This window comes from Pseudodesulfovibrio nedwellii, assembly GCF_027923765.1.
Classification (GTDB): domain Bacteria; phylum Desulfobacterota; class Desulfovibrionia; order Desulfovibrionales; family Desulfovibrionaceae; genus Pseudodesulfovibrio; species Pseudodesulfovibrio nedwellii.
In genome coordinates, this window is sequence record NZ_AP026709.1 from 2,728,331 (window position 1) to 2,786,001 (window position 57,671).

Here is a 57,671-nt window from a genome sequence, read left to right on the forward strand (position 1 = left end):
GCGTTGATGGCCGCGGCTCCTGCCATGGCCTTTGCAGTTCCTTTGGTGGCCTTGAAGTGATCGTCTTTATTTTTCCCGGCCAACGCTCCGAGGCCATCCGCAGTAAGAGCGGCCCGCCTGTCAAAAAAAAGAGGGAGCCTCGGCCAGATAGCACCAAGACTCCCATGTGTTATTTATCTTTCAATTCCGGGTGCCGTTCGTAGAAACCCTCAAGAGGTTCCAATTGGGTTTGGCATTTGGGGCATGTGTGATTGCCAACATTGCGGAAATCAACTGCTGTTTCGCACTTGGGGCAAATGTAAGTTGATTCCCTCTTATTAATTGAATGCCTGCGACGGAACCATATGATGACTGGTGAGATTATGCCAATCAAGAACAGTACAAGGCCTGCTATTCTAGGATACATAACTGGGATGTTTCGAATGTGTAAGCTGCCCGTGATTATCGCCATAGCTCCTATCAATATGAGGCATCCAAACAATGCCGCTTCTACGAATCGTAAATGCATATACCCTGCTATTTTGTTATTGTGTCACATGCTTCTTTTACTGCATACCCCAATCCTTCATATGCGGTTTGGGGCGGAGATGGGTCGAATGCTCCTGTCACAAAATCACCAATTTTTTGCGCAGTCACAGGGTTTGTGAGTCCCGTTGCCGTAGCCGTGATGACTCCCGGCGAGCTGGCGACAACTGCCGCAGGGGCAAGTCCGAATCCGATGGTTCCTAATGTCCAGTTCCTGAAATCATCATTAGTAACGAACGAATTAAATAATGAAGAAAAGGCTTTGCCTATACCTGTGCCGATCCTTTTCCTTGCTTTGTTCATGTATTCATAACTGTATTCTCTCGGGCCGGTGTATATTTGACTGGTGTGAACACCGTTTTTCTTTTCTTCGGTTTTTAAAGCCTCTACGTCCTGAGGTGTGCTTCTCGTTGACGCCTGTTCGGAAAATCCATTCCAGCCTCGACTTGCATCACTTTCCTCATAATTCTTAACAGCTTCCTGTTCCCGTTTTGTTCGCATGGCCGCCTGTTGGATTCTGGTGGCTTTGCTCATCAGACCGCCTTTGTCTTTTGGGCTGGGGCGTGCAGGGCTTTGTTCGGGACTTTTGTCTTCGTGTACGACATTATTTTTGGGCGTCGCGTCAGAAATACCTGTCTTGACGGGGTTTCCTCCCGTTTTATCGCTCAGGACATTCTCTTTCGGGGTGTCTATTTCACTCAACATATTGTTTAATTTGTCCTGATGTGCTTTCAAATGTGCTGCGACTGCGACTTCAGTTCTTTGTTTTCTGGCTTCGGCCTCAGCCTTGGCGTCGGCTTCCTGTGCAGCCTGTTCTGCAACGGCCTCTGCTTTTTGAGCCTTTTCCATCTTGTCGTGTTCAAGTTTTGCTCTCATGGCAACAGCGGCTTTTCTCGAAACGTCCTTGGATTGAGCATGCCATTCGTTGCCGGTGTTTGGACCTGCAATAGAAGGCGTATCCCATGCATCAATTTTACCATCACGGGCAATGTGTCCTGCCCTGTCGGCTGCAGCTCTTCCTGTGCTAAAGCTGTTTCCTTTTCCATATAATCCCATTGGATCAAACATATTCACCGGATCATCCAAACAATACCCGTACCAGTCAGCATCTCCGCCAGCGTCGCCGATGGGATCCTGAGCGGTCCAGCGGGCCGTGTCGGGATCATAGTCGCGCCAGCCGAATCGGACGAAGCCAGTATCCGGGTCGTGGACGCCGCCAGCAAAGCCGATGGGGACGCGCAAGGTTGGATTCGAATCCCACAGGATGTTGCCGAACGGTCCGTATTGAATGGCCTTTACCACATTCCCGGTTGGTGAGACAACCGCTTTGAGTGAGCCTACCTGATCGTAATATAAGGTGTAATCTGTGCCGTTGACCGTGGCCTTGTATGGAATGCGCTCCTCTTTATCGTAATGGAACTGCCAGTCGTTGACCTCGTCCTTGAAGCGGTCCAGACGGATGAAGTTTTTCCATTGATACGCTTCGTCCAGCGTGCCGTTGACGTACCGGGCTTGCCGCCTGCCGTGTTTATCATGGTCAAAGGTGATTTCCCGGCCATCCGGCAGAAGAACGCCAAGAAGTCGGTAATCTTTGCTGTACTTGTAGCGGGTGACAGACTCTCCATTGATCTTGGCAGATCGGAAGCCGAGTGCGTCATGTTCGAATTGAAGAGTATCAACGGCCAGCAACCGGTCGTCATCCGTGTATTGGTAGGAGCGCATGAACGGCTCGCGGCCAACGGCATAATCAGCCTTTCTGCGGCCTTTGTCGTCATATTCGAAGTCTTCACACCAGCCCGTGTCGCCAATGACCGAGGTCAGACGGCCCGCATCGTCATATTCGAATTCCCATGTTTCGCGGCGATCATTGATGCGTTCGGTGCGGGATTCGATCCGGTGGGCGTCGTTCAGGTCGAGTTGCAGAAAATATGGGGTGGCTCCGGCCTTGCGTTCCCGTTTGGATTTGTTGCCCCAATTTTTCGGTTTTGTTTCTTCGCCGAGTGTGTGGTTCCAAGAGAAATCGTGACCCTCGTGCTTCGGACGCCATTGGGCGGGCTTTTTGACAGTCCACCAGTTAAAATTGGTGCGTTGGGCTTCAAATTTCTTTTTCAAGTTGCCGACCCGGCGCACGGGTTCGAAAGTGTTGTCCGCATATTGAATCCAGTTGCGTTCGTATTCGCTGGTCTGCGGATTGTAAGTAAAACGACAAAATCGATCCTTCATGTGATCATCATAAAGCATGTCATGCTCCAGGGGTGCTGATTATGGAAAAAGGGGCGGACCCAATGCCCGCCCCTTGAACCGGGATGCGTGTCCGGGGCCACTCCCCGAACGATCACCGTCAGCATACCCCCGGTTTTTCGGAAAGCAGTGAAATGTCAGTGAATGTAGGGTAAAAGCGTTCGAAAAGTATAAAAAATCAACTTGACAGGGGGGTGGCATTTGCTTTGAAAAGAGGATTCCATGCGTTCATTCCCCCCATTGCCCAAGGCTTTTATTTGGCGGTCAACTCTGCTATGCTTTTTCTTTCAACGAAACAGAGGTGAATTATGAATATATTTCGTCGGATTATAGTCGTTTTGGCTTTGTCATTGGCTTTAGTCGCCTGTTCAAATGAATCCGGGACCGAGGCCAATACCGGACAGGCCGAAGAGGCCGCCGCGCCTGAACTGATGGCCAAGCCATCGACCGGGAAGTACCCGTATATGGGTGTGGCTGAGTTGGACAAGTATCTTGCTGACAATACGGGCAAGCCGACAATGCTGTTTTTTTGGGCCACATGGTGTCCTTCCTGCAAACAGGAAATTCCTGAATTGGAACAGTTGAATACGACCCATGGAGACTCGGTGAATATCATCGCCCTGTCCGTGGATGAACGGGTGGAAGATCTGGACAGATTCTTCAGCAAGGGCGATATCAATCTGCCCGTGTACTGGGGTGATCAGGCCATTGCCGCCAAGTATAAGGTAGAGGCCATCCCCACGATGGTCATTTTCGACAAGAGTGGAAAGCAGATTTTCGCTCAGGCCGGAGTTTTTCCACATTCCATGCTTGTTGCCATGGTGAAAAAGTTGACAGAGCAGTAGATTTCATGATTCGCAAAGCACGCATTGATGACGTTAAGGCTATTCACGGTTTGCTCATGCACACCGATGAACATGATGCATTGGTTCTTCCCCGTTCGTTCAGTCAGTTGTATTCGCACCTGCGCGACTTCGTGGTTGCCGTGGACGATGACGACAAGGTCATCGGTTGTTGCGCTCTGAGTTTGATCTGGGAAAATCTCGCAGAAATTCGTTCTCTGGTGGTGCTTCCGGCGCATCGTGGCAAACAATTGGGCCGCCAACTGGTGGAAACCTGCCTGAGAGAGTCCGTGACACTGGGTATTTTGAAAGTATACACGTTGACCGAGGAAACGAGTTTCTTCGCTCATCTCGGCTTTGTCGAGGAGGGCATGGAGAGCTTGAACCAGAAGATATTTATTGATTGTCTCAACTGTCCGAGATTTCCGGACCATTGCAACGAAGTTGCCATGATTATAAACCTTTAACCACACATATTACGATGCCACACAAATTGACACCGTTCATTCCCGCAGAAAAAATAGCTGATCGCGTTAAAGTCATGGGCCGTGAGATTACGGACTCCTATGAAAGCGATGGACCATTGGTCTGCATCTGCGTGCTCAAGGGCGCATTTTTGTTTTTTGCCGATATTATTCGAAAGATTGACCGCGAAATCGAGGTCGATTTCGTTCGTCTGGCCAGTTATGGAACGGCCACATCTCGGTCCGAGGACATTGTTTTTTCTAAAGACCTGGAAGTTTCCATCGAAGGAAAAGACGTGCTGGTCATCGAAGATATCGTGGATACCGGCCATTCCATGGATTTCCTTTTACACGTTTTACGGCGGAGAAATCCAAAGAGTTTGAAAATTTGTGCACTTATTGATAAGCATGAGCGACGGGAAATGGACGTCTCCGTCGATTTTCCCGGTTTCAAGTTGAGCGACGGATTTATCGTTGGCTACGGTCTGGACTATGCTGAACGATACAGGGAGCTTGACGGAATTTATGAATTGTCCACGGCTTCCGATAGTTAACCAACCGGTTTTTTTGGAGATCGAAATATGATCGTCACCTGCCCGAATTGCGAGACCCGTTACAATCTGCCCGACGACAAAGTTCCTGCGGGTGGAACTAAGGTCAAATGCTCCAAGTGCGCGCAAGTGTTCAAGGCCGAACATCCTCCGGTAACGCCTGAAGAGGAAGTGGAAGCCCTCCTTGAAGAAGAAGGGCAGGGTGGAGACACCCAAGCCGGAGACGAGTTCGACGAAACTTTTGAAGATGTGGCCGCCGGTGTTCCTTCTGAAGAAACACCTGTCGAGCCGCCCGCAGACGAGCCGCAAGAGCCTTCGGCACCGGCTGTTGATCCTGCTGACGAAGTGGTGGAAGAGGATTTGCCGGATACCGACGACCTCTTTGACGATGCAGAAGAAGAGATGCCAGACCCGGATGAAGGGGCAGCACCGTCAGCTTTGGAATCAGATGATCTCGGAGACGACCTCTTTGCGGATATTGACGAAGACGAGGACTCGAGCGGGTTGTTTGAAGACGAAGAAGATGATGAAGATACCGACTCGGACGATCTTTTCGCTGATGACGACGATGACGAAGAGGATGAAGACGAGGACGATGCAGAGTCGGGCAGTGTCTTTGACGATTCCCTTTCCATTGACGAAGTACCTCAGAAAAAGGACGGCAAATCAATTGGTTGCCTGATTATCCTGTTGGTGCTCGCTCTCGGTTTAGGCGGAGCCATCTATTTCAAGGCATGGACATATATCGGTGTTGATTTGGGCGATATGTTCAAGAATGTCCCGTTTGTCGGTCAGTTGTTCATGGAGGAAACCGGTGGCGATCAGGAAGCTGCCCCCGGCGAATCCCCGGCAGAACGTGTCCGCAAGATCGAATTGAAAAATGTTAAACAGTACTACGTTCCGAATGAAAAAGTGGGTAATCTGTTTGTGGTCGAGGGGAAGGCTATCAACAAGTTTTCCTCTCCCAAAGAGCGGATTAAAGTTGAAGTCATTTTGTACGACGCGACTAATAATATTTTGACTTCCCAAGCGTTCCTGTGCGGTAACGTGCTTTCGCAATTCCAGCTTCAGGTTCAGACAAAGAAGGAAATTCAGGATGGTCTGTCCAGTGATGTTGGTATTTTGTCCAACAACACTTTTATCCGGCCTGAAGCATCCACGCCGTTCATGGCAGTATTCTTTGAGCCGCCTGAGGGAGTGAAAGAGTTTATGGTCAAGGTCGTGGATGTCGGCGATCCTGAGTAAAAAAAGACGAAACTTGAGCGGGAGGGTGGATACATCCTCCCGCTTTTTTGTTGGGTGATATTTTTTGTGATTATTTTTACAAATGGGTAAAAAAAAGATTGCAACCCGCTGCAAAGCATGTTTTTTTCAGTCCGGCGAAAAAGTGGCTAATGAGTGGCTTTTTCGGAAAAACCCATTGACGGCAATTGATGGCCTGTGCTACTTCTCCACCACTTGTGAAGGATTGCACGAATTGCCGATTCCGTTTATGTATCCTAACTGGAATGGCTGACAACAACTTTCACGGGATGTGAACATGCTCTTTTCAAAAGACGATAGGTTGGTACGTATCACACAATTGGGTGGTACTGCCGGAACAATGGGATTACACATTGTGTCGGCCATCATCGTCGGGCTCACTATCGGGTACTTTCTTGATGATTATTTCGGGACCAAGCCTTGGTTGATAATGATCTTTTTTTTAGTAGGGGTCATTTCCGGGTTCAAGATGGTTTTCGAAGATTTCAGAAAGCTCCAGAGGCGTGAAGAGGCAAAAAAGGCAAGTTCTTTGAAACAGGACGGAGAAAAAGGTGCTGGACGCGATTAACAAAAGGCTTGAGCGATGGCTCGTCAAGAGTGGATTCCCTAAGCCGGACGTACGTATCGTTGTCCGCAATCAGATTTATGTGTCGCTGGGGACCTCTCTAGTGATCATGCTGGTAACACTTCTTTCCCGATGGTCTTTAGCATATTCGGCGGGGGCGATAATCGCCTTGGTCAACTTCTGGACGCTTGCCCGCGTGGCTCAGACGTTGGTGTACGACGAAAAGCGAGGACCGTTTTTACTGTTTATAATATTTATGGCAAAGATGACTCTGAGCGGGCTGGCCCTTTGGTGGCTGATAGGAGTCGAACGTGTTCCCCATTGGGGGTTGATTTGTGGCCTCGGGACTGTGGTGGTCAACATCACAGCGACCGGACTGCATCAGCTGGGGAAAAAATAGCCTAGTTGCTTATAAGGAGGCTTGGATATGGGTTTTGCAGGTGGATTGGCACATCCTCTCTTATATATGGATATGCTCAAAAGCATCGGTCATTGGGGCGCCAGCGTAGAACATTGGCTCGGCGTCGAAAGCATCAACCATGTTTTGTACATGTGGTTGGTTATGGCTATCATTCTTTCTCTCGGTTTGCTTGTTCGCAGCCGTTTGCAGTTGGTTCCCGGCGGTCTTCAGAATCTCTTTGAGACCATATTCGGCGGCTTGGAAGACTTTGTTGTCTCCAACGTTGGCGAACAGGGCCGTCAGTTTATGCCGCTGCTGTGCACCATTTTCATCTTTATTCTGGGTATGAACTGGCTCGGTCTTATTCCGGGTTGTGATGCTCCGACCGCAAACATTAACACGCCTGCCGCCATGGCAATCATCGTGTTCTGTTTTTACCAATTCGTTGGTATAAAAAAATGGGGCTTTGGTTACATTAAGCACTTCATGGGTCCGGTACCTGCCCTGGCACCGCTCATGCTCATCCTCGAGCCGGTTTCTCACCTCGCTCGTCCTCTTAGCCTGACGCTTCGTCTCTTCGGTAATATCCGCGGTGAGGAAATCGTCCTGATCCTGATGTTCATGCTGGCACCCCTCGTTGGTTCTCTGCCCATGTACTTCCTGTTCATTTTGGCTAAGACCATTCAGGCATTCATCTTCTTCATGCTGACGATGCTTTACCTGCAAGGTGCTACTGAGCACGCTCATTAAGAGCCGCTCAACTTAATTCTGGGGAAATGGTCCTTGGACCAAAACATATTACGTGATCCATTTGGAGGATTAAAATGAAAATCGCTAAAATTCTGTTCACCACCATGGCTATGGTTCTGGTTGCTTCCACCGCTTTCGCTGCTGGCGATCCTGCTGTCATGTCCGCTAAAGCATACGCCACTGCCATCGGCATGGGCATCGCTGCTGGTCTCTGCGGAATCGGTCAGGGCATGGGCGTCAAGGGTTGCTGCGAAGGTATCGCTCGTAACCCCGAAGCTGGCGGACAGCTGTCCACCACTCTGATTCTTGGCCTGGCATTCATCGAATCCTTGGCTATTTACGCCTTGGTTGTTAACCTGATCCTGCTCTTCGTCGTCTAGTTTTAGACTTACGAAATGAATATTAAGGGAGGCTACGGCCTCCCTTTTTCAGCTCTACTCTCATTCAGGATCACATGTCCGCCGCTATTTTAAGCGGTAAGAGACAGGAAAAATGAAAAGCGAACATATCCCAAAAGCGACTATCGGCAGGTTGGCCGTCTATATTCAGGTTCTTGAGAACTTGTTGCGTGACGGTAATGAAGTTATCTCTTCCGAGAAACTGGCGCGAGCCTGTTCAGTCAACTCGTCACAAATCAGAAAAGACCTTGCCTATTTTGGCGAGTTCGGCGTGCGTGGCGTTGGGTACTACGTTCAAGAGCTGATTACTTCGATCAAGCAGTCGCTTGGTATTGACCGGCTGTGGAAATGCGCACTCATCGGCGTTGGTAATATGGGCAGTGCCCTCCTTCGTCATCACGATTTCGAGCGACGTGGATTCAAGATCTGCGCAGCCTTTGACTGCGACCCTGACAAGATCGGGTTGGAGTTTGAGGGAATGGAGATTGTGTGCCCCACGCATCTTAAGGAACAGGCTCCTGAGCTGAACCTTGAAATTGGTATTATTGCCACTCCTCCGGACCGCGCTCAGCGTGCGGCCAACCATCTTGTGGATGCCAATATTCGGGGAATCATCAATTTCGCGCCTTCACGTATTAACGTTCCTAAGCATATTCCTGTTGAGTATGTTGATTTCTTCGATCATCTCTACGGAATTGCCTTTCAGATCACTCTCGGTAGCGATTAGTAGATTTATTGAAGTTTGATTGCACCGTTGTTGTGCGAAGAACGTAAAAGCCCCCTGACAAATGCGTCAGGGGGCTTTTACGTGTGTGATTGTAAAGGCGGTTAGGCCTTGAAGCGGTAACCAACTCCTCGGATGGTTTCTATCCATGAGGCATAGGGGCCGAGTTTTTGGCGGAGTCGCCTGACGTGCGTATCGACTGTTCGGGAATATCCTTCGAAGTGCGTATCCCAGACAGTGTCGAGCAGATTATCGCGTGTCTGGACTTTTCCTGCGCCAGAAATAAGCACGGTCAGGAGTTTGAATTCCGTGGCAGTGAGTGAGGTCTCTTCATCGTCAATGGAAATTTGGTGTGCTTCAAAATCAATCTTGAGTCCCTCACGTTCCCAGAATTTGGGGGCGTTTGGTTCCGGGGCACCATGCCGGCGAAGTATAGCCTTTATGCGTAAAACCAACTCCCGCGGAGAAAATGGTTTAACGACGTAGTCGTCAGCACCAAGCTCAAGGCCTACGATCTTGTCGACTTCTTCTCCTTTGGCGGTGAGTATGATGACAGGTATGCGGGCCAGCCCCGGGTCGCCTTTGAGTTGGCGGCAGACCTCTAAACCGTCTGTGCCCGGCATCATGAGGTCGAGAAGGATAATATCTGGTTTGAATGCCTGAGCGAGGTTGAGTCCCAACTGCCCATCTTCTGCGGCCGCAACATCAAAACCTGCTGCTGACAGATTGTATTTGAGCAGTTCGCGAGTATCTCTGTGATCTTCAACCACCAAAACTTTTTGGGATGACACTGTTGGCTCCTTTCGGTGTAGTTCGGGTCTGCTATACCCTAAGCCGATAGGTATGTGTGTTACATCTGAGCGACAATTTAGCAACTTGCAACCATTTTTTGGTCGGTTTTTTTGCTGTGCACCATCAAAATATGATGTGAGTTTGTTCTGGAATGTGACGAGTACAACATGTTGAATTGACGAAAGAAGATTTATTTCTTTTATCCATAAAGCGGTTTGCAATCCGTGCCGATAGGACAAATAACGGATGAGAAATCACAAGGACGAATGGAGCAAAAGAGCTATGTACTATCACGGATTCGACAAGAAATTTCCTTCAGGCAGCAAATACTGGACAATGTACGATGACCAACTCATAGGCATGCTCTTTTCAAAGATTGTCAACAAGACCATGAGTGTCGAAACGCCGTCTGCTGATTCGGAAGAAATCGTGGATGAAATGGTTCAGAACTTATTCGATCTGTGTTTCTACATTAACAAGGATTTTCACGACTGTTAGTCGATTGTTTAATGTCATATCCATTTATGAAAAAGCCCGGATTGTCCGGGCTTTTTCATGTTTAATGACGCGTAAAGGCTTCAATACGATCATGGACGTTTTGTTTTATATTTTCATAAAACAGGGAATAATCGTAGAAGTGATAGACCCCTTCAGGGAATGATTCCAGATCGATTGAAACTAACTTCATGTCAGCGGGTTGGACAACAAGGCCAGATTCTTTGCTTTGGGCAGAGGTAAAGTGCGGGACTGTTGTCGTAGTCCCGTCATCATTGAAAAAGACAGAGCCGATGTTGCACTCAGCGGGGACAAATCCACCATCGATAGTCCAACTGAGTGGGTTTGTGACAATTCCGCCGGTGCGAATGGTCGGTGCGACACTCTGTTTGCCGGGAGCAACGGAATTATAGGAAATGAAGCACCCTGTTTGTGTCGCGTTTTTGCACATGTTCAGAGCTGGGTTATGAGCTAGATCGTCCGGTGTGATGGACCAGCCGATAATGTAGGCGGCAACTAGGTTCTTCTCTACTCCAAGTTGCCCCCAGTGCTTGATGAGAAGTTCAATCAGTATGTCAGAGCCTTGGCTGTGTCCGGCCAGAATGAAAGGGCGTCCCTGATTGAAGTTCTTCAAATAATAGGTGAACGCCTGCCATACATCTTCCATTCCATAGCTGATTAGGCTTTCGACATCTTTTTGCGGGAGCGAAAGCGCTGCCATGTTCATTTGGCGGTAAAGTGGGGCGTACAGGTTGGCCTGATTTGAGAAGACACTAGCCTGTGTTGTCAGTGACGTTGCGGCGGCCTTTTGCAACTGTGTGTTGTCCGGCGGCATAAGCCAATGGGTATCGTCATGGAGAATCGTCGGATAAACCCAGAAGATATCCACGGGGTGCGTGTTTGGGTTTTCCGGGAGTGAGAGCCAACTTGCGTGCTCAGTATAATCAGGCGCAGCCGGTACATTCTTGGCGGAGAAGGGCGGCAATTGCGTTCCGGCCAGAGCATGTGTGGCGAGCAAGAGAAGCGTTAGAGCAACGCTTATGAGTGTGGCAAGTCGGCGCATGGTTTAGTCCTCTAGGCAGAGTTTGACGGCCTCGATGACATCAGCGACATCGTTGTCGGTCAATTTGGCTGACAGTGGAAGGCTGACGGTTTGGCGTCCGAGGGCTACGGCGTGTGGAGTGTCTTCCAGCTTCCACCCGTAGTGTTCGCGGTAATAAGGATGCTCGGGAACAGCCAAATAATGAACGCCTGTACCAATATTTTGTCGTGTCATGCGCATGATGAACTCGTCACGGTCAATGCCACAGGGGACCGGGTCCAGCATCAGTGTGTACAGATGACGTGCATGGCGGGTGTTTGGTTCTTCGGGGGCAGGTTGACCAACTGTTAATGGTTTGAACGCTTCTTGATACATATCCCAAATTTCGCAACGGCGGATGAAGTTTTCTTCAACCCGTTTCAGTTGATGGATGCCAATTGCAGCTTGAATGTCCATCATATTGTATTTGAATCCGGCGTGTATCACTTCGTAATGCTTGTACCCGTCGTCAGAAAAACGTTTCCAGGCGTCAGCTGACATACCATGTAGTCCGAGAACCTTGACGTTTTGAATGTCTTCTTCGGTGCGAGCCATGACCATACCGCCTTCACCTGTGCAGACATTTTTGGTCACGTAAAAGGAAAAGCAACCGAAGTCTCCGAAGGTTCCGGCGTGTTGTCCTTTGTAGGTCGTCTCAATTGCGTGTGCGCAGTCTTCGACTACTTTGAGGTCAAATTCTTCGGCAAGGGCCATGATGGGGTCCATATCGCAGGAGCGTCCAGCAAAGTGAACGGGCAGAATCGCACGAGTGCGGCTCGTGATTTTTTCACGGATGCAGTCGGGGTCGATGTTCATGGTCCTGGGATTGATGTCTGCCAAAACAGGCGTGCATCCGGCATGAATAATGGCGTTAACCGAGGCGCAGAAAGTGAGGGGTGTGGTAATGACTTCATCGCCGGGTTTGAGGCCGAGAGCTACCAGACTCAGGTGCAGCGCAGCCGTGCAGGAGTTGCAGGCAGCGGCGTGACCTGAACCGAGGTAGGAGGAGAAGTCCTTTTCAAAGCGGGCTACTTTGGGGCCGGTGCCAAGCCAACCTGATTTCATGGAATCAACGACTTCATCAATTTCGGCCTGCTCAATACGAGGTGCACCGAATACCAGGAAATTATCTTTTGAACGAACGGGCATGTTCGCATTCTCCTTATATAGAGGTTGTGTTGAGGGGAGAAATATCAGATATCGGACGGGGGGTAAATGTATGCTTGTATGCTCGGAGTCGAGGATCAAAAGAAGTCACCCATTTGGCAAAATGGCCGTATTTATCCGAATGAGTAAGGTCTTCATATGTCAATTCCGTAAATCGGAGTGGCCTCGGAGTTGCGCTTTGGCTTTGCATTCGCTATGTAACCAACCCGGCCCAATCCCGGGTCGGATACGTAAGTTCTGATATGAGGTACCGCAAATGATCAGACCAGATTTCGAAAAAATGGACGGAATGATCCCGGCCATTGCACAGGACGCCGAGACCGGCGAAGTCCTGATGATGGCCTATATGAATGAAGAAGCATGGGATAAAACCCTGGAAACTGGCGAGGCTCATTATTGGAGCCGCAGCCGTAAGACGCTATGGCATAAGGGCGGTACCTCGGGCCATACACAGAAGGTGAAGTCTATCCGCATTGATTGCGACGACGACACTTTGGTGCTTCTCATCGACCAGATCGGCGGCGCGGCTTGTCACATGGGCTACCGCTCCTGCTTTTTCCGTGAACTCAAAGACGGCGAAGTCAAAGAATGCTCCCCCGTCGTTTTCGACCCCAAAGAGGTATATAAATAATGTCTGATCAATTTCTCCGACTCGGTGTTCCCAAAGGCTCTCTGCAAGACGCAACCTTGAAGCTGTTTAGAAAAGCTGGCTGGAATATCAAGCTGCACGATCGTAATTATTTCCCGGACATCGATGATGATCGTATCAAATGCTCACTTGCCCGTGCACAGGAAATGTCCATGTACGTCGAGAATGGTACTTTTGATGTCGGTTTGACCGGTATGGATTGGATCAAGGAAAACAAGTCTGATGTGGTTATCGTTGACGACTTGATTTATTCCAAGGTGTCCAATAGCAAAGCCCGCTGGGTGCTGTGCGTCAAGGGTGATTCCCCGTATAAGCGTCCTGAAGATCTGGATGGCAAGAAGATCTCCACGGAACTGGTTGGTTTCACCAAGGAATACTTTGCTTCCCAGAATATCAATGTGGACGTCTCTTTTTCCTGGGGCACCACCGAAGCCAAGGTCGTTGAAGACCTGTGTGACGGTATTGTCGAGATCACAGAGACCGGCACCACCATCAAGGCCAATGGATTGCGTATCATCGCTGAGTTGATGCAGACCAATACGCAGCTCATTGCCAACAAGGACGCATGGGAAGATCCCAAGAAGCGTAAGCTCATCAAGGAGATCAACCTGTTGTTGCAGGGTGCTCTCAAGGCCGAGAAAATGGTTGGTCTCAAGATGAACCTGCCCAAGGAAAAACTGGCTGATTTGAATGGTTCTTTGCCGTCCCTTAATTCTCCCACTGTGGCCGAGTTGCAGGATACCAATTGGCTGTCAGTTGAAATCATGGTTGAAGAACAGGTGGTTCGTGATTTGATTCCTCGTCTCGTCGAGTTTGGGGCAGAGGGGATTATTGAATATCCTTTGAATAAGGTTATTTAACGATAGATTTTGTTTTTTAAAATAAGAATGAAAATGCCGGAAGAAGCACTGCTTCTTCCGGCATTTTTTTGGTTTGCGTGCTTTCGTAATAAGGAAAGAGAAAAGAGGGACTTTTTTTGGGTGGGGGTTGCGTGCATCTGCAGTGAGGGTGTAAACGGAATTATTACAAAGGTTTCGCCTTTACGGCGACCTGCTTTTTTTGAGGCGAAAAAAAGGAGGCAAAAAACGCCTTTTCGTTGTGAACCTGATAACGGACCCAAGAGCCTGTACGCGACTTCACTGCCCGACAGGATTGTCTGTGGCACAGACTCGGTCGGGCTACATTTCGCCGCGCGGGACAGGCTCTAAGGCCCGTTATCAATTGTCCGTCGTTGTAAGGTTTTTTTGGGTGTAGGTGTTTATTTTTGATTTTAGGTTCTTTGTTAATCATCAATTTTTTTGGGTTTTCTATGTCGGCGAGATGAGTTTATTTTTATCATAGGTACTTATTTAAATTTCAAGTTCTTCGTTATCCATAAAGGGCCTTGGGGTGCTTCAGCACCCCAACAGCGCTCTCCTTCCGAAGACGATTTCTTTCCCGCCCAACCAGACGAAGACGGGACTTAGCCCTTGATCGGCGGCTTAGAAACTGACCAATCGAAGGAGGCGGCTTTCGTCAGGGGATGTGGTAATTTGTCTTAAACTGAAGTCTCACGGGAGAGGTAGGGCTTATACTTTTGACAGGGTGGAGCCGACTCGATTGGATCAGATTCTTGCCGCCAATCATGGGGGCGGCCAAGCTAGCGCAAGCGACCTTTTTTGCTCCTTTTTTGGGCGCTGCCAAAAAAGAAGGCCCGCCCGGCAGGGCATGGAAAGCCTTGGGTGCTTCAGCACCCAACAATGACTCTCGCCGAAGGCGCATTTTCAATTCTTCATCAGCTGCCTGAAAGCGCAGCCTTCCTTCTCTTCTTCATCTTCAAATTCAAGAATTCCACAAACAACGAAAAAGCCATGGCAAAATAAATATACCCACGATCAATATGTTTATGCATGCCTTCGGCCATAAGGAAAATACCAACCAACAGCAGGAAGGAAAAAGCAAGCATCTGTACTGTCGGGTGATTGGACACGAACTCACTGACCGGCCCGGCAAACAACAGCATCACAATCACCGCAATAACGATTGCAGCAACCATAACGCCAATATGCTGGGCCATACCCACGGCAGTAATAACCGAGTCGAGCGAAAAAACGAGATCAAGCAGAAGTATTTGGATAATTGCGCTAGTGTATGAATACTGCGAGCGAACATGTCCTTCCTCAAATCCTGGCCCTTCCAATTTATCGTGTATTTCATGCGTCGCTTTTGCCAGCAGAAAAAGTCCACCTGTCAGCAACACTACGTCTCGGCCGGATACAATCTGTTCGAATACGGTGAACAATGGTGCGGTCAATCCCATGATCGCAGAGATGGCAAGCAGAAGCGCGATGCGAGTAAACATGGCCAACCCGATGCCGAGCCGTCGGGCGGCATTTCTCGATGCCTCGGGCAATTTGTTGGTGACAACCACGACAAACACTATGTTATCAATGCCGAGCACGATTTCCAGACCGGCCAGCGTGATCAGAGCGATAAGGTTTTCCAGCGTCCATAATCCTTCAATCATATCTTCTCCTCGTCAGTATCTACCGGGTGTGTGGACGTTTTCATCAGTTCGATGGATGGAATATGGGTAAAAGTTGGCTGCACATTAACATTCAACACGGTAGATACCCGCCCATCCGTTAAGATTATTTCGAATCAGTCGACCATTTATTCCGATGTGTCGAAAAAATTCGTTCATACATCCAGCCGCCATATATTCATGGAAAAGTTGATGATGTTCCTTGCCTGCAATTCGTTCCACCAGACGGATGATCCAACCGGTCCACACTGCGCTGTCAGCAGGCGGGGCAAGGTAATCGGCAATGATGAGGCATCCTCCTGGGCGTACGACACGGCGAGCTTCTGTCACTATGGCGACACCGAGAACCTGTGGCTTTTCATGGAGGGCAAAACTGATGGTTGCAGCGTTGAAAGTGTTGTCGGGAAAGGAAAGATTTGTGGCGTCGCCATGAATGAACGTGGCGTTCGGCCGTTTTTTGCGAGCCACATCAAGCATGGTCCGGGAAATGTCTACTCCGGTGGTATTTATTCCAGAAGACGCCGCTATTCCGGCAAGCATCCCTGTGCCGCAACAGAGGTCCACCATGCAATCAACCTTTGCGAGTAACAGCGCATCAACTATTGCGGTGTGAATGGGACGTAGAGCGGGACCGACAATCGGGTCGTACAGCCTGGCTGTGCATCCGTATTCATCCATGGGTATTACCTGGCGTTTGCCTTGATCAATTTTTCAATACTTTCTTCGGTGACTCCGTGTGCTCGCAGGATATCCTGAAGCTCTCCGGTGGCGATCATTTCTGGTATCCGACGGTCGTAGATATCACGAAACTTGCGGCCTTCATCCGTGGGGGCGAATATTGGATGGGATTTCATGCTTGCAATATAGGTGATGTCAAATTCCGTGGATGGGAGCTTGGCTTCGAATATGGCCTCTTTGAGCAGCGTTTCGTCATCGATAACATAATCAATGTGTCCCCTGTCGAGCATCTGAATGGCGGAACTCAGGTCATAGGCCTGCCGAGGTTTGAATTTAACCGGAAACAAATGATCCATTTCGTATCCATGCAGATACGCGACTTTTTTCCCGGCCAAGGATTGTATCCCTTTGAATGTGTGTGTTTGAAGATAAACCGCCGCCAGATCATAAATGATAATAGCCTGCTTGCTCTGCAAAACTTTTTGGCGGGTGTCCTCAATGTCCAAGGTACAGTGGATGGTCCCGGAAAGAAGCTCGTCGATTGCGCGGTTGTACGGCAATTCCTGGTGAACAAGTTCATAGCCTTCTGTCTCGTATACGCGGATAAGTATGTCAGTGATCAGTCCCGTGTTTCCTTTTCTGACGGCACTACCGATGTATGGCATGCCGAAAATACAGGTTTTTGGAGCCTGCCATTCCGGGTAACCGGCTGCAAAGGACGTTGGGGGTATGACCGCCGTCAGAAGCAAGGTTATACATACGATTGTAATTATATTTCTTTTCACCTTTTCACTATTGGATAATTTGGCGTTGATGGCAACCAAAAAGGGGGAAGCTCATCCGCTCAGTTGGCAGCTAATTGATTAGCATGGTATGTCTACCTCAAAGAGGGGAAAACATGAAATTTTCTGGCGTGAATTTGCTTGATGAATTGGAACGTCCCGAATTGGCTGAACTCCGGGCTGTGTTTAATGAACGTTCTTTTTTCAAAGGCAATGTCATTTTTCGGCCTGATGAACCGGAGAACAGAGTCTTCGTCATCGCCAAGGGACGCGTCCGAGTCTATCTGGCTTATGAGGATAAGGAATTTACTTTAGCCATTCTTGGCCCTGGGGATTTGTATTCGACCCATGCAGGGTGTTTTATTCAGGCCTTCGAGGATGCCACATTGCTGGCTGCCGATGTTCAGTCCGTAAAACGGTGGATGGCCGAAGTGCCACTCTTTACGCGAACCATGGTCCGGGTTCTCGGCCATATTTTGCAGAATTCATTTTCTATTATTGGTGGCCTAGCTTTTAAGGATATTTATAATCGCCTTATGGAGTACATCCTTCGCGAAGTTCGTGACACAGGAGTGCCTGAAGATGGTGGCCTTGTGCTTAAATTTGATTTGACCATTGAGCAACTCGCGCAGCTCATGGGAGCTTCCCGACAGACTGTTTCTACGTTGCTCAACGATATGGAGCGTGCTGGTCTCATGGAAAAACGTGGGCGCGGAGAGTATCTCATCCCAGATGTGGATGCGTTGGAACGAGCTGTCGGCGAGTGATTGTTTTAAACAAGAAATAATCTTAAAATTAGCCTGGATATGAAAAATCCGGGTTATTTTTTTGTCTTTTTCATCTCATTTGTCGGCTATCTGACATACACAGGTATTGGAGCGGTGTATTCTCCCAATCAGAATAGGGTTTTCTTTGTGTAATCCTCCGTACGGGGCGTGGCTGCCGTTCGGGAAACCAGGGAAGGAGAAATGTATGGCTAAAGAACCGAGACCTATTGACGAACTGACTATTTGGGACGACGCGAAAGCAATGCTCAAAAAGGCCAGAAGGGAAGGCGTTGAAACTGTCCATGATCGTTTGGATCAGCAAACGCCTCATTGCAAATTTTGTGAACTTGGTACCACTTGTCGCAACTGTACCATGGGGCCGTGTCGCGTCAGCGAAAAGCGTCCCCGTGGAGTGTGTGGCGCAGATGCTGATGTTATCGTTGCCCGTAACTTTGGCCGGTTTGTGACGGGTGGCGCAGCTGGCCATTCCGATCATGGCCGTGATCTCATCGAGGTACTGGAGGCCATTGTCGAGGGCGAGGCTCCTGACTACAAGATTACCGATGAAGGCAAGCTGTTCAGGTTGGCCGGTGAAGTCGGTATTGAGACTGAAGGTCGTGAACTCATGGCCGTGGCTGAGGATCTCATGGAATGTTTCTTTGCCGATTTTGGCTCTCGCAAGAAATCTGTTTCGCTGCTGTCTCGTGTACCGGAAGTCCGCAAGGAAAAATGGGCAAAGCTCGGCATGACTCCGCGCGGTGTTGACCGTGAAATTGCCGAGATGATGCACCGCACTCATATGGGCTGCGACAACGATGCACCGAACACGCTTATTCACGCTGCCCGAACTGCTCTGGCTGATGGCTGGGGTGGTTCTATGATCGGAACCGAGCTTTCTGATGTTATCTTCGGCACACCCACTCCCAAGATGTCCACGGCTAATCTCGCGGTCATCAAGGAAGACAAGGTCAACCTGCTCGTTCATGGTCATAACCCAGTCGTCTCCGAGATGATTTTGGCCGCAGCACGTGAGCCGGAAATGGTGGCGCGTGCCAAAGAACTTGGTGCTACTGGTATTAATGTGGCCGGTCTTTGTTGTACCGGTAACGAGCTGCTCATGCGTCAGGGTATCCCCATGGCGGGCAATCATCTCATGACCGAGTTGGCGATTATCACCGGGGCTGTCGAGGCCGTTGTGGTAGACTACCAGTGTATTATGCCGAGTCTTGTACAGATATCCGGCTGCTATCACACCAAATTCATCGATACGGCCAACAAGGCGCGTTTCACTGGTGCCATTCATTTTGATTTCCAGCCGCGTACGGCCATGAAGCAGGCGCGGGAAATCGTGTCCATCGCTATTGAGGCCTTTGCCGAGCGCGATGCTGGGCGCGTGGAAATTCCCGGAGAACCCATCGAAATCATGACTGGATTTTCCAACGAAGCCGTGATTGAAGCCTTGGGCGGCACCCTCGATCCGTTGGTCAAAGCCATTGCCGATGGCGATATTCGTGGTGCGGTGGGTATTGTTGGTTGCAACAATCCCAAGATCAAGCACGACTCCCTCAACGTCGGACTGACCAAGGAACTGATCAAGAAGGATATCCTCGTCATCGTCACAGGATGTGTCACCACGGCCGCAGGCAAGGCTGGTCTTCTTGTGCCAGAAGCCATCGAGATGGCTGGTCCCGGTCTGAAGAAAATCTGTGGTGCGCTCGGTATTCCACCGGTTCTGCATTACGGTTCCTGTGTGGATAATTCCCGTATCATTCAATTGTGCGCTGCTTTGGCCAATGAGCTGGGTGTGGACATCTCTGATTTGCCCGTGGGTGCATCGTCGCCTGAATGGTATTCGGAAAAGGCTGCTGCCATTGGTCTCTATGCTGTGGCATCAGGTATTTATACCCATCTTGGACATCCGCCGAATATCCTTGGTTCCGAAACCGTTACCAATCTGGCTGTGTCCGGTCTGGAAGATTTGGTTGGCGCGTCCTTCTTTATCGAACCCGATGCGGTTAAGACCGCCGAAATGTTCGATGAACGCATCAAAGCCAAGCGTAAAGGTCTTGGGTTGAGCGAATAAGAATGCCTCCGGCGGCCGGGGGAAGGGGAGAAGTAAACCCTTTGAAAAGGGTTCTCCCTCTCCCCTTTCACCGGACCCCCATCCTCTTTCCTTTCCTAAACTTTTTGTGCGCCTGCGGCGAGGGTTAGGAGAGCGAAAAGGTGAGGTGTGAATTTCCATTGGTGCAAAATTGCATAGAGTTAAAAGAGTCGTATTTTCGTGATACCCCGCGAAGCGCGACAAAAAGTTTAGGAGATTCTTAAGAACCTTTTCCAAAAGGTTCTTAAGCCGCCGGAGGCACATTCATGAAAATAGCATTTGCCGGGAAAGGTGGGGTTGGTAAAACCTCGTTGGCAGCGTGGACTGCCGACTGGCTGGCCCGGAACGGGAAGAATGTCTGGTTGGTGGATGCGGATACCGCGTTGTCGCTGGGGCAGGCCTCTGGCGTGGCGTTGGATCAGTTACCGCAGCCACTCATTCAGCGAGAGGATTTGGTGCGGGAACGTATTCATGCCGGGGGATTTCTGAATTTGAACCCGGACGTCGGAGATCTGCCTGAAGAACTGGCCGTGGATGTGCCGTTGGGTGGAGAGCCGGTTGCCGGCATGGCACCGGGGCGCAAGCGGCTTCTCGTTATGGGTGCCGTGACCAATGCGGGCGGCGGTTGTGCCTGTGACGCCAATGCGTTGTTAAAGGCTTTGTTGGCGCATATTGTCATGGATCGGGACGAGTGGGTTTTGGTGGACATTGAAGCCGGTGTCGAACATCTGGGACGTGGAACCGTGACTCACGTGGATGGATTGGTGATTGTGTCCGAGCCGTCCATGAGGAGTCTGCAGACCGGTGCCGAGGTGGGGCGCATGGCTTCTGATCTCGGATTGACCAATCAGGCTTTGGTCCTCAATCGACACGCAGGTGGACAACCACCGGATTTGGACGGTTTGCCGGAGTGGTCGCTTTCCATTCCTCCACTTAATGGATTAGTGGGACGACAGATGACGGATGCCTCAGTTTTGTCATTGCCGGAAGTCGATCGTCTGGATGGATATATTGAGGAGCTGCTTAGTCGTTTGAGTCCGTAGTCCTCTGCGTGCCATAAATAGTTTTTTAACAACGCCGGATGTGCTTTTATGCATGTCCGGTGTTTTCTTATTTAATAATTGAACACCTTGGTTTTTTTCTGCGATATTTGAAATTCGTCAAAGAACCTATGGAGTGTGCACTTGATGGATCATAGTATCGTTTTTGATTTTTTCCTTTTGGGCTTCGCTGTTGTCATTACTTTTTTTGTCGTGAGCTTCATAAGAAGGCGCGAAGACGAAAGACGGCAGCGCGCGAAGAATCTTTTTTTGCAAACATTGATCGATAATATTCCGAGTCCGGTTTTTTATAAAGACATGGAGGGCAAATATCTTGGGTGCAACAAGGCTTTTCGTGTCATGCTTGGACTTGAAACGAGTGAAATCGTGGGCAAGACCGTCTTTGATTTGGCTCCGAGAGAATTGGCAAGAGTATATAAAAAAGCGGACGACGAACTTTTCGCTGTAGGCGGTGAACAGCGGTATGAAACACAGTTGAAGTCTGCTGATGGGACGTTACATGAAGTGTTTTTTACGAAATCTTTGTTTCAGGATGCAGCGGGAAATACAGCTGGATTGCTCGGTGTCATGCTCGATATTACTGATCGTAAGAGAGTCGAAGAGGCGTTGAGACTGGCGCATGATGAATTGGAGCAGCGGGTTGAAGAGCGGACTGCCGAGTTAGCGGCAACCAATCTTTTTTTAGAGCGTGAAATTAAGGAACGTATAAAGGCGGAAAAGGAAAGTCGTGCCAAGAGCGATTTCCTTAATTCAGTCATTAATTCCATCAATCATGGGCTCGTCGTTATTGATATTGAGGACTATACCGTCAAGCTTGCCAACTCCGCGGCCTCTGAAGGACGCTTGGTGGAAGATGTCTGTTGTCATAAGCTTTTGCATGACAGTGACATGCCGTGTGGAGAGAATATTTGTCCGGTGCATGTCGTCAAGAAAACGAAAAAACCTGCGGTTGTACAGCATGATCATATCAACCCTGATGGCTCTGTGTCGTATGTGGAAATCCACGCTTATCCTGTGTTCGATGAAGACGGGAAGTTGATTCAGATTATTGAAAATATCATGGATATAACATCGCGCAAGCGAGCTGAGCAGGCCATGCTTGAAGCCAAGGAGATGGCGGAAACCACGAGCCGTCTCATGTCCGAATTTCTCGATATGGTATCGCATGAATTGCGGACTCCAATGACATCAGTGCAGGGATTTGCCAAGCTTATTGACAAGACTGTCGGAAACCATTTTGAACCGCTGGCAGAAGGTGATGTACGGTTGGCGAAGCAGGTCGGGCGAATTAGAGGTAACCTCGGTATCATTATATCTGAAAGTGATCGTTTGACGGAACTTATCAACGATCATCTTGATTTGTCGAAGTTGGAGTCTGGGCGGGTCGAATGGCGTAACGAGAAGATTCTTCCGCAGGAATTGGTTGAGCGGGCGCGGGCGGCGACACATTCACTTTTTCATGATGACGCAGTTGATTTGATGGTTGAAGTGGAGAAAGGTCTACCTCAATTCAATGGGGATTCTGACAGATTACTCCAAGTGTTGATAAATCTTATCTCCAATGCCGTGAAGTTTACTCCTGAAGGTGATGTTACCTGTGGCGTGACGAGGCGGGATAATGGTCTTCTGTTTTGTGTTGCTGACACCGGAATAGGTGTTCCTGAAGATCAGCATGAGCTCATTTTCAGCAAGTTTAGCCAATTGCAGACTCGGAAGAGCGGCAAACCCTCTGGTACAGGCCTTGGCCTGCCTATTTCGCGTGAAATCATCAGTCATCACGGTGGTGAAATCTGGGTTGAAAGCCAGCCTGGACATGGAAGTCGGTTCTGTTTTTCAGTCCCCATCAAATAGAAACATTATTTTATATGAGAAAAGGCCTGCGATCATGTGATCGCAGGCCTTTATGTGTGCATATTTGGATAGGATTTAGGACTCGTGAGAGCCGTTTGATTCCATCGCAATGTCGCCTATTTCATGCAGAGCCTTGCCTCGCGCTTGTGCCAGCTTTTTCCATTTGCGTTTTTCCTTTTTCAGCGCTTCGATTGTATGCAGCAGGTTTTGGACCGTGTGGGCTGGATAGCCGTGGGTGGCCCGGTTTCCTCTACGTACTTCTTCATCGTTGCGCTGTCGGATCGCAATAAGCTGGTTGGCGTCAAGAATCATTGGCTCTCCTCATGGCCGAGGGCTAGGCGGTTTTGCAGAAGGTTTTCTGCGAATATTCGAGGCGTTCCTTGTATTCTTCCTGCTTGCCCTTGTTCCAGCGACCAACAGGGCGGTAGTAACCGACCACACGGGTGTAAACTTCGGTTTCCTTGTTGCAAGTGGGGCATTCGAAATGCTCACCGTAAATGTACCCGTGATCTTCGCAGACCGAGAAGGTGGGTGTAACCGAGATGTATGGAATCTTGGTTTTGGTCATGGCCTTGATCAGGAAGTTTTTGACACTCTCTTCGTCGGGAGCGGCTTCACCAAGGAAGGTATGGAAGACCGTGCCACCATTGTACAGGGTTTGCAATTTATCCTGATGCTCAAGGGCGAAGAATACGTCTGAGCTGGAACCCACTGGCAGCAACGTGGAGTTGGTGTAGTAGGGGGTATCGCCACCAGAGGTGTAGATATCGGAGTACAGTTCCTTGTCGATCTTGGCCAGACGGTAGCAGGTGCCTTCGCCGGGTGTCGCTTCAAGGTTGTACAGGTTGCCGGTTTCTTCCTGGAACTTGACGACCAGGTCGCGCAATTGATTGAGGGTGCGCTGCATCAGACGGGAGCCGGACTCGGTGTCCACACCTTTGCCGAGCAGATTTACGCATGCCTCATGACCGCCGATAAGACCGATGGTCGAGAAGTGACCCTTGAAACCGTTTTTCAGGTAGCGGCGAGAGAATGGGAACATTCCGGCGTTCAGGTTCTTTTCCACGACCTTGCGCTTGAATTCCAGAGATTCGCTGGCGAGATGTGCATATTCGTTGACGAGGTCAAAGAAGTCTTCTTCGTTGTGTGCCAGATAAGCGAGTTTTGCCAAGTTTAAGGTGACAACGCCGATGGAGCCGGTCAGATCACCAGCACCGAACAGGCCGCCGGTTTTTTTGCGGATTTCACGCAGATCCATCTGCAGACGACAGCACATGGAACGAACATCTTCCGGGTTGAGGTCGGAGTTGATGAAGTTCTGGAAGTAGGGCGCGCCGTATTTGGCGGTCATCTGAAGGAGCAGTTTGCCTTCCTTGGATTCCCAGGGGAAGTCCTTGGTCACGTTGTACGTGGGGATGGGGAAGGAGAAGATGCGGCCATCGGCATCGCCTTCGAGCATGACTTCGAGGAAGGCCCTGTTGATCATGGCCATTTCCTCGGCGTATTCGCCGTAGGTGGAATCCTGCAACTGGCCACCGATGATGATTGCCTCGTTGGCAATGTGGGACGGCGGGACGAAGTCGAAGGTAAAGTTGGTGAACGGGCTTTGACCGCCCCAGCGGGACGTGGCGTTCAGGTTGTGCAGCAATTTCTGGATCTGCTGCTTCACGGTCTCGTAGTCCAGTCCGTCGTAGCGGATGAACGGGGCGAGGTAGGTGTCCACGTTGTTGAACGCCTGTGCTCCGGCCCATTCGTTCTGGAGAGTGCCGAGGAAGTTGACGATTTGTCCGCAGGCTGCATCAAAGTGCTTGGCCGGTGTGGATGAACAACGGTCGCGCAGGTTGAAGCCTTCCAGCAACAGGTCGCGCAGGCTCCATCCTGAGCAGTAACCGGCCAGACCAAAGGAAAGGTCATGGATGTGGAAGTAGCCGTGAGTGTGGGCCATGCGGACTTCTTCAGGGTATTTTTCCAGCATGTACCGCGCTTGAACCGCGCCAGCCATGTGCAGAATGAGTCCCTGATAGGAGTGGACCATGTTGGAGTTTTCACTCACACGCCAGTCCACGTTGTCGAGGTAGCTTTCCGTGACACCGGAGATGTCCAGATAGGCCTCGTTCTGTGTGCGCAGTTCCCTGCGTTTTTCTCTGTATATGATGTAGCGTTCAGCGACCTTGTACAGGCGGGCTTCCATGAGCACCTGCTGTACAGTATCCTGCACCTGTTCCTGTTCTGGAACATCAACGCCGTCGAGCTTTTTTTCTACTTTTCCAGCCAGTCGGCTGGCGAGCAGCGGGTCTTTGATGCCGCTTCCTTTAAGTGCTTTGAAAATGGCGTCACCGATGCGTTTGGTTGACCATGTTTCGATACAACCATCACGTTTTTGAATCTGAATTGGCATAAATTTCCTGTGGCAAACAGTGGGATGCGGATGAGATCGACACCGAGGATTGTCGGCGTCGCATTGTTTGCCCCGTTGCCGTTGTGATTGACGCGGCAGGACCGCTGAAAATCAGGCAACTATGTTGTCTGGTATGAACTTTCTTGTCTGTAAACGGGCTCCGCGGACCGTCACCGACAGAAACGCTTCAGGTAGGTCTTCTGGCTCTCCCCGTTCGTTCCGCCTTCCCGCTAAAGCAGTGGCTTGATGGAACAAAATACAAGAGGATTACAGCGGCGGGACCGCTCCGGCTTTACACCGGATTCCCTGTTATGGCCTACCGGCCACCTGAAGGACATCGTGATTTGGAGAACCTATCTGAAGGTCGGATTGAGTGCAAGACTGAAGCGCGAACAATCCGTCATCTGTATTTGGTTAGACACTTTTTATCATGTCAAATAAGAGGAGAGTGAATCCATTTTTTCCCATAAAGAAAAGCTGATTAACTCAAGAAAACCAACCATCCGGTTTGGGTGGTTGGCCTTTATTTGTCACTATTCGGTTTATTAAGATCAACACCATTATCTTTTGTTATTCCCGTAGTGTTTTTTTTAAGCTTTCGACTTCAGTATTATTTAACAAGTTGACGATTGTGATCAGGTAAAGCGACAAAACATAACTTAAGCAAACCAGAGGGGCGGCTACGAGGGCCATTGCTGAATACATTGCTGCTAGCTTATTAAGAGAATGAATAAATAGTTCTGAAAAACCTATAATGAATATTGTACAGACATAATATTTAAACTTGTATTTACGTCCATGTGTGCTCGTGGCGGTCTTATATAAATAAGGTGCAATTAAGCAGTATGTTAATGAATACACGACCACCATTAAAATTCTAAGTAGAACGCCAGTGTCTACAATTCCCGATAGTATATATGATGCGAGAATTGACAATGCCATTATCAACAAGTGAATGGATGAGTAGAGAATAATAGTAAAGAATGATATTCCAGAAAATCTGAAGAGGCTGTCATTTTTGATATTTCTCAATACGCAAATTAGATAAGGAGACGTTGCAACTGCTGCGACAACAATTGATACTGTTAAGTCTCTAAATATGAACATAGCAACAACGCATACTAGCGATGTAAATACAATGCTTTTTTTGTTGTCATATAAAATTTTCAACATATTCAATACTCCTATCCCAACTTTTTTTTATACTCATCCAATATATAACACGGGCTGAATACATTTTCGGCCCGTGTTATATTTAATATTTCTTATTTTTCCCTTTTTGTATTTTTTCTAGATTTGAGTCGACGGTATCAATATACCATTTCCCCGCCTCTGGTATCTTTTTAACGCCCTTTTCCAAGGCATCCAGTACTCCTGGCCCGCCTGTCATAACGTCTTCGGCAACCCATTTGCCGATTGAATTAACTGCCGGTATGTACTGTGACCATGCCAGTAACGGGTTCAGTCCGGTTGTATCTAGGTTGTTCACCGGATCATCCAGACAATACCCATACCAGTCGGGATCGCCGCCCTTGTCGCCTATGGGGTCGGGCGCAGTCCATCGGCCGGTGTTTACATCGTAGTCCCGCCAGCCGAATCGGACAAAACCGAGGTCTCGGTCGTGCAGTCCTCCGGCAAAGCCTATGGGAATTCGAAGATTTGGATTGGTGTCTTCGATGATGCCGCCAAATGGGTCGTACAAGAGATTCTTTATCACATTGCCTTCCGGGTCGGCAACAACGCGTAAATTGCCTATCTGATCGAAGAAGAGGTAGGTAATCATTCCATCGTCTCTACGCATGGCATATGGGGTGCGTTTTTTGTCTTCATAGGCCAATTCATATTCGTGTTTTCCATCGTGAAAACCGGCAAGACGCATGAAGTCGAGCCATGCGTATGCTTCCACTAATTGGCCATTGAGGAGTTTGCCGGTTCGCTGTCCATTTTTATCATGACGATACGTGAAGGTCTGATTTTGGTTTTCGATTTCAGTTTTAAGCAATCGATAGTCAGGCGAATAGGTATACAGTGTGTATGTGCCCTTATTTGACCAGATGGATCGGAATCCCTTTTCGTCGTGGGAGTATTGGTTTCCCCCGGCAAGCATGAGCCGGTTGTCGGAAGTATACTGGTAGTCTCGGTAATTCGGGCCAACTGTGGCGGGGAAATAATCCCGAATGCGGCGACCTTGTTTATCGTAATGGCACTGGCTGATAAGCCTGCCGTCCAAGTAAGCTTTGAGAAGATGGCCTTCGGTGTCATACGAGTACGTCCAGACGCCGGTGTTGCCGGCCACATGTTCGTCTTTTTCGACAATGCGACCTTCTTTGTCATATTTGAGTCGATAGTTGTAGGGGGGCTGCACTTTTACCTCTCTGATTTTGTTCCCGGGAATTATTCTCGGGAATCAAAATCAGTATACCCTCGGTTTTTTGTAAAACCGTATTTTGTGAACGAATGTAGTGTAAATACGGGCTATAGGATAAAATAAGCACTTGACAGGGGTGGGAACCGTGCCTCGCTCAGAGGGATTTTTAAGTACTATTGGGGGAGGGTAAATAGTTTCACAAATGGTATCCGTCGAAAATTATCACATCCCTCAACAGACTTATCAGTTGACTCCCCTTAATATATTGGTCATAGAGCACGCCGCTTGAGAGTTCGCATATTTATGGGCGCCAGTTCGACGTTCCTGTTTTCAGTCCTTCGTCTTGTTCTTCATAATGTATCGCTTCCATTTCAGCTGACAGCCTTACCCGGCTCGCCAACTATGTTTGCATCTGGGAATTTCCCGGTGCTTTTCCATTGCTGTTGCCTTTGTTCGTAACATCAATATCATTCGAGTATTCCAGAGGATTTTTTGTGGAAACAAGCCACTCTTTTGTCGCAAAATCGGAAGGCAGTGCCCAAGCCGATATTTTTTCCGGGCTGACCGTAGCTCTGGCCCTTGTCCCCGAAGCCGTTGCTTTTTCGTTTGTCGCTGGCGTGTCACCCATGGTCGGTCTGTATGGCGCATTCATGATGTGTTTGATTACCGCCGTGCTCGGTGGGCGTCCGGGCATGATTTCCGGTGCTACAGGCGCTATGGCCGTTGTCATGGTCAATCTTGTGCTTGAAGGTAACGCCCTTGGCGGAGCCGGTTCACATGCCGGCCTTCAGTATCTTTTCTTCACGTTGCTGATGGTCGGGATCTTTCAGATTCTCGCGGGTGTCTTTCGTCTCGGCAAATTTATTCGCATGGTGCCGCGATCCGTCATGATGGGTTTTGTTAACGGACTGGCGATCGTTATCTTTTTGTCTCAGTTGAAGATGTTCCAAACCGGTGGCGAGTGGTTGCAGGGTGAGCCTCTGTGGATCATGGCCGGCCTCGTGGCTTTGACCATGGCAATTTTGTATGCCGTTCCTAAAGTTTACAAGAAGGCCCCTGGTGCGCTCATCGCCATTATTTCCGTTTCGCTGTTGGTTATCTTCAACCATATCGACACCCAGACCGTGCTTTCTTTTATCCAAGCTAATGGCGGTTCCGGCATCAAGGCAGGACTGCCGACATTTGCCATTCCGACCGTGCCCTTCACATGGGAAACCCTTGTGTTCGTCGTTCCCTATGCGCTCATTTTGGCGGCTATCGGGCTGATCGAGTCACTGATGACTCTGTCGCTTATCGATGAGTTGACTGAGACTCGCGGGTCCGGCAACCGGGAGTGCATGGCGCAGGGAGTCGCCAACTTCGTCAATGGAATGTTCGGAGGGATGGGAGGTTGTGCCATGATCGGGCAGAGCATCATCAATATCACCTCGGGCGGGCGAGGGCGTCTGTCCGGTATTGTTGCGGCAGGTGCATTGCTGTTCTTCATTCTGTTCACGTCACAATATATAGAACAGATTCCCATTGCCGCTTTGGTCGGCGTGATGTTCATCGTGGTCATCAAGACCTTTGCATGGAGCACGTTCAACATCATGAACAAGATTCCCAAATGGGACGTACTGGTTATCGTGTTGGTGACTGTACTGACTGTGAAGTACGATTTGGCCATCGCGGTTATTTGTGGTGTCATTATTTCGGCCCTGATTTTTGCTTGGAAGAACGCTCTGCGAATTCGCGCTCGGAAAATGGTGGATGAACACGGAATCAAGCATTATCAGATTTACGGTCCGCTGTTTTTCGCCTCTACCGCGCTTTTTCTGAGCAAGTTTGACGTGATCAACGACCCGGATGAAGTCATCATCGACTTTCAGGAATCCCGGATCATGGATCAATCAGCCATCGAAGCCATTAATAAGATTGCCGCGTTGTATCATCGTGCAGGCAAGTCCGTTCATCTTTGGCATCTCAGTGCCGATTGTATTCGTCTCATCAAGCGGGCTGAAAAAATCTGCGTTGTGAATGTGCTGGAAGATCCGGACTATTTTGTCGGCATAGATGATTACCGGCAATATCAGGAAAATCTTGAATTTGAATCGTTGTAAGATGAAGGCCTGAGGCCTGCAAAAAGATCAGATTTTGACGAATGAAAAATATACGTCGGGTCTGATCTTTTTTTGTGCTTTGCTTTCAATCCTTTTCAGGCGTTTGTATGAAAGATAAATCAAGAATCCTGTTGTCTTGGCTATACGTCAGGCGTAGGTATGTTTTTAATTGCAGGGTGTTCTTCGCGTTATGCCCTGTGAAGGGAATCTGGAGTTCTCGTCCAGACGTTGCGTTATGCGGTGTAACTCCGAATGGCCGGATGCTGATGTCGGCAGTGAGGCGTTACAAAATGTCAACGCGCCAATTTCTTTATTAAGGAGTCGCACATGCGAAAACTGATGCTCTCTACAATTCTTGCTCTCTCCTTCATGCTGTCTTTTTCTCTTCCTGCTCTTGCAGGCAGCCCAGTTAAAACATTGCCTGGAGATATCACACTTGCTCAAGCTCAGACCATTTTGACGGCTGCGCTCAAGAAGGCCGAGGCGATCAAGGTTCCGATGAATATCGCCATTGTTGACGCCGGTGGTAATCTCAAAGCCTTCTATCGTCAGGAAGACGCCTTTATCGGCAGCATTGACATCTCTATTAAGAAAGCAGTCACGGCTCGTTACTTCAATATGCCCACTCGCGCTCTGGGAGCCGCTTCTCAGGTTGGAAAATCCCTTTACGGTATTGAAGTCAGCAATGACGGCCTGATTCTCTTTGCCGGAGGCGTTCCGCTGGTGGATGCAAATAACGTTATCATTGGTGCAATCGGCGTGAGCGGTGGCAGTGTTGATGAAGATGAAAGCGTGGCCATAGCTGGGGCTGCAGTCATCAAGTAGTGTATTATTGGTCGTCAGTGCGCTGAGGACCGTGTTCGAAATATGTACGGTTCCAAACCGGAAAGGGTGATCCTTTCTAGGGTGGAACCGTCTCTTTATTTGGTTGAGATTGGTATGATATGGTGCATGTTGGGTGATCAACTGTTGTATCTCGTTTTTTGACAGGGCATACGGAAGAGTAACGAATTGCCGTTGTCGGTGGTATTTTATGTCTATATGGAATGTGTCGTTACAGGCGAAACGCTTGATGCAACAGGCTTCCGGCAGTTTACAACTATCATGATCTCCGGTAGGAAAATGACGGCTTACCAACAATAAAGACACACTATGAATGAATTCCATTTTCGTACCCGCGACGACCTTTTTTTCACCTTGTGTGTGATTTTGGGGTGCCTTTGTGTGTGGCCGATTTCTTCGGCCCGGGCCGACACCCCTTCCCCGCTTGTGATCAACGAGGTTTTCGTTGATGGATCGTCAAATTATCCCGACTGGATAGAGCTGTATAATAGAGGTGATGTACCTCTTTCGCTTAAGGGATATATCCTGACGAAAAATGTTGAGGAACAACAGTGGCCTATTCGGGCGGATTTTGTTTGTCCTCCGCGTGGCTACAAAGTCTTTTATTGCGACAAAAAAGACCGCTACGATCATACCTCTTTCCGGCTGACCAGTGTCACCGGAGAAGTAGGGCTTTTTTCTCCCGAAGGCGAACTGATTGATTCCGTTTCTTACAATGATCTTCCGCGATTTACCTCGCTGGGTAGATGGCCCGATGGTGGCGATACTTTTTATATTCACGCCAGCCCAACTAAAGGGAGCGCTAATCAGGAAAGTTTGGTTCTCCTCGCCGTGGACACAGATATTCCCATCCTCTTTTCCCCTCCCGGAGGCCAGTACGAGGACGTGGTCGAACTGAATGTCTCAGTTCCGGAAGGCATGCAGGTCCGATATACCACGGACGGCACCATCCCAGAGGCTACATCGCTTCTTTTGACCGGTTCCATTTCCCTTTCGGAAACGACCGTTATTCGGGTTGCTGCAGTCTCGTCGGAAGGGAAGGTTCTTGCCCGAAAGATCAGCTCCTACATTGTGAATGAACCGGGAAATCTTCCTGTGGTTTCTGTTGTCACGGCTCCGAAAAATCTGTGGAACTCGGAAATCGGTATATATACGGAGGGCGATTCGCCTCAAAAAGGTGAAAGCTTTGCACCAAACTGGAGTAATAACTGGCGTAGGCCGGTACATATAGAGTTCTTTTCAGCTGTCGAGAATTGGTCGGTGGACGGTAAAACCCGCATTTTTGGTGGGGCTTCTCGTGGTCGGCCACAAAAATCCTTTGCCGTGTATACAACAAGCAAAAAGGAACCGTACGGTCTTCAGCGTCAGCTTTTCCCTCACGTTGAAAGGGAAAACTACGCCGGTTTCATTCTTCGTAACGGCGGCGACGCTTGGCTGCGGACACAGATTCGGGACGCGTTCATTCAGTCTTTGGTGGAAAACCGGGTTGCCTGTGATACCATGCCTTACCGGCCTGTTGTCGTATATCTCAATGGCTCCTATTGGGGTGTCTACGGGCTGCGGGAATTCATGATGCGTAAGAATCTGCTTGCTCGCCATGATTTACCCATTCAGCGTATTTCCCTGATGGACGGCGGAGGACAGGTTGCCTCGGCAAAAGGACCTTTTGCCAACATGGGGCCTATTCCGGTCGAAGGAGATTATAAGCCTGCCTTGTCGCAGTTGGATGTTGATGCTTTTCTGGATTATCTGGCAGTGGAGTTGTATTCCGGCAATCCTGATTGGCCTGACGGAAACATCAAGTGCTGGCGACCTGAGTCAAAAGAGATCAAATGGCAATGGATACTTTTCGACCTTGATCGGGGGTTTAACGGCAAGCGCGGAAAAGGCCCGGAAGTTGATCCGTTTACAAAGCTCTATCAACGGCAGGGCGGGCGCGGTCTCATGTTTGCGCAGTTGGCAGAAAACACGCAGTTTGTTAAAGATTTTTGTGGGCGCCTGATTGTACATATGCTGACCACCTTCGATCCTGACAGATCAATGGCTATTCTTGATCGTATTGCCGGTGACATTCGTCCTGAAATGCAGCGACATATCGATCGATGGCGGTGGGACTGGAAGCCGGACAGACTGTTCATGACTGTGGGCGATTGGGAACAGAACCTTGAAGGCCTTCGCGAGTATTGTCGACAAAGACCACAGGCCATGCTGTTGATTCTTGATAAACGATTTGCTGTTGGTAAACCGGTATATACGAAGATACGCATTGATAAGCAGGGTGAAGGAATGATCGTTGCGGAGGGTGTCCCGCTTAATGACGGCATCCTGCAGGGGCTTGTCCCTGAAAATATGGAGATTACCATCTCTGCAATTCCGGCCCCCGGATATATTTTTGCGGGTTGGAAAATGACCCCGGGCATTAAGCAGCCACAAATACACATACAGGCAGGCAAGGCATTTACGGACTGTGCCCTGTTCAAGCCGTCTATAGTCCAAGAGCAACATAATGAGTAATACTTTTTCGTTTATGGGCAGTAAAACCCGTTTCCTCGGTTGTCTGGTCGGAGCGGTGTCGGCGGCTTCATCTTTTGCCATCAACAATGCGGCCAGCCGAGGCGATTTGTCCCGTTTGCTGAATGAACTGCCTGTTGCCGTGGGAATTGGGCTTGTTCTCGGAGTCGTCTACTTCGTGGCTATGCAACGGGTGTTGCCGAAGTTGGCTCAGGATCAGGTTGATGAAATCTGGTCCGGGTTGACATGGTTCAACATCAGCGGCTTGTCTCTTTGGGCAGGGATATTGCCGATTCCCACTCAGTATATTGAATTTTGCGTAGGGTTTGTTTTTAGCGGTGGTTGTGCGCGGTTGGTGGCTTCCGTTTACACTGTTTTTGGTGCCTCCCTTTCCAATCGTAAGCGTTTCGCCAATACTTTTGTGATGCTTGCCTTGACGATTATGCTTGTCATTTCCGTGGTCAAGGCGTCCCTCGCTCTTTCCCTTGGTCTTGTTGGTGCTCTTTCCATTATTCGCTTCAGAACGGCCATTAAAGAACCGGAAGAGCTTGCTTTTCTCTTTTTCACCGTCGCCATTGGACTGGGATTCGGTGCCGGAAAATTCGGTATTACTCTGGCTGCCTTCTGGGCTATCTGCATCGGTTTCATTTTGTTCCGTAAAATTCGAGCAAACAAACATATGGAAAATGCGTATCTCGTGACTCTGTATGGTCCCGGAAAAGACCTACTTTCTTCGGTCTCGAGTTTTCTGGACAAGAATGAGGTGGCCTATGAGTTTACCCGTCTTGAGACAAGCGACACTTCAAGTCATGTCAGCTTTCTTGTGGAGATCAATACCATTCAGATTCTCGAAGTGCTGGGGCAGCAATTTCGGGAGCAATATCCCGATGCCAACATGACGATTGTTCAGGCAAGGAATCTTATCTAATGAACACGGCCAGCACGGACGGAACCCGTTCCTGTCGCTATGAAAGGAAGTTCATTGTTCCGTTGCATATGGTGCAGAATCTGGCCTCGATTTTGCGGTACAGCAGTTTTGGTTTCAAAGAGATATTTGCTGAACGGATCGTCAATAATATCTATTTTGATACGCCGATGTTTCGTTTCTACAACGAGAACGTTCAAGGTGTTGCAGAGCGAAAGAAACTGCGTATTCGTTGGTATGGAGATACAACTTTGGCCAAGGAATGCCGCTTTGAGATAAAGCGCAAGGTGGGCGCTGCCGGTTTCAAGGATGTTTTTCCCATCTCGTTGCAACCCGGCGACCTTGCGACATTTTCCTTTTCAAATACGCTCGCACTTCCAGAGGATGTCAAATTGCAGTTGGCAGAAACGCGACCCGCCTTGTTCAATCGCTATAGGCGGCGGTATTTCCTCTCTGCCGATGAAAGATTTCGGGCGACAATGGATTATGACCTTCGGTATTCACACCCTAGCGTTATCGAACGCTCCGGTAATTTCGGCAGCCTTGATGGGGAAGCGGTTCTGGAGCTTAAATATAATCATGAGTTTGATATGGATGCTTCTCCCGTTGTGGATGAATTTCCGTTCTTCTTTTCGAAAAAATCTAAGTACGTCAGTGGAATAGACGAAGTCTATTCGCATTAATGCGCTACCTGCAAAAGAAGAGGGCGAGTGATTTCTCACTCAGCCCTTTGTCTCGTCGTGGTCCGTTTAAGAAATGTGTCGCTACGCGAATACAAGATAGATGTGATCGTATGCCATTTCCAAAGCAACGATGATCAAGATCGCTCCCATGATGTAATTCAGCCATTTAATGTAAACGGGATTTTCGAAATATTTGGAAACCCTCGAACCTGCAAAGGCGTAGACGAACGGTGCACCGAAACCGAGAGCGCCGAGTCCCATGGACCACACCGCGATTTCACTTCCCCCGATTCCTGCTGCCGGAAATTGAACGGCTGTTACCGGAAGAACGACGACAAAGGTTTTCGGATTCAGGAGTTGCATCAAAAGTCCGTCTCGAAATGTGAGGTTGCTTGCGCTGCTGCTGTTGTGCGATATGTCGATATTTGACGAGATAATTTTGCAGGCAAGGTAGAGGATAAAACCGACGCCCGCGGTGGCGATGAACGGCATGGCGTTTTCGTTGATTACGGCACTGCCCGTGTAGCCGATCAAGAGAAACCATATGCTCAGAGCTGCCGCCACCCCGAGAGAGAAAGGAATGTGTGCGTTGAATCGCTGTTGCATTCCGTTCTTCAGACTGAGGATGTTCACGGGGCCGGGAGTATACATTACCCCCACGCAGAAAAGTATAATCCCGAGCATGTGGTTGTCCTTATTTCGTCAATTGAAGCAGGTATTGCTTGGGGGTGATCCCATAGGAACGTTTGAAATGGCGATTCAAGTGGCTCACATCAAAAAAACCGAAATCCTGCGCAATGTGGGAAAGTGATTCGTTTGTTCCGAGAGCGTCTTTCACCCTGTTAATCTTGTGGTTGAGTATGTACTGGTGCGGCGTCAATCCGAATTGGCTTCGGAACAAACGGATGAAATGATATTTCGAAATATTTGCCACCATACTAAGATCATTGATTGAAATATCTTCCGTGATGTTGTCATGGATGTACTCTGTGGCCTTCAACAGCAGCGTGTCCTTATTGCTTATCCAGGAATCTGGCCTGAAAATGCCCATTCTTTGGGCAATTCGTTGCGCTATTTTGTACAGAGAGTGTTCGTATTCAAGAGAAGAGTGCCCTGTCTCATCAACGAGCTGAGACGTTTTCAGAATCAAGGATTGCAGAATATTGTCGGTAAAATGGTTTTCCGAAAGTCGGAATTCCGTTTTATTCAACGCTGTGGCACTCCCTAAAAGCGGGTAAAAGTCTTTTGGGTCGAGGTAGAGCATCGTATATTTCAACGTGTTGTCGTTTCCGGGATTACCATTATGCACATCGCCGGGGTTAAACAGAATAATGTTGCCCGGAGAGCTTCTAAACTCGCTGCCGTTGCAAGAAAATTCCTGAATTCCTCCAGTCGTGACCCCGAGGGCCAATTCTTCGTGGGCGTGTTTAGAATAGGAAAAATCCGACATGACAGCATTGAGGACCGTCATGTTGATATCACTCTTGGCGTTTGCAAAATGAAAATGATTTGATTGTATTTTTGCCATTTCTCAACCTCTATTCTTCCAATATCAATAAATGGCTTACAAGGGAAAATCTTGGACAAAATTGCTCAATTGGCTTTTCCCTCACGCGATGGATTGAATCCTCCGTACAATGCCAACGAGCGAAAGTCTTGTGGTCATCAAAGCTTGTGACAACGGCTTTTGTTTTGAGGCCCCATTCCCACCCGGTCGTGATTGAGCCTTGTAGGGGGTGTCTTGTTTGTTGAATGAGGGGAGATTTCTTTAATTCTTTAAAGTACTGGTTCTGCACCATGCAATAATTGACTGTCCTTGTTTTCTTGCTTAAATGCTCTCATCGAAATCACGATATTTAAGTAATTTAACAAAGGTATTGTAATGAAACAGCTGAAAGTATGGGGAATTGCTGCAGTGCTGCTCGTGAGCATGGTGAGCGCGTCCATGGCTGCCGAGCCGGTGAAGGTCAAAGTGTTTGTGGGAGCTCAGTTCGAAATTGGAAAGATGGCTGGGGATAAGGCCGGAGAGTTCCAGCATTGGTACGAAGGGTATCTCAAAGACGCCAAGGAATACAAGGTTGTCGGTGCCGAGCACCCCGTATGGGTTAACAAAGACGGTGTGGCCGGAAGCGTTCTGGGAATGGGCAAAGTTCGTAGTTCTTCAAGCATGACTGCCATTCTCGTTGATCCCCGATTCGATTTTTCCGACACATATTTCATCATTACGGGTTGTGCCGGTACACCCCCGCGCGCTGGTACGGTGGCTGCCGTATTCTGGGCAGATTATCTGGTCGATTACGATTTGGGACATCGCTGGGGAGCCGGTGAGGTTGCCGAAGGCCAGCCGTTGTTTTCTGTTCGCAAAGGGTATGAGTCGGTGCGGACGATCAAACTCAATCAGAAACTTGTTCAACGTGCTTTTGAGCTGACCAAGGATACACCTCTTCAGGATTCCGACACTTCCAAGAATTATCGCAAGAATTATCCCGACAAAATGGCACAGCGTTCGCCTTTTGTTGGTGTGGGAACACACGTCGCAAGCGATACGTTTTTTCATGGTCCCACCTTGTCCAAGGAAGCCCAGTATGTCTGTGATGTCAACGGAGCAGGTACCTACGTAATAACGGAAATGGAAGGAGTCGCTGTGGGCTACGTTATCACGAAGTTCGGGCATGGCGATCGAGTGTTGAGTCTTCGTACGGCAGTGAATTTCGATCAGGGTAATCCCAACGAGACCACGTTGGAACACCTCGATCCTGCACCAGGCAACTACCCCGGCGGTTTCTCTACCGGTATCAAGAACGCCTATGTCGTTGGTTCCCGTTTTGTGAATGAAGTCATTGCACATTGGAGCGAGTGGAAGGATGGCGTACCCGCCAAATAGCCATTTTGTTCCTAAGAACAAATAATAAGGGGCCAACACCATGTGTTGGCCCCTTTTTTATGACTGTTGAATTTCTGTCGGTTCAGCTCTGACGATCCAGCCTGTTTTTTTATCTTCCATATGACTTCGATTCTATCGAAATTTTCAGGGCCTATAAACAGCTCCGTTTTTATCCTTTCGAAATCTTTAGAATCTATAAGCAGCACCACTCCCAAGTGGTGCATAACCTTGTGTAAGTTGGTTTCTTTTGCCGCTCTCTTAGATTCCTCATATCTATCAACGCCTTTTGTACATGAAGTATAAAAGCAAGGCTAAGGAGGTGCATTATGGCACACAATGGAAAACCGATAACAGCGCGGAGCACAGCCGATCTTCCTTTTGGAGGGCTTGGGGTGTCTCTTGAGGCGTGTGAAGAGTATGCCGAAACGCTGGATGTTCAAGTATTTGCTTGGGCTCCAGCTTCTATTTTCGATGGCATGGCTTTTCATGAGCCTCCTGTGGCGCTCTCTGGCTATAGACTCCTCACAGTACTTGGCTGTGAGATTCGTGGAAGATAATAACAGATCAAGGATTACGGAATGAAATTGAATCGTCGTGACTTTGTAAAGCTGTCTTCATCAGCAGCCCTTGGCGTAGCCTTTGCTGGCCTCGGTACTGGATGTAAAAGAACAGCGGTCGATAAATTTGCTCAGATGAAGCCTGAATGGAGCAAACAAACTACTTCTGTTTGTGCTTATTGTTCTGTTGGTTGTGGATTGTTGGTTACTACTTCTTTAGAGACAAAAAGAGCCATCAATGTGGAAGGAAATCCCGACCACCCCATTAATGAAGGTTCTCTCTGTGCAAAGGGCGCAAGCTCTATTCAGATGACCGAAAACGATTTGCGTACAGGCAAATGTCTTCACCGCGCACCGTATTCTGGTGAGTGGGAAGAAAAAAGCTGGGACTGGTGTAAAAAACGCATCGCCAAGCTTGCTAAAGAATCCCGCGATAAATCTTTCCTAGAAAAGAACGATAAAGGCCAAGTCGTTAACCGTAACATGGGTGTAGCTTCGCTTGGTTCTGCTGCATTGGACAACGAAGAATGTTACGCTATGCACGCATTTATGCGTTCTCAAGGCATTGTATACCTCGAACATCAGGCACGTATCTGACACAGTGCAACTGTTGCGGCTCTGGGAGAGTCGTTCGGACGCGGTGCGATGACCAATCACTGGAATGATTTACAGAATAGTGATTGTATTTTGATTATGGGTAGCAATGCTGCCGAAAACCATCCCATTTCCTTCAAATGGGCTTTGAAAGCGCAAGCCAAGGGCGGAAAGATCATTCATGTTGATCCACGTTTTACACGTACCTCCGCTCGTTCCGACAAGCATATTGCGCTTCGTTCCGGTTCTGATATCGCCGTTCTTGGCGGTATGATTAAGTATATTATTGATAATAAACGTTATTTCCTCGAATATATGCGTGATTACACCAACGCTTCTTTCATCGTTGGTACAGAGTACAAATATGAGGATGGCATCTTCTCTGGGTTTGATCCTGAAACTGCCTCTTATGATAAATCAAAATGGGCATTTGAAAAGGACGCAAATGGCGTCGCTAAAATGGACAAATCCTTGGAACATCCACGTTGTGTTTTTCAAATCATGAAAAAACATTACGAACGTTATACTTTAGATAACGTTTCAAGAATGTCGGGTATTTCCCCTGAAGATTTGACTGAACTTTACGAATTGTACTCTGCTACTGGTACTGCGAAAAAAGCTGGTACTATCATGTACGCAATGGGCTGGACTCAGCATTCCGTAGGGGTGCAGAACATCCGCGCCATGGCTATGATCCAGCTCATGCTTGGCAATATTGGTATCGCTGGTGGTGGTGTTAACGCACTGCGCGGCGAATGCAACGTTCAGGGGTCTACCGACTACGCTCTTCTTTATCATATTCTCCCTGGATACATCGCAACTCCACTTGCTGGGCTGGACACTCTCGATCAGTACAACAAGAAGTTTGCGCCTGTAACCAAGGACCCAAAGAGTGCAAACTGGTGGCAAAACTATCCTAAGTACTCTGCAAGTTTGCTCAAAGCTATGTATTCTGATGATGATCCAAAAGATGCCTATAGCTACTTGCCAAAGTTGGAAAACCATAAAGCAAGTGAATACTCTTGGATTCCACTTATCGACCGTATGTACAATGGCGGATTCACTGGTGCATGGATTTGGGGCATGAACCCCGCATGCTCCGGCCCTGACTCTGTAAAAACACGTAAGGCTCTTGCTGAGCTTGACTGGATGGTAAACGTCAACGTCTTTGACTGTGAAACATCGAGTTTTTGGAAGGGTCCTGGAATGGATCCAGCCAAAGTTAAAACTGAAACATTCTTTATCCCTTGCGCAACAGCACTCGAAAAAGAAGGCTCAGTTTCAAACTCTGGTCGTTGGATGCAGTGGCGCTATGCTGGTCCAGAACCCAAAGATGGCGTACTTACAGATGGTCACTACTTCCACGAATTGTGGGAAGAAATGGCTCACCTCTACGAGAAAGAAGGTGGAGCACATCCCGAACCTATTACCCGCATGAGCTTCGACAACATGTGTGTAGAAAATGCCCATGGTCACATGGAATTTAGCGCACAACAAACCGCAAGACTCATTAACGGTTGGTTCACCAAAGATACTGTCGTCAAAGGTAAGCAGTTCAAGAAAGGTCAGCAAGTTCCTAGCTTTGCATACCTCCAGGATGATGGTTCCACCACGTCTGGTAACTGGCTCTATTCTAACTCTGTGAGCGACACAGAAAATAAATCTGAACGCCACAATTCCAGTCAGTCTCCTTTGCAGAAAAAGATTGGTTTGTTCCCGAACTGGACATGGTGCTGGCCTGTCAACCGTCGTATCCTCTATAATAGAGCATCCGTCGATCCACAGGGTAAACCCTGGAACCCGGAACGAGTTGTTATCGAGTGGAACGGTAAGAAATGGGAAGGCGACGTCCCTGACGGTGGCTGGGCTCCAGGAACCAAGCATCCGTTTATCATGCGCAAAAACGGCTTCGGTCAGCTCTTTGGACCAGGTCGCGCGGATGGTCCCCTGCCCGAATACTACGAGCCATTGGAATGTCCTGTTAAAGAACATCCTTTCTCTAGCACTCTCCACAACCCAACTGCGGTTCAAGTACACAGCGAAGAGAAAGCTGTCTGTGATCCACGCTACCCATTCGTTGGTACTACTTACCGCGTGACCGAACATTGGCAAACAGGGTCTATGACTCGCTGGTGTGACTGGTTGGTAGAGGCTGAACCACAAATGTTTGTTGAAATCAGCCCTCAACTCGCTGAACTTCGCGGCATTGAAAATGGTGAAAAAGTTACCATCGAAAGTGTTCGTGGTTCTTTATGGGCAATCGCAATGGTTACCGAACGGGTTCAGCCATTCAAAATTGATGGTACCGACGTTCATATGGTCGGTATGCCATGGCACTACGGTTGGGTGAAACCTGTCGACGGTGGCGATTCTGCAAATATTGTAACACCAAACGTTGGCGACCCGAATACTGGTATTCCTGAATACAAAGCGTTCATGGTCAACTTACGCAAGTGGAAAGAAGGGGATAAATAATGAGTGGTAAAAGCTTTTTTGTTGATCTGACCCTTTGTACCGCGTGTCGTGGATGCCAGGTTGCATGTAAGCAGTGGAAAAATCTTCCTGCCGAAAAAACGCGCAATGTTGGCTCCCATCAGAATCCACAAGACTTGTCTTCCAAGACTATCCGTCTTGTTCGTTTCCACGAAGAGCGTGATGCTAATGGTAAACTGCAATGGAACTTCTTTCCAGAACAGTGCCGTCATTGTCTCGAACCTCCTTGTAAGTCCATCGGGAATATGTACTGCGAAAACGGTATTGAACAAGATCCCAAAACTGGGGCTGTTGTTATGAATAGCCGCACTTCTGGCATTGGTGACAAAGTTACCAGTGAAGAATTGTGTCCATACAACGTACCTCGCATGGACGAAGAAAGCGGGCAATGGTTCAAGTGCGATATGTGCTTGGATCGTGTTGAAGCTGGCCTTCTTCCTGCCTGTGTTCAAAGTTGCCCAACTGGTACTATGAACTTTGGGGACCGTGAAGATATGCTCGCTCTCGCGAAAAAGCGCTTGGCAGAAGTGAAGAAAACCAACCCGGATGCTTACCTTGCAGACCCTGAGTCTGTTCGTGTCATTTACTTATGCACCGCTCCGCCAGAAAGCTACAATGGTAACTTGCTCGCATCTATAGATGGAAGTAAATTGATGAAAACTGCACAGGCCAAAAGTGGCGTCAACCGCCGTGATTTGCTTGCCGGTCGCTTTGGCTCAAAGGCGAAAGCGTAAACATACATACGTAAAGGAAATATTATGAAAAAAGTATTCATCATGTCCCTGCTGTGTGTTTGTTTTACCGCAGTATTGGCCTTTGCTCAGGCAGAACTGGTGTCAGCTATTGATGCTCCTGACGATGACCTTGAAATTAATGTCATCGAAGGAAACAGCAAACGTAACCTCGGGGTTACCTTCAACCATTCCAGTCATGAAGACATTGATTGCTTCACCTGTCACCACAAAAACGAAGTGGCAGACGAACCTGAATCGTGCGCGAACTGCCATACCGATGTGGCTCCGGATGCTCAGGGGCATAAGTCTTACTTCCGTGCAATGCATGTGAAAGGCACTGAACAAGCGTCTTGTCTCTCTTGTCACCAAGAAGAGTTCGCTGGCGACAAAGACTTGACTGGTTGCGCCAACTCCTCTTGTCATCCCAATGGGTTGTACTAAAATAATAACAGTATAAACGTCTAGCGGCAGCTCCATGCTGAGATCACGGATGCATACAAAATGTGTGTCATCTACTGAATGCAGACCGGTGCCGACGGCTATTACTGAAATATAAATACCTGGGGCGGAGTACCTCTCCGCTCCGGGTTTCTTTTATTTAGCTTTACAGTTTGCTCAAAATGTTCGTTGGCAAGATGCAAGCAGCAACCAAGGTTGCTGCATATCACTCGTGCGCAAGAATTTGGTTGGTTCAGAGCAGGGAAGCCAGCGAGGATTTTGAAGAGATTGATGAAACACCTCCGTAAGTTGTCGCGCCGGACCTTGCGACACATGGCTAACGGAGTTTCTCAGGCCCCACGTAGTGTGCTATCTACGTGGGGCCTATTTGTTAACGAAACAGTTTGTATGGAAAGCCTTCCTCGCCGGAGGGGAGTGCCTTGTCGCTCCGTGGAGTTCAAAGACTTGCTAACGCCTGAATAATCGGTTTCCTTTATGGCCCATACACCTACTATCCGATGTGGCTTGAGTCGAAGAACCGTTGGTGTGGGTGTTTTTCTACAGCGCGAAATTATTGTTTTTTAACAAAAAAAAGGGGTCTTCATAGACATGAAGATCTTAAAATTCTGGTGCGCTAGAGAGGATTCGCCCTCCCCGGGCATCGGCTTAGAAGATGACTGGTGGATGTTAGTGATTTAAGTGTGTTACGTGCTTAGCCCTTTCAATGCGTTCACTACGCGTACGAGGGACAGGGTGTTTTATGGTCAGCCTTGTGGTCGATTGAACATTTATTTAGTTTGGGGGAAAGAAGTCTGCCCCTGTTGTCGGTGTGAGAGGTTTAGGATGTTTTCTGAAGTTGTGGCTTAGACCTCTTGAACGCCATGCACGAGGTTGCATGTGTAACATCTGAAATGATTTGGTTTTTTAATGGATTGAACTCCTAGGATTTTTCATGAAAATTATTATCTTAATTCCACCATCTGAGGGTAAGGCTGATGGAGGAAATGATAAATCTTTGAAGTCTGTATCAGGTGTTGTTGCTGACTTAATTGAAGCGATTAAAGAAGCTGATCCTAATAAGTTATATGGGCTTAAGGAAAAGGCTCTCGAGAAAGCAATTACTGTAAATAAGGAAGTCTTAAGCTCAAAAACAATGCCAGCAATTGAACGGTATACAGGGGTTGTTTACGACGCAATTGATTATCAAACTTTGAAAAATAAATCTGACTTTGATAAAAAAGTGTTCATTGTATCAGGGTTATTTGGTCTTGTTCGTCCTACTGATTTGATTCCCAATTATCGTTTGAAGATTGATAAATTAAAGGCCGCCAAGGTATGGTTGAATTCCAATTCAGAGCAATTAAAAGATAAATTTGTTATTGATTTATTACCGCAAGCACACAAGAAAGCCGTGAAATATGAAAATGGAATCGAGGTTGGATTTGTCCTAAAAAAAGCAGGGAAAAAGATGCCGGCAGGTCACCAAGGAAAGCATATTAAAGGTCGATTTATCAGGTGGTTTGTTGAGAACAATATCACTGACTTAAAGTATTTTAAAGATTTTAAGGAAGAAGGCTATAAGTGGACTGGTGAAGTTTTTTTAAAGGAAGTTTAATTGTTTTCAAAACTGACAGATCCATTCTCAGTTTATGGTCGGTACGAAAAAAGGGCTAACGATTTCTCGTTAACCCTTTGATTTCTCATGGTGCGCCAGGGAGGATTCGAACCCCCGGCCGTCGGCTTAGAAGGCCGATGCTCTATCCAACTGAGCTACTGGCGCACGGGGATACTTGATAATAGAGGGAGTGGCAGAAGGTCAAGGATATTGTGAAGGTCTGTTATTCACCGATAATCTTGACCAGAACACGCTTTCTGCGTCGTCCATCGAACTCGCCGTAGAAGATGCGCTCCCATGTGCCGAAGTCTAATTGGCCGTCAGTGATGGCGACCACGACCTCTCGGCCCATGACCTGCCGTTTCATGTGTGCGTCGGCGTTGTCTTCGTATCCATTGTGTCGATATTGCCCCACGGGTTCATGCGGTGCGAGCTTTTCCAGCCATACTTCATAATCGTGATGCAGGCCGGACTCATCGTCATTGATGAACACCGAGGCCGTGATGTGCATGGCGTTGACCAGACACAGTCCTTCATGAATATTGGATTCTCGCAGGCACTCTTCCACCTCTTCCGTGATGTTGATGAACGCCCGACGGGTCGGGACTTCGAAGAACAGTTCTTTGCGGTACGATTTCATTGTTGTTCCTTGATTCTTTTTTCCCACTCCCGAACACCCCCATCCACCATATGAAATAGCGGATGAGCATCAGGTCTTTCGATTGCCTGAGATTCTTTGAACCGTTTAGGATCTCGTTTTTTCAGTTTTTTTAACAAATGATGCCATTCGTAGTCGAGTTGGCCTGATGTCTCTTCAATGGAAGGGGCAGTTGCTGTCTCATCAATCTTGTTCGCGTTGAAATTGTAGTTGCGTTCGCGTGATTCTGTCAGCACAGCGGAAAGGTATGCATCAATGGCGATTAACGGATTGGGATGTTCGTGGAAACGGGTGAGTTGCGGGTGGTTTTTATACCCTTTGGTTTGACCATGAAGTACTGCGCGCGCAAGCAGACCTTCACGCCAGAGCGCTACTAAACCTTTGGCGTCAAGGTGTTTGGGGTGCACGGTCCAGAGCCGCACAGGCGTTACCTCGTTTCGGCCAGATAGCCCAGCTCACGCGAAAAGTCGTCGGTATCGACAGGCTTGTCATGGAGCAGGTGGCCCAGCCGCATCATAGGGCCGGTAGGAAAATCCTTGGTCCAACGATCATAGTAACCGGTGAAGCCATACATCCAGAGCATTTCTGAGGTCTGTGTGAAGACCTGATCTGCAAAGGAGCGCCATGTAGTGGTGGTTTTTATTTCCCAGACGGGGAACTCTTCTCCGTCCACTTCACGTTTGCCCTTGAAGTCCACGGTGATGTCGAGTCTTCCGTTGGGCCTTGGGATGACTGACCAGTAATAGAGCCAGCCTTCGCCGCCCCATTCGAATTCCGTGTGGCGATAATCTTTTTCCATGTTGGTCGGCGCGTTTAGGTTGTGGATATCACATAAACATCTGAACAGGTCCTTGAGTGGTTCAGAGAACGTGGATTGAACGCTCAGATCGTAGTGGGAGTCACTGGCAATCAAGCGACATTCCAACCGACCGGAGCTGATTTCCGGGAAAAAAATCTGAAAACGTTCGCCAGACATCCGTACCTCCAAAGAAAATACAATTTCTCAAATCCTACACAACTCCTTTTGGATTAGCAAAAGGAATGGCGTTGAAAGCGACTCTCATTGTTTTTGGGAAAGGGCGAATTTCAAATCCTGTCAAGATGATTTTTTATACCAATCGAATGATTTTATTCTACATTCAGTCACATTCAGTCGTTTTTCGAAAAACCCGTGTTAGGTTTTTTTCCCGGCCCGGAGGTCTCGGCAAACGGCCCTTGCAATCATGGCGAAATAGTTTCGCTGACGGTTACGTGGACACCCGTTGACAGGACACAGCTCGGATACCCGGACTCGTTGAGAATTTGTAACGGACAAGGAGAAAACGATGTCCACAACTGTCAGTAATGGTTTTGTAACCCAATATGTTGAAATGGTGCATCAGGCTTATCAGGCTCAGGGCTCTAAAATGCGCCAGACCGTCCGCCTTCAGAGTGAGGTCGAAGGTTCCAAGTGCGTGTTTCAGAAAGTCGGCAAGGGTGCGGCTGGCAAGAAAACCCGTCATGGTAACGTACCGCTCATGAATCTCAACCATTCTAATGTGTCCTGCACACTGTCTGACTGGTACGCAGCCGAGTACATCGACAAACTTGATGAACTCAAGGACAAGGGCGACGAAAAGCAGGTGGCTGCCAATGCCGGTGCCTGGGCTTTGGGGCGCAAGATTGATGAATTGATTATTACCAAGCTCGGCGGTGCCGCCAACGTGGTCGCTGAGAACACATCCGGCCTGACCAAGGACAAGATCCTTCAGGCCTTCGGTACTATGAATGCCAATGATGTGCCGGACGACGGTCATCGTTTCGCTGTAGTCGGTCCGCACCAGTGGAATGAGCTGCTCAATATTCAGGAGTTCAAGTCCAGCGATTACGCTGGCGAACAGTATCCTTGGCTCAAGGGAACAGAATCCCGCACTTGGCTCGGTATCACCTGGATGTTCCACACCGGCCTGCCGCTGGATAACGGTATGCGCAAATGCTTTGTCTACCATCGCAACGCTGCTGGTCTGGCTGAGGGCCAGAAGGTCAAGGCTTTTGTGGACTGGGTGCCGGAAAAGGCCGCTCATTTGGTGGACCATATGCTCAGCGCCGGTGCCTGCCTTATCGACCCGGACGGCGTGATTGAAATTCAGTGCGACGACGACGCAGTGATTCTTTAAGCTCGCTCAAAACTACAACCGGAGGGGGCGACCCCTCCGCCATATATATGGAGAATTGAACAATGGCATACGTAAGTGAAGACATGCGGCTCATGGGTGGCGTCCCGGGTCAGCAGTTGTTTCTGTATCGTTCCGAAGACGCTGTCGCATCCGTGACCGGCTCCGGTTATTTTGATGAAGCAGCTATCGATTACACCCTCGGGACTGGCGACATCATCATCGCCTGCACCGGCGCTGATCAGGCCGAGGCCGTGGATATGTTGGTCGCCACCAATACGGACGGCGTGGTCACGATAGTCAGCGGTACTTAACCTGTTCGACTCATAAGGAGTCGATTTCAAAAAGCGTTTCATACTCCTCCAGAGGACCTTCTTTCGGGAGGGTCCTCGCTTTTTTGAAAACGGCTGTAAACAAAGGGCAAAAGGTAAATCTATATGAAAGATCTATTGAACAGCGATAAATATACGAGTATAAAAACCAGTAATATGACCGGCGCAGTTGGCCGCCAGTGGCTTGAATATGCAGACGGCATATTTGAACCGGTTCGTAAGGACGGGAACCTGAACAAAAAGTATCATGACAACAAATGTTCTCTTGACTGGTGGGTGGTGGACAAACCGACGGATTGGAATCCATTGACCGAAGGGAAAAAGGTTTCTTTGAATCATGATTATGGTCAGGAGGGAAAGCCGGGCGCAAAAGTGAGGCTGAAACCCCTTGGAACGGCCAGGCCGGGTGATAACGAACGGAATCGACAGACCATGGAATTGCGATATGAAGACATGGGGAAGCACAAACCCCAACTGTTCGCTTCCAAGACAACTCTGGGTCAGGGGTCTGCCGCATTGCAGGAGCACGGCATTAATCCGAATCAGGGTTCCGGGCATGAAAGGAGACCTCCGTCTTCTTCCAGAGATGCGGCATGCATGGAAAAGGCCAATATGGATAAAGGGGATTCTGAGTATACTCGTTGGCTTTTGGAGATAAAGAAAAATCCGCCGTGGAAAAGCAAAGAAAAGACGCCAACGGAAAAGGTGCAAAGTGTGACGCATCCGTTGGGAGAAGAGGTCGGAGTGACTATATTACAAGAGCTGTTGAGAAACTCAGGGCCTGCTGGCAGGGCCTTGGGTAAAGGTCTTGGTCCGGTTGGAATTGCGTTGGATGTATTGGATGGTTCAGAGGTGTGGTGATGACTCGACATATTCGAAAAGCTCTTATTGATATGGCTGGCCATGTGGCTGTTGCAGCAATCGTCTTTGGCTTGTGCTATTGGTGGTCTGAGCGAATTGATTTTTCATTTATTTGCAGTTCGATTATCATCGCCGGTGGTATCAAAAATTCCATTATGACGTACAATTATGAAAAGCGACATCGTGTGAAGTAAAAAATGGGGATGCCCATTCGGACATCCCCGTCTATTTTGAATAACCGTAAGCTTTAGAATTTGAGCGTCAATCCAGATCCGACTTCCTTGAGCGGACATTTTTTTGCCATGGCGATTTTGGCGTAGAGGTCGGTACAATGACAGGCGTAGAGGTTTTCCAGGTTCAACGCGGCCAGATAGTCCGTCGTCGGATCAAGCCGTTCCGGTTTGGCCTGTTGCAGGTGAAAGCCACCAAGGACCGTGTGGACTTTGTCCACACCTGTGACGCGTTTTGCTTGTTCCACGGTGTTGCAAATGCCGGCGTGAGCACAGCCGGATATGACCACCAGTCCAGAATCCGAGACGTAAGCCAGAGCGGTGTCGTCAGGCATCTCGTCAGGTACTGGACCATTCTCTTCAATGCGTTCGCCCAGTGGGGCGGGTGGCTCGAAATCCATAACTCGTTCGATTTCGCCGAGTGCAACTAGTGTGTCCGTGAGCCAAACCGGCTTGTCGGTCAGGGTTAATTCAAATTGACGCGACAATTTTTCCTCTGCCAGCAACATGCCGAGTTCGGGCACTGCGCTTTTGCGTTTGGAGGTGAAGGCCTGCGGATGGGCCACAAGCCGAGGGCGTGTGTGCGGCTGTTTGTGAATAGCGGCCTCGAAATGATGGCGAATCAGATAATCCAACCCCCATGTGTGATCGAAATGCCCGTGGGACAGGGCAACCCAGTCCAGATTGAGCAGGTCGATCCCTTTGCGCTGGGCGTTGATCATGAAGGCGTCGGAATATCCAGCGTCGAAAAGTATGTTTTTGTCGCCATCCTGAATGAACATGGACAGTGCGGGTTCGGCCAGGAATTGGGTGCCGATGAGTGAATTGTTATCAACGAGAAAAGTTAGTTCCATGGGGGGCTCCGGGTTATTGTCACTGGAATCAATTGCGGAAACAGTCTATGCTCTTCCCATGAATTCCCGCAACCTTGTTTTATCACTTTTCCTGTTGTCTCTGTTGACTTTTTTCCCGGGTCACGCTTCGGCCCTTGATGTCCAATTCCTTCATATAATAGATGGGGACTCTTTGGTGGTCGTGTCTGGTGGCGATTCCGTCGAAGTCCGGCTTATCGGTGTGGATGCCCCGGAATATCGACAGGAATACAGTAACAAGGCCAAAGTCTTTTCCCTGAAATTCTGCCATGGCAAACGTCTGAAATTGGTCTTTGATCGAGAGAAAAAGGACCGTTACGGCAGAACGCTCGCCTATGTTTACGCCGACGGCGAAATGCTTAACAAAGCCATAATTCAAGCTGGTTTGGCCCTTGCCTTTAAGATTAAGCCCAACACCAGATATTCTTCTCATTTTAAGGCTGTTGAGAAAGAAGCCAAGAAAGCGAAGCGAGGCTTTTGGCGATTCGGTGGTTTGAAACAAACTCCTGCTCAATGGCGTAGGGCTCATTAGTCGGCTTGCGATAGCGGCACATCTGCACATTTTTCGGCCTTGCCGAGTCCTCACCGTATTAAGATACGGCTGCGGGTCGGCTGCGTCCGAGAAAATGCACATCTGCACCACTCTCCCAAGCCTCGATGCGTCGGGGATGGAGAGCCGTTGTTGAGTGCGTTCGCACTTCAAAGCACTCCATTATTAAGAGTAAAGAGTGTGTGGTTTTTAATAGATGTGAGGTTAATCTTATGGTGCGAACGGTTTAAGAATACTTTCGCCAAAGGCGACACAAAAAGTTTAGGAAAAGGTAGGGATGGGGGTCTGGGGGAAGGGGAGGAAAGAACCCTTTTTAAAGGGTTTTTCCTCCCCTTCCCCCAGCCGCCGGAGGCCTTTTTTATCCCAACCGACGGGCGAACTCGGAGACGATGATGGCTCCGGCCTGTGCTACGTTGAGCGAATCAAATTCCCTCTGGAAAGGCACGTGCACACTGTGGTGACAGAATTTGGAGACGCCGGGTCGGATGCCTTTTTCTTCGTTGCCAAGCACGAGTACAGCGGGCGTTTCGAGTTCGGCGGTATAGACGTTGGCCGAATCAGATGTCATGCGGGCAGCATAGAGTGTGTAGTCGTAGTTGACGCAATCTTTCATGGCGTTGGCGAGATTGCCGACCTTAGCGACTGGCAGCTTGTTGAGCGCACCAGCAGAGGATCGGAGAGCTCCGGCACCGAGATAGGCTCCGTGATGCTGGCAGACGATGAGTCCGGCTCCACCGAGCGCGTGGATGGTCCGGGCAAGAACGCCGACATTGCCGGTATCCTGTACCTGATCCAAGGCTACGATGAGCGGCAGCGGAGCGTCCACAGCATCTTCGAGAAGTTGTTCAAGCGGAGTGTAGTCGAGGGTGGCACATCGGGCCGCGATTCCCTGATGATTACCCCGATACATGTAATCGAGGTCCTGAGCGGAAACTGACTTGTGCGGAACTTTTTGTGTCCGACACAGCTCAATTATTTCTTCCACGGCCTGATCACGTCGTCCTTTTCGAAAGGCGACGAAGTCCACTTTGCGTGGGTTGTCCATGAGGAGTTCTTTGACCGGCTTGTTGCCAACCACATAGATTTTCCCGTCTTTTTTGTCCCGGTCATTATTTTGCATTTGTCTGTCCCTCTAAGTTGTGTGACAAAAAGTTGCACATGGTTGCGCGTGCCACGGGCACCGTGTAGGCATTTTACGCCTCTATTGCAATCCTGTGCAAGGTGCGATAGCAGGATAATCACGGACTTCTTGAGGTCGAGATTTTTTCTAGACTTTCATATGTCGGGCTTATCTGATAATGGAGTGCGGAAGTTGGAGGATAATTTGAAAGTTTTCAAATATGGATATTTGCTTGCGATGACGGTGCTTGTTGCGGGCTTTGCGGCTGGCTGTACAGCCAATAAATCTCCTCAGGCCACTTTGCCTGTGGAGGAAGTGGTTTCTGAAAGTCAGGTCCCGGAAGATGCCGATGCTCTTGAACCGGAGATTATCGCCACGCCTAACGAGGCTGAAGACCACCTGAGTCAGACCGAACAGGCTGTGCTTAATCAACGCTTCGGGTTGTTGTTTGATCTTGAGCAGCACGATTCCAAGGATGTGGAGCTGTTCTTTACATTCTATACGCATAAGGCACGTAAAACCATGGTTCGTTGGCTGGAACGCTCTCAGCCATATCTGCCTTACGTGCGTCGCGTCTTTACGCAGTATGGATTGCCGCAGGATCTTGTATTGCTTCCATTCGTGGAGTCCGGGTACAATGTTCGCGCTTATTCTTGGGCCGGTGCCGGTGGCATGTGGCAGTTTATGCGCGGAACAGGTCGACTCTATGACCTCAAGGCCGACTGGTGGATTGACGAACGTCGGGATCCCTACAAGGCCACTGATGCAGCCGCCCGCCATCTGCGGGATCTCTATGATCGATTTGGCGATTGGTATCTCGCGTTGGCAGCTTATAATGCCGGTGAAGGCAAAATTTCACGCGCTTTAAAACAGGCGAAATGTGATACCTTTTTCGAACTGACGGAAAAGAATCGTAAATTGTCTCGCCGAATCCGTCTGAAAAAAGAAACCAAACAATACGTTCCAAAATTTATCGCTATTTCCAAAGTTTTCCAGAACCTCGACACATTGGGCTTTGAGCCAGTGTCTTGGGAAATGGAAGTAGAAGTCGTGCCGGTTAAAGTGCCGGGTGGTACTGATTTGCTTGCCCTTGCTCGTGAGGGTGGCATGACATGGAATGAATTTCATAAGTACAACCCGGCGTTTCGTCGTCAGGTCAGCCCGCCGCACATGCAGGCTACCGCCTATTTGCCTGTGGCCAAGGCCGACAAGATGATGGCGTATTTGTCCAATCCCGGTTCTAGGCCATTTGCGGGCTATAGCCGTTATCGTATTCGTTCCGGCGATTCCTGGTGGCGTATTTCCAGAAGATTTGGCGTCCCCATTAATGTACTGAAAAGCGTCAATAATACCCGTTCTAATACATTACGCCCCGGTCGGTACGTTATGGTTCCGGCGCACGGTTCCAATAAGACTGTGACCGCGTCTGCGTCGTCTTCTTCCAAGACCAGGGCAATCGCATCCAAGCGTGGCAATTATGTCGTCCGTTCTGGTGATACTCTTTGGTCCCTTTCACAGTCGTTCGGTACGACCGTGAACACGCTCAAGCGTTCCAACGGTTTGCGGTCCAGCCGTCTCAAGGTTGGCCAGAAGCTTTATATCCCCAACAGTTCCAACGCAGCCACCAAGCAGGCCGTCAAGGAAGCGGGCAAGGTTAAGACTCAGATGGTGAATTATAAGGTGCGTCGTGGTGACAACCTGACCACCATCTCCCGCAAGTTTGGCGTTAAAGTTACAGATTTGCGCCGCTGGAATTCCCTCAACTCGCGCGGGACCATCTATGCGGGCCAACGCCTCAAGGTGTACGTCCAGTAGTTTTGAGATTCAGATGTAATGATAAAGCCCGGTTCGTTCTATCGAACCGGGCTTTTTTGTGGAAGATTGAGGGGCGTGTGAAGCGGTCTCTGGACAGAGACTTTCCTTTGGTAATCCTTGTTAGAAAAGAGTTTACAGTCTCATGGAATTCCGATACGTACAGTACTCTTCTTAATATGAGAGGTGGGGTTTTTAGCCCCTAACGCTGTTTAATTACAGGTCTTTCTTCCAAGGAGCGTAAAGATGTGGGAAGCGGTTCGTATGAACTGACCGTGCATTTGGGGCTCGACTGCCTCGGAACCGATGACCCAAATGTTGCTGGTCCCACATCTCGTAAAATATACGTTAATACTACTTTGACCGAGGTCCGTTGTGGAGGTAACCCATGGAAAAAACTACTGAATCTGTTGAAGTCCCCGAAATGGACATGGAAATGAATTTCGCTGATGCTCTTGATGAGTATCTGAATTCCGATTTCGGAGATCTGGACGAAGGCACCATCGTTTCTGGTGAAGTCGTCAAAGTCGACAAGGATTACGTGCTCGTTGACGTGAATTTCAAGTCCGAAGGACAAATTCCCGTTTCCGAGTTCACCGAAGCCGATGGCACTGTGACCATCGAAGTCGGTGAAAAGGTCGACGTTTTCGTCGCCCGCAAAAACGAAGCCGAAGGCACCATCTACTTGTCCCGTGACAAGGCCAAGCGGATGCAGCTTTTTGATAAACTGGAAGAGCTTCAGGAGAAGGACGGCGAAGTCGTCGGCCGCATCATCCGTCGCATCAAGGGCGGTTACACCGTCGACTTGGGTGGCGTTGAAGCATTCCTGCCTGGTTCCCATGTTGATCTCCGTCCGGTCCCCGACATGGACGCTCTGGTCAACCAGGAATTTGATTTCAAGATCCTCAAGATCAACCGTCGCCGTTCCAACGTCATCGTTTCCCGCCGCGTACTGCTCGAAGAGCTGCGCAGTGAACAGCGTGACAAGTTGCTCGGCACCCTCGAAGAGGGCCAGGTTGTGGAAGGTAAGGTCAAGAACATCACCGAATACGGCGTGTTCATCGACCTCGGCGGCCTCGACGGTCTGCTCCACATCACTGACATGTCCTGGAAGCGCATCAAGCATCCTAAGGAAATGGTCAATCTGGGCGACGATCTCGAACTGAAGATTCTCAACTTCGACCGTGAAGGTCAGAAGGTCTCTCTCGGACTCAAGCAGCTCGTGCCTGATCCGTGGGAAAATATTGCTGAAAAGTACCCCGAGGATTCCCGTTTCAACGGTACCATCACCAACCTCGCTGACTACGGCGCATTTGTTGAGTTGGAGAACGGCGTTGAAGGTCTGGTTCACATCTCCGAGATGTCCTGGACCCGCAAGCTTCGTCACCCCTCCCAGATGGTCAAGGTCGGCGACGAAGTGGAAGTCATCGTACTCGGCGTGGACCCGGAGAAGAAGCGTATCTCTCTCGGCATGAAGCAGATCTCCCCGAACCCGTGGGATGTCGTGGCTGAGAAGTACCCCGAGGGCACCGTCCTTGAGGGCGCAATCAAGAACATCACCGAATTCGGCGTGTTCATCGGCATCGAGGAAGGCATTGATGGCCTGATCCACGTTTCCGATATCTCCTGGACCAAGAAAATCCGTCACCCTTCGGAAGTCTACAAGTCCGGCGATTCCGTCCAGGCGAAGGTCCTCACCGTGGACAAGGAGAACGAGAAGTTCACCTTGGGCGTGAAGCAGCTGACCGAAGATCCCTGGTCTCATGTTCCTGCCAAGTACCCCGTGGGCCAGAAGGTCAACGGCACCGTCACCAACATCACTGACTTCGGTCTGTTTGTTGAGGTCGAGGAAGGTATTGAAGGTCTGGTTCACGTTTCCGAGATCAGCCGTAAAAAGATCAAGTCTCCCTCCGAGATGTTCAAGGAAGGCGACGTCATCGAAGCCAAGGTTATCCATGTGTCCGCTGATGAGCGCCGTCTCGGCCTGTCCATCAAGCAGACCAAGGAAGAGCCTGCACGCTCCGGCGGCGGCAAGTCCAAATCCTTTGGCGGCGGCGGCATCGATGCCGGTTCCACCTTGGGCGACCTGCTCCGCGAGAAGCTGGAAGAAGCAGCTGGCGAAATCCCCATGGATGAGCCCGAAGCCGTTGTTGAGGAAGTGGTAGAAGCCGCTCCTGAAGCTCCGGTTGAAGAAGTTGTTGAAGCCGAAGCTCCGGTCGAAGAAGCCGTTGCTGAGGAAGCTGCTCCTGAAGAAGCTCCGGTTGAAGAAGCCGCTGCTGAAGAAGAAAGCAAGTAAAGCGAGCCCATCATGCGTATGGAAGAGACCAAAACTCGTTTCTCCCAGCGCCACCCCCTTCTTTTTGGGGTGATGATGATCATATTGGCCGTGGCCCTCATCTCGGGGGTCATGGCCTTTTTCCGTTCAATGGGGTGGACTCCCGGTTCATTCTCCATGTCCGGCGACAAGATTGGCGTTGTGCATGTGGAGGGGATGATTCTTGATTCCACGGATGTAGTGTCTTGGATTCATTCTCTTGAGAAAGATGATTCTATCAAGGGTGTGCTTCTGCGCGTGAATTCGCCCGGTGGTGCGATTGCTCCATCTCAGGAGATATATCAGGCCGTGACCGAGTTGAACGCGGCTAAGCCTGTGGTTGCATCGTATGGTTCGGTGGCTGCTTCTGGTGGGTATTACGCCTCGGTGCCGTCACGACTTATTTTTGCCAATCCAGGTTCCATTACCGCTTCCATTGGCGTCATGGCCGAATTCGTGACTGTTACCGAAGCTATGGAGAAGCTTGGTATCAAGCCTGAAGTGTTGACCACTGGTAAGTACAAGGCTGCCGGTACTCCTATGCGAGAGCTGTCGTATGAGCAGCGCGAGCAGATGCAGGGACTCATGATGGATCTGCATGAGCAGTTTGTGGATGACGTGGCCGCAGCCCGTACCATGGACCGTGCGCGGGTTGCGGCTGTTGCTGATGGACGCGCTGTGTCAGGTCGGCAGGCGCTTGCGCTTGGGCTTATTGACCAGCTTGGTAGCATGTCGCAGGCAGTGGATCGGCTTAAAGAGTTATGCGAGATTGACGGTGAGGCTGTTGTTGTTGAAGGGCCGATTGAGGATGTTCCGTTGATTCAGGAAATTCTTGGAGCTATTCATTTTGATATTTCTTCCAGTTTGCCGCAGGGATGGACCTTTTCTTATAAATAGATCGGCTTGAATTGAAGCAGTCGGGGTTTAAGCCCCGACGGGAAATAAGAAGTAATGATGGTCGCTTTTGGGCGACTTTTTTTGTGGGATGCGCCTTCGGCGAGAGCCATTGTTGGGTGCTGAAGCACCCAAAGCTCTTCATGCCCTGCGCGGGCGGCGGATCTTTTTGGCTGAGCCGCCCCCATGATTGGCGGCAAGAATCTGATCCAATCGAGTCGGCTCCACCCTATCAAAAGCATAAGTTCAGCCTCTCACCTCATTTATTAGTTTAAGACAAATTATTTGATCCCTTAATAAGAGCCGCCTCCTTCGATTGGTCAGCTTCTAGGCCTCCAATCAAGGGCTGGGTTCCGTCTTTGTCTGATTGGGTGGAAGAAAGAATAAATCGTCTTCGGAGGGAGAGCGGTGTTGGGGTGCTGGAGCACCCCAAGGCCTTTTATGGATAACGAAGAGCTTGAAGTCAAAATGGGCATTTTATTGAAAACGAAGTTACAGTGATGGAAATGCAAAATTTTAAGTTATGTATTGTTATCGAAGCACCTAGAATCAAAAATGAGCACCAACAATGAGAACCTTCTTACAACGACGAACAATTGATAGCGAACCTTAGAGCCTGTCCCGCGCGGCGAAGCGTAGCCCGACCGAGTCTGTATCACAGACAATCCTGTCGGGCAGTGAAGCCGCGTACAGGCTCTTGGGTCCGCTATCAGGCTCACAACGAAAAGGCGTTTTTTGCCTCCTTTTTTTCGCCTCAAAAAAAGCAGGTCGCCTTAAAGGCGAAACCTTTGTAAAAAATACCGTTTGCATTTTCACTGCGGATGCACGCAACGCCCACCAAAAAAAGTAGTCCTTTCTTCTTCCCTCATCACGGCGGTTATACATATAAAAAAAGACGAATCAGCCAATAGGCGGATTCGTCTTCCATACAATTAAAACGAAGAATATCTTTTGAGCAAACGCGACTTCTTTTTTCAGAAACCGTACCTCAAATACTCTTTGTCCAACCGGTTAATCATCTGAATATACCGGTATGTTCCCTTCAACTGTGCTTCCTCGACAATTTGATACCCCTTACTCCGACAGGTCGGACAGGCATCGATAGGTATCTCTACGCCAAGACAGAGTGGCCCTGAATCGGCTCGTGTTTCGACCTTGAACAGCCCACGACATGAGTCGCAAACAGAGACTGTCTCCTGCTGCACCTCATTGATGCCATCGGTATCGTAATAAATTTGTTTGGGCCGGATAAAGGTGTCACCTGAAACAACTCCCTGTTTGCCATCCCCTTTGGCATCAAATGGCGGGGGATTGAAATATAGCTTGGGCAACTGTTTACACAGCTCTTCAATGTAGGCCGTGGTTTGTGCGTCCTGTGCGATCATTTCGGCATTATAATTCGGTTCCTTGACGTGGGAATAATCAACTCCCGCCATGGCCAGACAGATACCGAGGTTGATATAGGGCAATGCGCCTTGGATGGAATAGCCGCCTTCCAGCACTGCAATATCCGGTTTGAGCATCTCGTTGAGGGTCGCATACCCTTTGGCTGAGAAGTTCATGTTGGTGATCGGGTCCGAAAAATGGTTGTCCTGTCCAGCGGAATTGATGATCAGGTCCGGCTTAAAATCGTCGAGAATGGGCATGACGATCCGTTCCATTGCCATAAGGAATCCCTCATCCGAAGTATTGGGCGGCAGTGGAATGTTGAGCGTTTTGCCCATGGCGTTGGGGCCGCCAAGCTCCTGCGGAAAGCCGGAACCGGGGTACAGGGTTCGGCCGTCCTGATGAATGGATATGAATAACGTATCCGGGTCGTGCCAGTAGACGTCCTGTGTGCCGTCACCATGATGGCAGTCCGTGTCGATAATAGCGACTTTTTTCCGGCCATATTTTTCGCGGATGTGCTCGATCATCACCGCTTCGATGTTGATGGTGCAGAACCCGCGAGAACCATGCACGACTTTCATGGCGTGGTGCCCCGGAGGTCGGACCATGGCGAATGCGCAGTCTCGCTCGCCTTCCATGACCAAATCAGCGGCTTTCATGGCTCCACCTGCCG

At 49.1% G+C, this 57,671-nt stretch carries 54 protein-coding genes, 1 tRNA gene and 1 riboswitch (2 of these 56 running past the window's edge); of the genes, 35 read left to right on the forward strand and 20 right to left on the reverse strand.

The genetic code is table 11. The features are described from left to right. Both SYK_RS12755 and SYK_RS12760 read right to left on the reverse strand, forming a co-directional pair. A protein-coding gene (locus SYK_RS12755) for a hypothetical protein (RefSeq protein WP_281760654.1) crosses the window boundary here: on the reverse strand, positions 1-83 show its 5' end (the start). Its footprint begins 310 nt before the window's first position; 83 of the gene's 393 nt are visible here — the first part of the coding sequence; the start codon lies at positions 81-83; the stop codon falls past the left edge of the window. Positions 84-516: 433 nt separating this feature from the next. Then, positions 517-2,766: an RHS repeat domain-containing protein gene (locus SYK_RS12760; RefSeq protein ID WP_281760655.1), complete on the reverse strand. Its 2,250-nt coding sequence runs from the start codon at positions 2,764-2,766 to the stop codon at positions 517-519. A 308-nt stretch (positions 2,767-3,074) separates the two neighbouring features. On the opposite strand from SYK_RS12760, the gene SYK_RS12765 reads away from it, so the two are divergent. From SYK_RS12765 to SYK_RS12805, 9 genes are all read left to right on the forward strand, one after another. Continuing rightward, on the forward strand, positions 3,075-3,611 hold the full coding sequence (locus SYK_RS12765; RefSeq protein WP_281760656.1) for a TlpA family protein disulfide reductase: 537 nt from the start codon (positions 3,075-3,077) through the stop codon (positions 3,609-3,611). Between the two features lie 5 nt (positions 3,612-3,616). Next, positions 3,617-4,075 (forward strand): N-acetyltransferase, encoded by a 459-nt coding sequence (locus tag SYK_RS12770; RefSeq protein ID WP_281760657.1) that lies wholly within the window; start codon positions 3,617-3,619, stop codon positions 4,073-4,075. Positions 4,076-4,089: 14 nt separating this feature from the next. Further along, positions 4,090-4,626 (forward strand): hypoxanthine phosphoribosyltransferase, encoded by a 537-nt coding sequence (hpt, locus tag SYK_RS12775; protein ID WP_281760658.1) that lies wholly within the window; start codon positions 4,090-4,092, stop codon positions 4,624-4,626. 27 nt (positions 4,627-4,653) lie between these two features. Then, positions 4,654-5,868 (forward strand): DUF3426 domain-containing protein, encoded by a 1,215-nt coding sequence (locus tag SYK_RS12780; protein ID WP_281760659.1) that lies wholly within the window; start codon positions 4,654-4,656, stop codon positions 5,866-5,868. A gap of 295 nt (positions 5,869-6,163) precedes the next feature. Beyond that, positions 6,164-6,454 carry an AtpZ/AtpI family protein gene (locus SYK_RS12785; RefSeq protein ID WP_281760660.1) on the forward strand — a complete coding sequence of 97 codons (291 nt, stop codon included), beginning with the start codon at positions 6,164-6,166 and terminating at the stop codon, positions 6,452-6,454. Next, positions 6,438-6,851: an ATP synthase subunit I gene (locus SYK_RS12790; RefSeq protein ID WP_281760661.1), complete on the forward strand. Its 414-nt coding sequence runs from the start codon at positions 6,438-6,440 to the stop codon at positions 6,849-6,851. Before SYK_RS12785 ends, SYK_RS12790 begins: the two co-directional genes overlap by 17 nt. A 27-nt stretch (positions 6,852-6,878) precedes the next feature. Beyond that, complete coding sequence (gene atpB / locus SYK_RS12795; protein ID WP_281760662.1) at positions 6,879-7,601, forward strand: F0F1 ATP synthase subunit A; 723 nt, start codon at positions 6,879-6,881, stop codon at positions 7,599-7,601. 74 nt (positions 7,602-7,675) lie between these two features. Then, positions 7,676-7,981, forward strand: a complete 306-nt coding sequence (locus SYK_RS12800; RefSeq protein ID WP_281760663.1) for an ATP synthase F0 subunit C — start codon at positions 7,676-7,678, stop codon at positions 7,979-7,981. Positions 7,982-8,093: 112 nt separating this feature from the next. Next, positions 8,094-8,726, forward strand: coding sequence for a redox-sensing transcriptional repressor Rex (locus tag SYK_RS12805; protein WP_281760664.1), 633 nt, complete (start codon positions 8,094-8,096; stop codon positions 8,724-8,726). 101 nt (positions 8,727-8,827) lie between these two features. On the opposite strand, the gene SYK_RS12810 is transcribed toward SYK_RS12805, so the two are convergent. Beyond that, complete coding sequence (locus SYK_RS12810) at positions 8,828-9,514, reverse strand: response regulator (RefSeq protein ID WP_281760665.1); 687 nt, start codon at positions 9,512-9,514, stop codon at positions 8,828-8,830. A 247-nt stretch (positions 9,515-9,761) separates the two neighbouring features. Between SYK_RS12810 and SYK_RS12815 the strand changes: the two genes are divergently transcribed. Beyond that, complete coding sequence (locus SYK_RS12815; RefSeq protein ID WP_281760666.1) at positions 9,762-10,013, forward strand: hypothetical protein; 252 nt, start codon at positions 9,762-9,764, stop codon at positions 10,011-10,013. Positions 10,014-10,074: 61 nt separating this feature from the next. On the opposite strand, the gene SYK_RS12820 is transcribed toward SYK_RS12815, so the two are convergent. Together SYK_RS12820 and SYK_RS12825 are read right to left on the reverse strand one after the other, a co-directional pair. Next, the gene (locus tag SYK_RS12820) at positions 10,075-11,073 is read right to left on the reverse strand and encodes a DUF3089 domain-containing protein (RefSeq protein WP_281760667.1); all 999 of its coding nucleotides are present in this window, start codon (positions 11,071-11,073) and stop codon (positions 10,075-10,077) included. Between the two features lie 3 nt (positions 11,074-11,076). Next, entirely contained in the window at positions 11,077-12,240 is a 1,164-nt protein-coding gene (locus SYK_RS12825) for a DegT/DnrJ/EryC1/StrS family aminotransferase (protein ID WP_281760668.1), read from the reverse strand. Positions 12,241-12,514: 274 nt separating this feature from the next. Between SYK_RS12825 and hisI the strand changes: the two genes are divergently transcribed. Then, positions 12,515-12,889, forward strand: a complete 375-nt coding sequence (gene hisI / locus SYK_RS12830; RefSeq protein WP_281760669.1) for a phosphoribosyl-AMP cyclohydrolase — start codon at positions 12,515-12,517, stop codon at positions 12,887-12,889. Continuing rightward, positions 12,889-13,767: an ATP phosphoribosyltransferase gene (hisG, locus tag SYK_RS12835; protein ID WP_281760670.1), complete on the forward strand. Its 879-nt coding sequence runs from the start codon at positions 12,889-12,891 to the stop codon at positions 13,765-13,767. The genes hisI and hisG overlap by 1 nt, the downstream gene beginning before the upstream one ends. Positions 13,768-14,681: 914 nt before the next feature. On the opposite strand, the gene SYK_RS12840 is transcribed toward hisG, so the two are convergent. The 3 genes from SYK_RS12840 to SYK_RS12850 form a co-directional block, all read right to left on the reverse strand. Beyond that, the gene (locus tag SYK_RS12840; RefSeq protein ID WP_281760671.1) at positions 14,682-15,413 is read right to left on the reverse strand and encodes a TerC family protein; all 732 of its coding nucleotides are present in this window, start codon (positions 15,411-15,413) and stop codon (positions 14,682-14,684) included. Positions 15,414-15,497: 84 nt separating this feature from the next. Continuing rightward, positions 15,498-16,109, reverse strand: coding sequence for a methyltransferase domain-containing protein (locus SYK_RS12845; RefSeq protein WP_281760672.1), 612 nt, complete (start codon positions 16,107-16,109; stop codon positions 15,498-15,500). A 5-nt stretch (positions 16,110-16,114) separates the two neighbouring features. Then, a complete protein-coding gene (locus SYK_RS12850) occupies positions 16,115-16,894 on the reverse strand; it encodes a substrate-binding periplasmic protein (RefSeq protein ID WP_281760673.1) in 780 nt (259 codons plus the stop codon). A 113-nt stretch (positions 16,895-17,007) separates the two neighbouring features. Between SYK_RS12850 and SYK_RS12855 the strand changes: the two genes are divergently transcribed. The 4 genes from SYK_RS12855 to SYK_RS12870 all read left to right on the forward strand — a co-directional run bounded on the left by SYK_RS12855 (position 17,008) and on the right by SYK_RS12870 (position 22,671). Beyond that, the gene (locus SYK_RS12855) at positions 17,008-17,658 is read left to right on the forward strand and encodes a Crp/Fnr family transcriptional regulator (protein WP_281760674.1); all 651 of its coding nucleotides are present in this window, start codon (positions 17,008-17,010) and stop codon (positions 17,656-17,658) included. 205 nt (positions 17,659-17,863) lie between these two features. Then, the gene (cooS, locus tag SYK_RS12860; protein ID WP_281760675.1) at positions 17,864-19,741 is read left to right on the forward strand and encodes an anaerobic carbon-monoxide dehydrogenase catalytic subunit; all 1,878 of its coding nucleotides are present in this window, start codon (positions 17,864-17,866) and stop codon (positions 19,739-19,741) included. 284 nt (positions 19,742-20,025) lie between these two features. Next, positions 20,026-20,802, forward strand: a complete 777-nt coding sequence (locus tag SYK_RS12865) for an ATP-binding protein (RefSeq protein WP_281760676.1) — start codon at positions 20,026-20,028, stop codon at positions 20,800-20,802. A gap of 276 nt (positions 20,803-21,078) precedes the next feature. Then, the gene (locus SYK_RS12870) at positions 21,079-22,671 is read left to right on the forward strand and encodes a sensor histidine kinase (protein ID WP_281760677.1); all 1,593 of its coding nucleotides are present in this window, start codon (positions 21,079-21,081) and stop codon (positions 22,669-22,671) included. A gap of 75 nt (positions 22,672-22,746) precedes the next feature. Here SYK_RS12870 and SYK_RS12875 read toward each other — a convergent pair whose 3' ends face one another. From SYK_RS12875 to SYK_RS12885, 3 genes are all read right to left on the reverse strand, one after another. Beyond that, positions 22,747-22,983 (reverse strand): hypothetical protein, encoded by a 237-nt coding sequence (locus tag SYK_RS12875; RefSeq protein WP_281760678.1) that lies wholly within the window; start codon positions 22,981-22,983, stop codon positions 22,747-22,749. Positions 22,984-23,005: 22 nt separating this feature from the next. After that, complete coding sequence (locus SYK_RS12880; protein WP_281760679.1) at positions 23,006-25,069, reverse strand: ribonucleoside triphosphate reductase; 2,064 nt, start codon at positions 25,067-25,069, stop codon at positions 23,006-23,008. Positions 25,070-25,242: 173 nt separating this feature from the next. Next, positions 25,243-25,415, reverse strand: a riboswitch (cobalamin riboswitch). 909 nt (positions 25,416-26,324) lie between these two features. Continuing rightward, the gene (locus tag SYK_RS12885) at positions 26,325-27,434 is read right to left on the reverse strand and encodes an RHS repeat domain-containing protein (RefSeq protein ID WP_281760680.1); all 1,110 of its coding nucleotides are present in this window, start codon (positions 27,432-27,434) and stop codon (positions 26,325-26,327) included. 497 nt (positions 27,435-27,931) lie between these two features. Here SYK_RS12885 and SYK_RS12890 point away from each other — a divergent pair, with 497 nt between their 5' ends. The 5 genes from SYK_RS12890 (at position 27,932) to SYK_RS12910 (ending at position 34,498) form a co-directional block, all read left to right on the forward strand. Then, positions 27,932-29,536, forward strand: a complete 1,605-nt coding sequence (locus SYK_RS12890) for a SulP family inorganic anion transporter (protein ID WP_281760681.1) — start codon at positions 27,932-27,934, stop codon at positions 29,534-29,536. 327 nt (positions 29,537-29,863) lie between these two features. After that, positions 29,864-30,361, forward strand: a complete 498-nt coding sequence (locus SYK_RS12895; protein WP_281760682.1) for a GlcG/HbpS family heme-binding protein — start codon at positions 29,864-29,866, stop codon at positions 30,359-30,361. Between the two features lie 399 nt (positions 30,362-30,760). Continuing rightward, positions 30,761-32,893, forward strand: a complete 2,133-nt coding sequence (locus SYK_RS12900) for a CotH kinase family protein (RefSeq protein WP_281760683.1) — start codon at positions 30,761-30,763, stop codon at positions 32,891-32,893. Beyond that, entirely contained in the window at positions 32,886-33,818 is a 933-nt protein-coding gene (locus SYK_RS12905) for a DUF4956 domain-containing protein (protein WP_281760684.1), read from the forward strand. Before SYK_RS12900 ends, SYK_RS12905 begins: the two co-directional genes overlap by 8 nt. Further along, complete coding sequence (locus SYK_RS12910) at positions 33,818-34,498, forward strand: polyphosphate polymerase domain-containing protein (RefSeq protein ID WP_281760685.1); 681 nt, start codon at positions 33,818-33,820, stop codon at positions 34,496-34,498. Before SYK_RS12905 ends, SYK_RS12910 begins: the two co-directional genes overlap by 1 nt. An 81-nt stretch (positions 34,499-34,579) precedes the next feature. On the opposite strand, the gene SYK_RS12915 is transcribed toward SYK_RS12910, so the two are convergent. Then, positions 34,580-35,182 (reverse strand): LysE family translocator, encoded by a 603-nt coding sequence (locus tag SYK_RS12915; RefSeq protein WP_281760686.1) that lies wholly within the window; start codon positions 35,180-35,182, stop codon positions 34,580-34,582. A 10-nt stretch (positions 35,183-35,192) separates the two neighbouring features. Beyond that, positions 35,193-36,026, reverse strand: a complete 834-nt coding sequence (locus tag SYK_RS12920; protein ID WP_281760687.1) for an AraC family transcriptional regulator — start codon at positions 36,024-36,026, stop codon at positions 35,193-35,195. A 354-nt stretch (positions 36,027-36,380) separates the two neighbouring features. Between SYK_RS12920 and SYK_RS12925 the strand changes: the two genes are divergently transcribed. From SYK_RS12925 to SYK_RS12950, 6 genes are all read left to right on the forward strand, one after another. Next, complete coding sequence (locus SYK_RS12925; protein WP_281760688.1) at positions 36,381-37,382, forward strand: purine-nucleoside phosphorylase; 1,002 nt, start codon at positions 36,381-36,383, stop codon at positions 37,380-37,382. A 326-nt stretch (positions 37,383-37,708) separates the two neighbouring features. Continuing rightward, positions 37,709-37,939: a hypothetical protein gene (locus tag SYK_RS12930; RefSeq protein ID WP_281760689.1), complete on the forward strand. Its 231-nt coding sequence runs from the start codon at positions 37,709-37,711 to the stop codon at positions 37,937-37,939. 21 nt (positions 37,940-37,960) lie between these two features. Next, a complete protein-coding gene (gene fdnG / locus SYK_RS12935; RefSeq protein WP_281760690.1) occupies positions 37,961-41,008 on the forward strand; it encodes a formate dehydrogenase-N subunit alpha in 3,048 nt (1,015 codons plus the stop codon). Further along, positions 41,008-41,760 carry a 4Fe-4S dicluster domain-containing protein gene (locus SYK_RS12940; RefSeq protein WP_281760691.1) on the forward strand — a complete coding sequence of 251 codons (753 nt, stop codon included), beginning with the start codon at positions 41,008-41,010 and terminating at the stop codon, positions 41,758-41,760. The genes fdnG and SYK_RS12940 overlap by 1 nt, the downstream gene beginning before the upstream one ends. Before the next feature lie 24 nt (positions 41,761-41,784). Next, positions 41,785-42,201 (forward strand): cytochrome c3 family protein, encoded by a 417-nt coding sequence (locus SYK_RS12945; protein WP_281760692.1) that lies wholly within the window; start codon positions 41,785-41,787, stop codon positions 42,199-42,201. 949 nt (positions 42,202-43,150) lie between these two features. Then, positions 43,151-43,813 carry a YaaA family protein gene (locus tag SYK_RS12950; RefSeq protein ID WP_281760693.1) on the forward strand — a complete coding sequence of 221 codons (663 nt, stop codon included), beginning with the start codon at positions 43,151-43,153 and terminating at the stop codon, positions 43,811-43,813. A gap of 88 nt (positions 43,814-43,901) precedes the next feature. Here the strand turns inward: SYK_RS12950 and SYK_RS12955 are convergent. The 4 genes from SYK_RS12955 to SYK_RS12970 form a co-directional block, all read right to left on the reverse strand. Next, positions 43,902-43,978, reverse strand: a tRNA-Arg gene (locus tag SYK_RS12955). A gap of 58 nt (positions 43,979-44,036) precedes the next feature. Then, positions 44,037-44,453 carry a secondary thiamine-phosphate synthase enzyme YjbQ gene (locus tag SYK_RS12960; protein ID WP_281760694.1) on the reverse strand — a complete coding sequence of 139 codons (417 nt, stop codon included), beginning with the start codon at positions 44,451-44,453 and terminating at the stop codon, positions 44,037-44,039. Next, a complete protein-coding gene (locus SYK_RS12965) occupies positions 44,450-44,893 on the reverse strand; it encodes a pyrimidine dimer DNA glycosylase/endonuclease V (protein ID WP_353618232.1) in 444 nt (147 codons plus the stop codon). Before SYK_RS12965 ends, SYK_RS12960 begins: the two co-directional genes overlap by 4 nt. Before the next feature lie 5 nt (positions 44,894-44,898). Beyond that, a complete protein-coding gene (locus tag SYK_RS12970; RefSeq protein ID WP_281760696.1) occupies positions 44,899-45,447 on the reverse strand; it encodes a hypothetical protein in 549 nt (182 codons plus the stop codon). Positions 45,448-45,796: 349 nt separating this feature from the next. Between SYK_RS12970 and SYK_RS12975 the strand changes: the two genes are divergently transcribed. From SYK_RS12975 to SYK_RS12990, 4 genes are all read left to right on the forward strand, one after another. After that, positions 45,797-46,627, forward strand: a complete 831-nt coding sequence (locus SYK_RS12975) for a phage capsid protein (protein ID WP_281760697.1) — start codon at positions 45,797-45,799, stop codon at positions 46,625-46,627. Between the two features lie 62 nt (positions 46,628-46,689). Continuing rightward, positions 46,690-46,938 (forward strand): hypothetical protein, encoded by a 249-nt coding sequence (locus SYK_RS12980; RefSeq protein ID WP_281760698.1) that lies wholly within the window; start codon positions 46,690-46,692, stop codon positions 46,936-46,938. Positions 46,939-47,061: 123 nt separating this feature from the next. After that, positions 47,062-47,817: a hypothetical protein gene (locus SYK_RS12985; RefSeq protein WP_281760699.1), complete on the forward strand. Its 756-nt coding sequence runs from the start codon at positions 47,062-47,064 to the stop codon at positions 47,815-47,817. Then, on the forward strand, positions 47,817-48,011 hold the full coding sequence (locus tag SYK_RS12990; RefSeq protein WP_281760700.1) for a hypothetical protein: 195 nt from the start codon (positions 47,817-47,819) through the stop codon (positions 48,009-48,011). Before SYK_RS12985 ends, SYK_RS12990 begins: the two co-directional genes overlap by 1 nt. 53 nt (positions 48,012-48,064) lie before the next feature. Here SYK_RS12990 and SYK_RS12995 read toward each other — a convergent pair whose 3' ends face one another. Beyond that, positions 48,065-48,901, reverse strand: a complete 837-nt coding sequence (locus SYK_RS12995; protein WP_281760701.1) for an MBL fold metallo-hydrolase — start codon at positions 48,899-48,901, stop codon at positions 48,065-48,067. Positions 48,902-48,959: 58 nt separating this feature from the next. On the opposite strand from SYK_RS12995, the gene SYK_RS13000 reads away from it, so the two are divergent. Further along, complete coding sequence (locus tag SYK_RS13000) at positions 48,960-49,451, forward strand: thermonuclease family protein (RefSeq protein ID WP_281760702.1); 492 nt, start codon at positions 48,960-48,962, stop codon at positions 49,449-49,451. 376 nt (positions 49,452-49,827) lie between these two features. Here SYK_RS13000 and SYK_RS13005 read toward each other — a convergent pair whose 3' ends face one another. After that, positions 49,828-50,589 carry a TrmH family RNA methyltransferase gene (locus tag SYK_RS13005; RefSeq protein WP_281760703.1) on the reverse strand — a complete coding sequence of 254 codons (762 nt, stop codon included), beginning with the start codon at positions 50,587-50,589 and terminating at the stop codon, positions 49,828-49,830. 204 nt (positions 50,590-50,793) lie between these two features. Here SYK_RS13005 and SYK_RS13010 point away from each other — a divergent pair, with 204 nt between their 5' ends. The 3 genes from SYK_RS13010 (at position 50,794) to sppA (ending at position 55,612) form a co-directional block, all read left to right on the forward strand. Further along, positions 50,794-52,404 carry a lytic transglycosylase domain-containing protein gene (locus SYK_RS13010; RefSeq protein WP_281760704.1) on the forward strand — a complete coding sequence of 537 codons (1,611 nt, stop codon included), beginning with the start codon at positions 50,794-50,796 and terminating at the stop codon, positions 52,402-52,404. Between the two features lie 385 nt (positions 52,405-52,789). Continuing rightward, positions 52,790-54,697 (forward strand): 30S ribosomal protein S1, encoded by a 1,908-nt coding sequence (locus SYK_RS13015; RefSeq protein ID WP_281760705.1) that lies wholly within the window; start codon positions 52,790-52,792, stop codon positions 54,695-54,697. An 18-nt stretch (positions 54,698-54,715) separates the two neighbouring features. Then, positions 54,716-55,612: a signal peptide peptidase SppA gene (gene sppA / locus SYK_RS13020; RefSeq protein ID WP_353618233.1), complete on the forward strand. Its 897-nt coding sequence runs from the start codon at positions 54,716-54,718 to the stop codon at positions 55,610-55,612. A gap of 971 nt (positions 55,613-56,583) precedes the next feature. Here the strand turns inward: sppA and SYK_RS13025 are convergent. Beyond that, positions 56,584-57,671, reverse strand: the 3' portion of a protein-coding gene (locus tag SYK_RS13025) for a histone deacetylase family protein (RefSeq protein ID WP_281760707.1). Its footprint extends 247 nt past the window's final position; only the last 1,088 of its 1,335 coding nucleotides appear in the window; the start codon falls outside the window, past its right edge; its stop codon occupies positions 56,584-56,586.

Coding starts and splice junctions, on each gene's coding strand:
- SYK_RS13000 (WP_281760702.1), top strand. CDS start 48,960: ATGAATTCCCGCAACCTTGTTTTATCACTTTTCCTGTTGTCTCTGTTG.
- SYK_RS12990 (WP_281760700.1), top strand. CDS start 47,817: ATGACTCGACATATTCGAAAAGCTCTTATTGATATGGCTGGCCATGTG.
- SYK_RS12995 (WP_281760701.1), bottom strand. CDS start 48,901: ATGGAACTAACTTTTCTCGTTGATAACAATTCACTCATCGGCACCCAA.
- SYK_RS13015 (WP_281760705.1), top strand. CDS start 52,790: ATGGAAAAAACTACTGAATCTGTTGAAGTCCCCGAAATGGACATGGAA.
- SYK_RS12800 (WP_281760663.1), top strand. CDS start 7,676: ATGAAAATCGCTAAAATTCTGTTCACCACCATGGCTATGGTTCTGGTT.
- SYK_RS12910 (WP_281760685.1), top strand. CDS start 33,818: ATGAACACGGCCAGCACGGACGGAACCCGTTCCTGTCGCTATGAAAGG.
- SYK_RS12915 (WP_281760686.1), bottom strand. CDS start 35,182: ATGCTCGGGATTATACTTTTCTGCGTGGGGGTAATGTATACTCCCGGC.
- SYK_RS12845 (WP_281760672.1), bottom strand. CDS start 16,109: ATGGATGAATACGGATGCACAGCCAGGCTGTACGACCCGATTGTCGGT.
- SYK_RS12985 (WP_281760699.1), top strand. CDS start 47,062: ATGAAAGATCTATTGAACAGCGATAAATATACGAGTATAAAAACCAGT.
- SYK_RS12930 (WP_281760689.1), top strand. CDS start 37,709: ATGGCACACAATGGAAAACCGATAACAGCGCGGAGCACAGCCGATCTT.
- SYK_RS12805 (WP_281760664.1), top strand. CDS start 8,094: ATGAAAAGCGAACATATCCCAAAAGCGACTATCGGCAGGTTGGCCGTC.
- SYK_RS12920 (WP_281760687.1), bottom strand. CDS start 36,026: ATGGCAAAAATACAATCAAATCATTTTCATTTTGCAAACGCCAAGAGT.
- SYK_RS12820 (WP_281760667.1), bottom strand. CDS start 11,073: ATGCGCCGACTTGCCACACTCATAAGCGTTGCTCTAACGCTTCTCTTG.
- SYK_RS12970 (WP_281760696.1), bottom strand. CDS start 45,447: ATGTCTGGCGAACGTTTTCAGATTTTTTTCCCGGAAATCAGCTCCGGT.
- SYK_RS12925 (WP_281760688.1), top strand. CDS start 36,381: ATGAAACAGCTGAAAGTATGGGGAATTGCTGCAGTGCTGCTCGTGAGC.
- hisG (WP_281760670.1), top strand. CDS start 12,889: ATGTCTGATCAATTTCTCCGACTCGGTGTTCCCAAAGGCTCTCTGCAA.
- SYK_RS12780 (WP_281760659.1), top strand. CDS start 4,654: ATGATCGTCACCTGCCCGAATTGCGAGACCCGTTACAATCTGCCCGAC.
- SYK_RS12840 (WP_281760671.1), bottom strand. CDS start 15,413: ATGATTGAAGGATTATGGACGCTGGAAAACCTTATCGCTCTGATCACG.
- SYK_RS13005 (WP_281760703.1), bottom strand. CDS start 50,589: ATGCAAAATAATGACCGGGACAAAAAAGACGGGAAAATCTATGTGGTT.
- SYK_RS12815 (WP_281760666.1), top strand. CDS start 9,762: ATGAGAAATCACAAGGACGAATGGAGCAAAAGAGCTATGTACTATCAC.
- SYK_RS12825 (WP_281760668.1), bottom strand. CDS start 12,240: ATGCCCGTTCGTTCAAAAGATAATTTCCTGGTATTCGGTGCACCTCGT.
- SYK_RS12880 (WP_281760679.1), bottom strand. CDS start 25,069: ATGCCAATTCAGATTCAAAAACGTGATGGTTGTATCGAAACATGGTCA.
- SYK_RS12865 (WP_281760676.1), top strand. CDS start 20,026: ATGAAAATAGCATTTGCCGGGAAAGGTGGGGTTGGTAAAACCTCGTTG.
- SYK_RS12980 (WP_281760698.1), top strand. CDS start 46,690: ATGGCATACGTAAGTGAAGACATGCGGCTCATGGGTGGCGTCCCGGGT.
- SYK_RS12975 (WP_281760697.1), top strand. CDS start 45,797: ATGTCCACAACTGTCAGTAATGGTTTTGTAACCCAATATGTTGAAATG.
- SYK_RS12760 (WP_281760655.1), bottom strand. CDS start 2,766: ATGCTTTATGATGATCACATGAAGGATCGATTTTGTCGTTTTACTTAC.
- SYK_RS12765 (WP_281760656.1), top strand. CDS start 3,075: ATGAATATATTTCGTCGGATTATAGTCGTTTTGGCTTTGTCATTGGCT.
- SYK_RS12940 (WP_281760691.1), top strand. CDS start 41,008: ATGAGTGGTAAAAGCTTTTTTGTTGATCTGACCCTTTGTACCGCGTGT.
- cooS (WP_281760675.1), top strand. CDS start 17,864: ATGGCTAAAGAACCGAGACCTATTGACGAACTGACTATTTGGGACGAC.
- SYK_RS12945 (WP_281760692.1), top strand. CDS start 41,785: ATGAAAAAAGTATTCATCATGTCCCTGCTGTGTGTTTGTTTTACCGCA.
- SYK_RS12770 (WP_281760657.1), top strand. CDS start 3,617: ATGATTCGCAAAGCACGCATTGATGACGTTAAGGCTATTCACGGTTTG.
- SYK_RS12905 (WP_281760684.1), top strand. CDS start 32,886: ATGAGTAATACTTTTTCGTTTATGGGCAGTAAAACCCGTTTCCTCGGT.
- hpt (WP_281760658.1), top strand. CDS start 4,090: ATGCCACACAAATTGACACCGTTCATTCCCGCAGAAAAAATAGCTGAT.
- SYK_RS12875 (WP_281760678.1), bottom strand. CDS start 22,983: ATGATTCTTGACGCCAACCAGCTTATTGCGATCCGACAGCGCAACGAT.
- SYK_RS12960 (WP_281760694.1), bottom strand. CDS start 44,453: ATGAAATCGTACCGCAAAGAACTGTTCTTCGAAGTCCCGACCCGTCGG.
- SYK_RS12895 (WP_281760682.1), top strand. CDS start 29,864: ATGCGAAAACTGATGCTCTCTACAATTCTTGCTCTCTCCTTCATGCTG.
- SYK_RS12950 (WP_281760693.1), top strand. CDS start 43,151: ATGAAAATTATTATCTTAATTCCACCATCTGAGGGTAAGGCTGATGGA.
- SYK_RS12855 (WP_281760674.1), top strand. CDS start 17,008: ATGAAATTTTCTGGCGTGAATTTGCTTGATGAATTGGAACGTCCCGAA.
- sppA (WP_353618233.1), top strand. CDS start 54,716: ATGGAAGAGACCAAAACTCGTTTCTCCCAGCGCCACCCCCTTCTTTTT.
- SYK_RS12785 (WP_281760660.1), top strand. CDS start 6,164: ATGCTCTTTTCAAAAGACGATAGGTTGGTACGTATCACACAATTGGGT.
- atpB (WP_281760662.1), top strand. CDS start 6,879: ATGGGTTTTGCAGGTGGATTGGCACATCCTCTCTTATATATGGATATG.
- hisI (WP_281760669.1), top strand. CDS start 12,515: ATGATCAGACCAGATTTCGAAAAAATGGACGGAATGATCCCGGCCATT.